Origin of the sequence: Rhodococcus sp. 06-235-1A (genome assembly GCF_002258785.1) — a bacterium.
Lineage (GTDB): Bacteria > Actinomycetota > Actinomycetes > Mycobacteriales > Mycobacteriaceae > Rhodococcoides.
This window is the reverse complement of the sequence record NZ_NOYI01000024.1, coordinates 173,015-227,217: the sequence shown is the minus strand read 5'-3', so window position 1 is coordinate 227,217 and position 54,203 is coordinate 173,015. Positions and strand designations below refer to the sequence as shown.

The following is a 54,203-nucleotide window of genomic DNA, read 5'->3' as shown; positions in this document are numbered from 1 at the left end:
GGAAAACCCCGTCACCGCCCACAAAGCAGGCACCGTCACCGGCCTGACCGTCACCGCAGGCGACGCCATCACCCAAGGCACCGTCCTCACCGAAATCAAGTAGGGGAGTGTCCGATGACTGCCCTCGCTGAATCGTTCGACGGTGGTACCTCTCCGGTGCATTCCACCGAGCTCGAAATCGTGTCGACGGTGCTGCGGATGGCGTCGGCCGCGCGGGTTCGTCTGGCGGAGGCGCTGGACGCGCAAGGGCTGAGCTGGGCGAGGTACGAGGTGCTGGAACTGGTGTCCAGGCGAGGGCCGATGTCCTACAGTGCGCTGTCGCGGGAGTTGGTGCGGCACCGGACGAGTATCACCGCCACGACGGCCAGTCTCGTCGAGGCGGGACTGCTGGTGCGAAGCGTCAATCCGCGAAATCGGCAGCAGTACATGGTCGAGGCCACAGACTCGGGGCACCGTGCGGTTCGGCGCGCCGAGCGGGCACTCGAGCGAGCTCGGTCGCGGATGGCGGTCGATGCGGACTCTGCCCAGACACTAGAGGTTCTGCGGGGGATAGAGAAGCAATGGAACGGTCGGCACTGATCGGCGGCTGACTGCAACGGCGCGCATGGTGTGATTCGAGTACCCCTGGGGTGATACCCCCAGGGGTACTTGCATACCCCCTTGGGCATATGCGATGGTGGGCACGTTCGATCGCTCGGGGGTTCCCTCTGCTCTGATCGATACCCCCACCCGTATAGGAGAACCATGTCGCTGCGCGATGCCGAAACTCTTCGTTCACCTGATGACCTGCCCGCGAATGGGCCAGGCCTACTCGGCCGTGCGGGTGCTTCGATGGTGACCCATCGCCATTGGGTGTTCGGCGTGTGGCTCATCGCGTTGATCGGCCTCGGTTCGTTTGCGCCCTCGGTCTTCACTTCTCTGGCGGGAGCGGGGTGGCAGGCGAACGGATCCGAATCCGCTCAGGTTCGAGAATTGGCCCAGCAGCATTTCGGCGGCAACTCCTCTGCGGCGGTGCAGGTGGTGGTCCACTCCGATGCAGCACCCATCACCGATCCCGCCGTACAGGCGGTGATTGCCGACGTATCCGACGTGTTCGCCGGTGACGCCAGATTCGGGGATGTCGTTGCGCCGCAACCGGATATGACGATCAGTCCGGACGGCCGAACCGGCATCGTCATCGCCGGAGCGAACGGCACGACCGACGAGATGGTGAAGGCCGTCGACGATGTGAAGGAGCGGTTGACCGGGCTCTCTGGCGACGGAATCGAGGTGTATCCCACCGGCTCGTCGGCGCTGTGGTCGGACTTCAACAAGGCGAACCACGACGCGATGATCCAAGCCGAATTGTTCTCCTGGCCGGTCACATTGGCGATCATGGTGCTCGCGTTCGGCTCACTCGTCGCCGCCGGCTTGCCGCTGCTGCTCACCGTCGTGGGGCTCGTCGCCTCCGCCGGTGGCCTCGTTCTGCTCAACGGTGTCACGCCGATCTCGGTGTGGGCCATGAACTTTGCGATGATGTTCGCCCTCGCGCTGGGAATCGACTACGCGCTGTTCATCGTCGCGCGATTCCGGGACGCTTTGCGGAACGCCGACCCTCGGGCTGCCGTCGCCGAAACCATGGACACCGCAGGCAAGGCTGTCGTGTTGTCCGGGCTGACGGTGCTGGTGAGTCTGTCTGCAGTGTTGCTGGTCCCCGCGCCGGCGGTGCGCACGATGGCTGTCGGGATCATGCTGGCCGTCGCCTTCGTGTTGCTGGCGACGATGACACTGCTCCCAGCGGCGTTGGGTGCGCTCGGACCCAAGGTCGACGCCGCCTCGTTGCCGTACGCCAAGCGTCAGGTACATCGGTCCCCGAAGTTCGCCGCATGGGGCGAGCTGTTGCACAAGCACCCGTGGCCGTTCGCGGTCGTGTCGGTGGGGATTCTGATTGCGCTCGCCCTCCCGGTGCTCGGGCTGAAGGTGGCAGTGCCGTCGATCGCGGTGGTGCCCGAGGATGCCCCGGTGCGGCAGGGCTACGAGCTCGTTCAGGCCCAATTCGGACCGGGCGCACCGGGTTCGCTGCAGATCGTGGTTCCCGACGCGGATGCGGTCGAGACCGCAACCGTCGCTGCGGGGGTCGACGCGATTTCGATGGTGACGCCGCCGGAGAGCGCTGATGACGGTTCGGGATTTGCTCTGCTGCAGGCAATTCCGTCGGTGGATCCGTCCGACGACGCGATGGGCTCCATTCTCGCCGATCTGCGATCGACACTGCCCGATTCGGCACTCGTCGGCGGAGCGCCGGCCGAGAACCTGGACCTGCAGCAGGCCTTGAACGACTACCTGCCGATAGTCGTCGGGATCATCCTGGTTCTCGGATTCGTACTGCTCCTGGTGGCGCTTCAGGCTCCGCTCATCGCGTTGCTCGGCACCGCGGTGAGCCTGCTGTCCACCGCGGCGGCGTTCGGCGTCGCCAAGTTGATCTTCCAGGACGGCCACGGATCCTCGCTGCTGGGCTTCACGCCTCAGGGATTCCTCGACGGTTGGGGCCCGGTCTTCTTCTTCGCGATGATCTTCGCCATCGCCATGGACTACACGGTGTTCCTCCTGGCTACCGCCAAGGAGCACTACGAGCGCTCCGGTGATCCCAAGGCTGCTCAGGTGGACGGGTTGGCCCACTCGGGACGAGTCATCTTTGCCGCAGCGGCGGTGATGGTGGCAGTGTTCTTCACATTCGCACTGTCGGATCCGTTGCCTCCGAAAGAGATGGGCATCATCCTGGGCGTTGCGGTACTGCTCGACGCGTTCCTGGTTCGACTCGTCCTGCTTCCGGTCCTGCTACGGCTGACCGGACACGGCGCATGGTGGTCGCCGGCATGGCTACGTGCCGTCCTGCCCTCCATCCGCTTTTCTCACTGAATCAACAGCTCACACTGCCACAACAATTTTCGAGGAGACATCATGAACATCGCACTGTCCACCACACTGACCGACACCGATTTCGCCGACGCGATCGACAGCACGAAAAGAGCGCTGTCGGAACAGGGTTTCGGAGTCCTCACCGAGATCGACATGCAGGCGACACTGAAAGCGAAGCTCGGCGAGGACATGGAGCGCTACTCGATCCTCGGTGCATGCAACCCCGGGCTGGCTCACCGTGCGGTCGGTGTCATGAAGCAGATCGGGTTGCTGTTGCCGTGCAACGTGATCGTGCGTGACGACACGGCGGCACCGGGATCGGTGATCGTCGAGGCGATGAACCCGGCCATCATGGTCGAGGTCACCGGTGAGCCGGAACTGGCCTCGGTCGCCGCAGAAGCGACAACCAAGCTGGAGGCGGCCATCGCTGCTCTCGGCGGGCGTGGATCCAACCCTGCCTGATGCCCCCGGGGGTACCATCGAGCTCGACATCACCACCAGCGAGGGGATCGACATGATCGGCGACGAAGACAGCATTGCACTGGTACTCAACCGACTCAAGCGCGCACACGGTCAGCTTGCCGGCGTCATCGGGATGATCGAGAACGGTCGGGATTGCAAGGACGTCGTCACCCAGCTCGCTGCTGTCTCGCGTGCACTGGACAAAGCTGGATTCAAGATCGTGGCGACAGGTCTGCGTGAGTGCATGACGGGTGAGAGTGCAGACGGTAAGGAGCCGATGTCCGAGGCGGAACTCGAAAAGCTGTTTCTGGCGTTGGCCTGACGAGGGATTGCGTGTGTGGTCCAAGCCGACGGATTCGACCGAATACTTGACTTAGTCCAGAAAGCCGGAGGATACTGGCTGCCGTGATGCCGATCTCGCCGCATGCGGAGCAGTTGCGCACTGCCGACATGCGCGTGACCCGTCCGCGGGTCGCGGTGCTCGAGGTTGTCGAGAGCAATCCGCATGCAGACACCGACACAATTCTCGGACTCGTGCGAGCGGCTTTGCCCGAGGTATCGCGGCAAACCGTGTACGACGTTCTCAACGCGTTGACCGTGGCGCGACTGGTTCGCCGTATCGAGCCGGCGGGTTCGCCCGCCCGATACGAATCCCGCGTCGGCGACAACCACCACCACGCCGTGTGCCGCTCCTGCGGCGTCATCGCGGACGTGGACTGCGCCGTCGGCGAAACGCCGTGTCTGACGGCATCGGACTCCGTCGGTTTCACCATCGACGAGGCGGAAGTCATTTATTGGGGCTTCTGCGCACAGTGTTCGGCAGCTCGTGAGCAGCCGGCAGTTCCCGTTCAGTTCCCTCCCCGGTCTCGAACACAGCAGAGTTCGTGACCACCGATCACAGCCCGATCGTCATACCTTGGAAGGAAGCACGTGTCCGAAGATCACGTAACACGCGAAAAAGAGATGAACGAGGATCAGCCACAGGAAGGTGGCGGCGGCAAGTGTCCGGTCATGCACGACTCGATGCCGACGCCCGTCGAAGGCGGAAGCAACCGTGAGTGGTGGCCCAAGGCGCTGAACCTGAAGATCCTCAAGAAGAACCCGGCCGTCGGCGACCCCATGGGGCCCGACTACGACTACGCCGCCGAGTTCAACTCCCTCGACCTCGCCGAGGTCAAGCGTGATATCGAAGCCGTCATGACGAACTCGCAGCCCTGGTGGCCTGCCGACTTCGGTCATTACGGCCCGTTCTTCATTCGTATGGCATGGCATGCCGCGGGTACGTACCGCAAGCAGGATGGACGCGGCGGTGCAGGCGCGGGTATGCAGCGCTTCGCGCCGCTGAACAGCTGGCCGGACAACGCCAGCCTGGACAAGGCCCGCCGCCTGATCTGGCCCATCAAGCAGAAGTACGGCCGCAAGCTCTCCTGGGCCGACCTGATCGTGCTCACCGGCAACGTCGCCATCGAGTCCATGGGACTACCGACCTACGGCTTCGCCGGCGGCCGCGTCGACGCCTGGGAGCCGGACGAGGACGTCTACTGGGGCCCCGAGCAGACCTGGTTGGGCGACGAGCGCTACGACGGTGATCGCACGAGCCTCGAAAACCCTTTGGCCGCAGTACAGATGGGTCTGATCTACGTCAATCCCGAAGGCCCCAACGGCAACCCGGATCCCGTTCAGTCCGCACTGGACATCCGAGAGACCTTCGGCCGGATGGCCATGAACGACATCGAGACCGCAGCACTCGCCGTCGGCGGACACACGTTCGGTAAGACGCACGGCGCAGCGGACCCCGACGAGTACATCGGTGCCGAGCCCGAGGGCGCACCCATCGAGCAGATGGGCCTCGGCTGGAAGAACAGCTACCAGAGCGGTGTCGGCGCGGACGCGATCACCAGTGGCCTCGAGGTCATCTGGACCCCCACGCCCACCCAGTGGGACAATTCGTTCCTCGAGACCCTCTACGGGTTCGAGTGGGAGCTCTACAAGAGCCCTGCGGGCGCGCACCAGTGGCGTCCGAAGAACGGCGAGGGCGCGGATCTCGTTCCCGACCCGGCCGATCCCTCCAAGCGTCGCCACCCGTCGATGCTGACCTCCGACATCGCGATGCGCGTCGACCCGATCTACGAGCAGATCACCCGGCGGTGGCTCGACCATCCCGAGGAGCTCGCAGAGGAATTCCAGAAGGCATGGTTCAAGCTCACCCACCGCGACATGGGACCGGTCTCGCGTTACCTCGGCCCCGAGGTTCCCGCGGAGCCCCTGCTCTGGCAGGACCCGATCCCGGCCGTCGATCACGAGCTGATCGGTGACGCACAGATCGCCGAGCTCAAGCAGGCCATCCTCGGTTCCGAACTGACTCAGGAGCAGCTGATTTCGGCTGCATGGGCGGCGGCGTCGTCGTTCCGGGTCAGTGACAAGCGCGGCGGTGCCAACGGTGGCCGTCTGCGTCTGCAGCCGCAGGCCGGCTGGGAGGTCAACGAGCCCGACGAGCTCGCACAGGTCATCCGCGTCCTCGAAGGAATCCAGCAGTCGTTCTCCGGAACGGTGTCCTTCGCAGACCTCGTGGTACTCGGTGGCGTCGCAGCCGTCGAGCAGGCCGCCAAGAACGCAGGTGTCGACGTCACGGTCCCCTTCGCTCCGGGCCGCATGGATGCCACGCAGGAGAAGACGGACGTCGACTCGTTCTCCGATCTGGAGCCCAAGGTCGACGGTTTCCGGAACTTCCTCGGAAAGGGCCAGAAGTTGCCGTCCGAGTTCAACCTGGTCGACCGCGCAAACCTGTTGTCGCTCAGTGCACCCGAGATGACCGTGCTCGTCGGTGGTCTGCGCGTGCTCGGTGCCAACTACAAGCAGTCGTCGCACGGCGTCCTGACCGACAAGGTCGGCACGCTCACCAACGACTTCTTCGTCAACCTCCTCGACATGGGCACCGAGTGGGTCCCCACCGCGGAGGACGGCATCTACGAGGCCAAGGACGCGGCTACCGGTGAGAAGAAGTGGACCGGAACTCGCAATGATCTGGTCTTCGGCTCGAACTCCGAATTGCGTGCTCTCGCAGAGGTGTACGCCTGCGACGACGCCAAGGAGAAGTTCGTGAAAGACTTCGTCGCCGCCTGGGACAAGGTCATGATGCTCGATCGCTTCGAACTGAGCTGAATCGGGTAGGACACACAACACCCCGCGAACCTGTGGTTCGCGGGGTGTTGTGCTGTGGCAGAGAACATTCGATCAGCGCTGCGACATCGCGTTCGCGGCCGCCTTGATGGCCCGTCGGATTCGGGGATAGGTACCACACCGGCACACGTTCTCGATGGTGTCGATATCGGCGTCCGTCGGATTCGGAACTCGCTTCAGCAGTGCGACGGCAGCCATGATCTGACCGGGTTGGCAGTAACCGCACTGTGAGACGTCCTCGTCGATCCACGCCTGCTGCACGGGATGGAGAACGTCGCCGTCCGCAAGTCCCTCGATGGTCGTGACCTCTTTGTCGACAGCATCGGACACCGGTGTGACACAGGGGAGTACCTCCTCTCCGTCGAGGTGGCTGGTGCACGCGTGACACACGCCGATGCCGCACCCGTACTTGGGGCCGCGGACGCCGAGTTCGTCTCGCAGGGCCCAGAGCAACGGCATGTCGTCGGGTAGGTCGACCGACACCGCGGCCCCGTTGACGACGAACTTCTGTTCAGCCATGGAACCTCACTTCGGAAACGGGTCGAAGTCGACGTCGAACAGGATCGGGAAGCTGGTGGGGGTGGTATCGGTGGCGCGTGCGTACGCATTGGCCACGGCGGCGGCCGCCGCGGGCACTCCCAATTCCCCCGCTCCACCTGGAGTTTCTGCGGTGGCAGTCATGATGACCACCCGAACATCGGGCGGTGAATCGCGTTGGCGGGCGTAGTGGAACTGCGAGTAGCTGCCCTCCAGCGGCAGCCCCCGCTCGTAGTGCAATCCGGCTCGCAGGGTGGTCGAGATACCGTCCATCAGGCAGCCGATCATCTGGGCCTCGAGGCTGCGGGGGTTGACGACGCGCCCGACATCGACGACGATCACAGCTTTCGTCACGCGAGGTTTGCGCGGATCCTGCGCATCGATCTCGACGAGATACCCAGCGCTGGAACGGAATTCAGCGTGAAATCCGACGCCTTGTGCCCGGCCGGGGCCGAGATCGGCACCCCAGTTGCCCTCTGCGGCGAGAGTGCGCAGGACGTCACGGTGGCGGCCACTGGCCACCGCCCCGATGCGCAGCTCCAGCGGATCGGTGTCGAGAACGTCGGCGATGCGGTCCACCATGACTTCCGCGGCGGTGCGAACCGTCCCGGAGAACACCGATCGCCAACTGCCGGTGGGCATCTCGACCGGTACCTCGACGAGCGTCCTGATGCTGCCGTCGGTGAAGGCGTACGGATCGCGAGTGCTGTGGAACAACGTCTGCGAGATCAGCGGAGACGGTGCCAGTGCGTCGGTGACGAGGTCGCCGAAACCGCCGTCGAAGTCGGTGCACACCGCGGCCACGCGTTGCTCCCAGGAGATCACCTTGCCGCGCGCGAGCACTGCGTCGAATTTGGTGTGCACCGCAGGCCTGGCGCGGCCGTGCCGCATGTCGTCCACGCGCGACCACATCAAGCGCACAGGTCTGCCCATTGCGCGGGAGATGACGGCTGCTTCCAGAGGGCCGTCGAGGTAGAGCCTTCGTCCGAACGAGCCCCCGCCGTTCATCACGTGGGTGGTGACCCGATTCAGCGGAATACCCAGTGTCAGAGCGATTTTCTGCCCCGCGTAGTTGGGCAATTGCATCGATGCCCAGACGTCCGCACGGTCGGCCCGCACATCGGCCACCGCCGAATTCGTTTCCATCGCGGCATGCGAGACGGGTGCGAAGTCGAAATCGACGTTCAACTTCGTTTCGCCCGGTAGCTCGGGCCTGCCCACTCCACCGAAGCCGGTGAACGCCGGAGTACTGCGGCGGAGCCGGTCCTGAATGGACCCGGTGGACTGGTCGTCGATCGTTCCGGCGTTCCACGTGACCACCGCGGCGTCCTTCGCGGCCAGCGCGTATCCGAAGGTGCGTGCCATGATGGCGACCCCGGTGGACACGACGGCAACATCGATGACCCCTGGCATCGCTCGCAACGCCGCCTCGTCCACCGAGGCAACGGTTCCGTTGATCGTCGGTGGTCGTCGGACGACGACGGGCATGGCGTCGGGCACGTCGAGATCGAGTGTGTAGGTGAGGCGACCCGTCACGATGGCGCGTGCATCCAGACGTCCTGTCGGTTGGCCGACGACCATCAGGTCCTCGTCCGATTTCGGTTCCGGCGCATCGAACCGCAGGCTCGGGTCTGCGGCGGCGGCAGCCAGTTCTCCGAAGTGCGCCGACCGTCCGTCAGGTGCCGTGACGACACCGTCGACGATCGTCAGCGTGCCGACGTCGGCATTCCATCGGTCGGCTGCCGCGCGCAACAGTCGCGCTCGCGCAGTCGCGGCGATGGATCGGACCGGCCCCCACAAGGATCGGATGGAGTTGGAGCCGCCCGTGTAGTGGTTTCCGATCAATTCCTGCCGGCCGCGAGACAGCGACGCGACGACTTTCTCGAGAGAGATGTCCATCTCCTCGGCGACCAGCATCGCCACCGAGGTGGTCAGTCCCTGCCCTATCTCGGCGCGCGGCAGACCGAAATGCACGGATCCGTCCGCGCGTACCTCGAGGATCACCAGGTTGGAGTCGGCGGGAAGTGCGGTGAGGACGGTGTCGGTTCCGGCCGGATCTGCGGACGCCGCGGGACGCGCCACCAGCATCAATGTCGAGCCGGCGACCAGAGCGGTGATGAACGAACGACGCGACACAGAGCGCCGTCCGGGTGTCGCGTGGGTCACATCGTCCTCTCGTCGGGCTCGACTTTACAGAGGTCGATCCGCCGACCGCCGCACGTTCGTCGTCGGCCTGTCGTTGCCCTGCTGATGTCGCTGTTCGTCGTGACCTGTCACGGAGAGGACGCTCCGGGGAGCGTGATCGATTCGTTATCTTTTGTTGCTCATTCGTGATACTCGACCCAGGTCGCCTGACATTTCGAGACGGCAACATGGCGACCATGGAATCGGACAATACGGCGGTCGGACCCGGACACGACGGCGAGGACACAACGAGAGCGCGCGCTCAGGGCTTCGGATCTTTTCTGGAGATGTTCCAGAGTGCCTCGACCACGGACTCGGAGCGTGAGCGCTGACGCGCGATGGCGGGTGCACCTCCACGCCGAGCTAGCGTGGAGTGATGCAGTCACCGATCACCCGCTACCTCGAGTCCGTTCTCGACGATTGCCGAGCACTCGATGGCGGAAAGATGGCCGATGGCAATGCCGAACTCGAGCGAGCAGACCCCGATGCCTTCGCGGTGGCATTGGTCACCGTCGGTGGATCGGTCTACGCCGCAGGCGATTGCGACGTCGAGTTTTCGATCCAGTCGATCTCCAAGGCCCTGGCGTATGCCCTTGCCGTCCAGGACAACGGCCTCGAACGGATGCTGGAGGCCACCGATGTCGAGCCCTCCGGCGACTCCTTCAACGAGATCTCGCTCGAACACAGCACCGGCCGCCCACGTAATCCGCTGATCAATGCCGGCGCACTCGCTGTGCACTCGATGATTCGTGGCAACTCGGCTCAGGAGCGCGCCGACCGGGTCAAGGATCTGCACAGTCGGTGTGCCGGTAGACAATTGAGCACAAACGATTCCGTGTACGAAGCCGAGATCGAATCGGACGATCGCAACACCGCGATCGCGTACCTCCTCAAATCCGTCGGAGTGCTTGCCGCCGAACCGGTCGAGGTGGTCGACGGCTACGCTCGCCAATGCTCGGTGGACGTCAGCTGCGTCGACCTGGCCACCATTGCGTCGGTGATGGCCAACGGGGGAGTCGATCCCAATACCGGAGAACGACTGATCGGCGGTGCGGTCAATCGCCACGTGCTGTCGGTGATGTCGACCTGCGGGATGTACGACGGCTCCGGGAGTTGGGTTGCGGCGGTCGGTATTCCGGCAAAGAGTGGGGTAGCGGGTGCCATCATCGGTGTGCTGCCGGGGCAGGTCGGTCTTGCCGTGCTGTCGCCGAAGTTGAACGGACACGGAAACAGTGTTCGGGGGGTCGCCGTGTTCGAGCGGCTGTCACGGGATCTCGAACTGCACATGATGCATGTGGCACCGAGTGGTGCGTCGGCCATTCGTCAGGTGACCGGAGAGGACACCATCAACGTGCAGCTGCAGGGTGACTTACGTTTCGCCGGAGCCGAATCGGTACTGGCAACGCTTGCGAAAGGCATCGACGCCCGGCGTGGGATCACACTCGATCTGGGTCATGTTCAGGCGATGGACGACGTGGCGCGTCGTTTGCTCGACGACGCCGTTTCCGGACTTCGAGAAGACGGCCACGACGTCGTCATCGACGATCCACACGGATTGATGACCGTGCTCGACCCCGAATGACCTCCGCTACGTACTTTCAGAGCCGTCCACGGAGAATCATGTTCCAGTAGGTCAGGGGCAGTCCGTATCGGTCGAACAACCAGGCGGTCCTGCGCGCCTTCACCGGATCCAGAAACGACGGTAGCGAGGGCGTGAGAGTTCCGGTGCGGTCGAACTCGGCGGCGATGAGACGGTGGGCATCGACCGTCACCGGAGCGACGGTGTACCCGTCGTACGACGACAGCTCCCGCCCGGATCGCGCGGCCAACAGGTTGTCCACCAGCACGGCCACCTGCTTCCTCAGCCCACCACCGGAGGAGTCGGTGTCGATTCCGGCACCGTCGCCTGCAGCCCAGATCTGCCGATGTTCGCGATGCTGCAGGGTGTGGGGGTCGATGTCGACGAGTCCGTGCCGTCCGACGCCGCTCAGTTCGGACGACTCGACCCAGGGCTGACCGCGGAACGGGGGCACGAGGTGCAGCATCGAATAGTCGATGGTTTCCTGGGTCCCCTGGTGATCGGTGACGGTGATCTGCCTGGTCTCCGGAGACAGTGCGGTGACCGCGGTGCGGTGCAGTATCCGCACATCGAGTTCGCGTAGACGATCGAGCAACACCGAATCCAGCTGCGGCACACCGAGTAGCACCTCACGGTCGATCACCAGCGTGATGTCGATGCCGTCGAGTTGCCCGGTTTCTCGCCAGTGGGCGGCGGCGAGGAACAGTGGTTTGAGTGTGGTGCCGGTGCAGCCCACGGGTGGACGCGGGACAGTGAACACGGCCGTGCCGCGCTGGACCTCGGGTGCTGGAAAGTCGGAGATCAGCTTCCAGGTCTTCTCCGCCAGACCCAGATAGTTGCTCGTCACTGTCTCGGTATCGGCCGCCGCTGCGATTCCGGGGAGTGCGGCGTCGTCCGGCACCAGACCGGTCCCGATGATGAGATCCCTATAGCCGTAGCGCTTACCGGACGCGGTCGTGGCCACCTTTTCGTGCGGGTCGACTCGGGCCACCGCGTCTTCGATCCAGGTGCTTCTCTTCGGCATCACCGAGCGCTGAGTGCGCTCGGCGTCACGCAGCTGTGCCCGACCGCCGCCGACGTACGACAGCAACGGCTGATATGTGTGTACGGACTGTGGTTCCACCACTGCTACGTCGGTGACACCCAGGCGAAGGGCGCGTGCGGCCGCGCTGACCCCGGCGTTTCCGCCTCCGAGGACGAGCACATCGAAGTGGCCGTCGACGGCGATCGAGGTCAAGCCGGAGTCTCGTCGCGAACGAGAGCGGCGTCGAGCGATTCGTGAAAGACGGTGCGGCCGAATGTGTCCGCGCTCAGTGCGCGCGCCGTCTCGGCCGACCCGACCACCGACAGTCGAGTTCCCCACCTACTCAGATGCATCGATGCGGCGTCGAGAATTGCCCTGGTGCCCACCGGCACCGCGTCGACCGTGGTCAGATCGAGAATCAACTGTGAACCCTCGACCGAGGCCTCACCGAGAGCCTCGGCCAGTACACCGAGATCCCGTTCACCGAGGGTGCCGGCGACCCGGACGACGGTGGCACCATCGAACTCGGCGACGGTGATGCCCGCACCGGCTGTGGGTGCCTGAATCACCTGCCGCAGCGACGGCACGACGACGGTGGCGACGGTGTCGATCGATGGAAGAACAGTCACGAGAAGTCTCCTTCATGAGCCGCACCCGGACATGAGTCCGACGTAGTGCGTTCGAGCCCGACGTGGGCGAACGGCGGCATCTTCTTCACCGCGGGTTTGCAATGGGTACCCGATACACCCGGTTTCAAGCGGTTGGTTTGCGGTCGACTCGATCGGGCATACGATGACCACCTTCGAGTGGAGTCCACGCTCGGTACACAGCCCGTAGGGCGACGTCCCCCGACGATGATCTCCGAGAGGACACCTCGATGACGACGACCGAATTCGAAACGTTCGGATCCACCCGTGCATTGCACGCCGAGCCCGGAGTCTATGAGCCTCAGGACGACTCGTGGTTGCTCTGCGAGATGGCTTCGCAGTCCGGGGTTGTGCAGGGCGCCCGCGTGCTCGACATGTGTACCGGTAGCGGTGCCGTCGCTCTCGCGGCTGCGTCGATGGGTGCGCGTGAGGTGGTCGCCTTCGACATCTCTGCACTCGCGGTAGCGTGCGCTCGGCGCAACGCCGTTGCTCTCGGTCTCGAGGTCGACGTCCGTCGCGGATCGTTCGCGGAAGCGGCGGCGCTGGAGCCGTTCGATGTGATTCTCTGCAATCCGCCGTACGTGCCGTCGGAGGAAGTGCCCACGGGCGAGGGACCGCACCGAGCGTGGGACGGTGGCCGCGACGGCCGCATCGTCCTCGATCCGTTGTGCGATGCCGCGCATGAACTGCTTGTTCCCGGTGGAACGTTGATGGTGGTGCACTCGGAGTATTCCGATCCCGATCGGACACAGGCGATGCTGCGCAGCAACGGCATGACGGTGACCATCGTGGCGCGTCGATCCATCTCGTTCGGCCCGGTCATGACGCAACGAGCCGCGTGGCTCGAGCAGATCGGACTGCTCGAATCATCCCGCGACATAGAGGATCTGGTGGTTTTTCGTGCCGACCGACGCTGACAGCAGCGCAGGAGGGGGCGAGGATGCACCGGTGGCAGGTATACGACAGCGCACCGGCGTCCGCATCGTCAAAGGCGGGCCCATGATCATCGACGGTCCCGTCGAGATCGAGTTGGACGACGGTACGCGCGTCACATCCGACCGATTCGCGGTCGCGGTGTGTACGTGTCGCCGCAGCAAGAACTATCCGCTGTGCGACACCAGTCATCGAGCCAAGAAGCGGCCCGCTCAGTCGAGTGAGGACTGACCGGCCGACCAACGTGCCATCAGGTGATCGGCGAGTTCGTTCTCCACGAAGTCGAGTGCGCGCATTCCGAATACGACATCGGCCTCGAGCGCGGGCTCGTCGCGAAGGAGGCTGCCCACCACATCGTGACGCAGCACCTGCTCGTGCACTGCGTCGGCTTCGACGTGCTCCGCATAGAACGCGACACAGGCTTCCGGTGCCTTCAGTCTCCGCAGCCCCTGTACGTACCGCTGCGAGCCGGGCGACGACGTGATCTCGGTGGCGGCGAGGTGTCCGACCGTGGCTCCGCGCAGGCTGCGGTGCAGACCGAAGAGCGACATCAGATTGACCCACGCCAGTGTCTGCGCCGGCACCCGGTCCACGTAGCCGAGGTACGACGCGTCGAGTTCGGCGGCCACCATGGATTCGGCCCACAGATGCTGGTGCAGACGATCGCCCTTGCCGCCACCGTACTCATCGAATTCGACTGCGACATAAGACGCTTTGGCCTGACCGGTCAAACGAGGGATGGCCCAGGCGTGCGGATCGGCTTCCTTGAGGTGGTAGATGGACCGATGGACGAAGTACTCGCGCATCTGCTCCCACGAACCCTCGTCGCGAAGAAACCACGACGGGCCGGTTCCCGAGGACGCCTCGATGGACAATGCGTCCATCTCGGCGGTGGCGTCGTCTCCGGGTTCGACGTGTTCGCGTACGTAGTCGAGGAACGCGGATTCGAGGGTGGCGCGCAGACGCAGGAGATCGGGGTCCCACTCCCATGCGTCCACGACGCCTTCGAACCCTCGATAGTGCAGCTCGTAGCAGATCAACAGGGTGAGTTGAACGTCCCGGGACGTGGGATCGACGTCTGTGAGTGTGGGCAGCACAGAGGCACCACCGGGCAGACCGGCAGCGAGGCATCGCGTGACGGCTTCCGAGATCGGTCCACACGGCGTCGGCAGATCAGGGGAAAGTGCGGTGGACGAGCTGACGGATAAAAACGCGGTCATACCAGAGTCTACCCAGGGCTCGGCGGTACCAATCACAGTTCGCACATGTGTTTGTGAGCTTCCACAACCGGCAATGCGTCCTGCACGACATCGAACTTCGGTGTCGCTCCACCGGAAGGACCTCATGCGCGCAGTTACCTGGCAGGGCAAGAGAAAAGTCAGCGTGGACACCGTTCCCGATCCGCGGATAGAACTCCCGACGGACGCGATCGTGAAAATCACGACCACCAACATTTGCGGCTCGGATCTGCATCTGTACGAAACCCTCGGTGCCTTCATGGACGAGGGCGACATTCTGGGCCACGAGCCCATGGGCATCGTCGAGGAAGTAGGTTCGCAGGCAGGCGATCTGGCAGTCGGCGATCGAGTCGTCATTCCGTTCCAGATCTCCTGTGGACACTGCTACATGTGCAATTCGAGCCTGTACACCCAGTGCGAGACCACGCAGGTTCGCGACCAGGGAATGGGTGCAGCGCTGTTCGGCTTCTCGAAGTTGTACGGGCAGGTTCCCGGCGGACAGGCCGAATACCTCCGCGTCCCGCAGGCGCAGTTCACGCACATCAAAGTTCCCGAAGGGCCGCCGGATTCGCGCTTCGTCTACCTCTCCGATGTGCTGCCCACCGCCTGGCAGTCGGTCGAATACGCGGCAATTCCCGAGGGAGGATCGGTGACGGTTCTGGGTCTCGGACCCATCGGAGACATGGCTGCGCGCATCGCCCAGCACAAGGGTGCGCGCGTGATCGCCGTCGACCTCGTTCCCGAGCGACTCTCCCGCGCCGCAGCCCGCGGAATCGAGACGGTGAACCTGGCCGAGCACAGCGGTGGCGTCGGCGACGTCATTCGCGACATGACCGACGGCCGGGGAACCGACGCCGTCATCGACGCGGTGGGCATGGAAGCGCACGGCTCGCCGGTCGGCAAGCTGGCGCAGCAGATCGTCGGAATGCTGCCCGACGCGGTTGCCGCGCCCATGATGCAGAAAGCCGGAGTGGATCGCCTCGGTGCGTTGTATTCGGCCATCGACATCGTTCGGCGCGGCGGAACCATCTCGATCATCGGCGTTTACGGCGGAATGGCCGACCCACTTCCGCTGATGACCATGTTCGACAAGCAGATTCAGCTCCGCATGGGGCAGGCGAACATCAAGAAGTGGGTCGACGACATCATGCCGTTGCTCGGAGACGACGACCCGCTCGGCGTCGGTTCGTTCGCCACCCACGAGCTGTCGATCGAGGAGGCTCCGCACGCATACGAGATCTTCCAGAAGAAGCAGGACGGTGCCATCAAGGTGTTGTTGAAGCCCTAGAGATCTGCTTCGAATACAGCGATGCGGCCCGGAAGATCACGGGCCGCATCGGTATTCGCAAAAGGATCAGTCGACCGAAATGACGTCCTTGGCGATTGCTGCCACGCGCGTCTGTCCTGCGGACACGACTCCGTGGCGGTTCTTGTGTGCCTCTTCGTACGTCACGACGGTGCGAACGTCGGTCGGGTTCGTGAGGTCCTTGATGGCGGCGACGGCGTCCGAGACGTTCAGGTCGTCGTAGTCTGCGATCGGCAGCTCGTCGGCGTCGAGCGTTCCGCTGGCCGAACGAGCAGTGTGGATCGCGTCGGCGACCGTATCGACTCCTTCGCTGCGGGTGACGTCCTCGGCAGCCTCCAGTGCTGCATCGCGGCTCGCAGTCAGTGTCCTGACGGCGACGTCACCGGCGTGGGCACCGCGGCCCAGCAGTGCACCGAGGCGGTCCGGGGTGGCGCGAGCTGCATCGAGTGCGCGATCGAGACCCCGTGCCGACCACGTTGCCGGTGCGTTGACGATCTTGACCGCGGTACCTGCGGCGGCCTGGAACGGGGTGCGACGAAGCGCAGCGGGTCCGCCCAGTGCGTCCTCGGCCAGCACGGTTTCGAGCCATTCGACCGTAGCGGTGTGCGCGGTGGCCAGTCGGCTCGCCAGTGCGACCACGGACGGCTCGTTCGCAGCGGTGGCCAGTGCCTTGATGTACTTGGCGCGTCCCAGCAGCTGCTGCTCGAGTGCCAGATCGCCCAGCAGTGCTTCGTCGAACGGCTGAGCCTGCTCGGCGACGGACTTCACGGCAGCGAGCGTGCGTCCCAGGAACGGAGACACGAGATCGGGCAAACCGCCGAGACCGCGGAGGGCTTCCTCGATGGCTGCGGCGCGATCACGACCGTTGGCGGCGTTCTGGGTCAGTTCCCGACGAACCGCCTCGGTGCGCGCCTGAACGACGCGAGTTTCCGCGATCTGGATTTCGGTGTTCGTCAGCTGCAGCGCGATGCGCAACTGGGCGATCAACGTGGATGTGCTCATGGTGCTCCCCTTTCGGTTGGTGATCGATTTCGTGCGGCCGATGCCTGTGGGTCACGGCGGCGGCCCTGTCCACTCACTACCCGTCGGTAGGTTCGGTCAAACAGGAGTCGCGGATGTGTGAACAGGGACACGTACCCATCGACTGTGCGGGGTGGCCGCGAGTACGACGGTTTCGATCACGTACGGAGTGGACATCCGACACCGATGAACACCGAGCTCTACACCGCAACCGTTTCCGCCACCGCGACCGGCGTCACTTCCGATGACGGAGTCCTCTCCCTGGGTGTGCGCGAACCCCAACAGCTCGGTGGCCCCGGCGAACGCACCAACCCCGAGCAGCTGATGGCCGCGGCCCTGTCGAGTTGCCTCGTCGAATCGCTGCGGATCGCCCTCGGCACAGTGGGCGGCAGCACCGACGAACTGGCCGTCAAGGGCACTGTCGTTCTCACCGACTCCGATGCCTCCGGGTACGACGCGACATTCGCGCTCGCGGTGTCTCTGCCCGGTACCGACGATCCCGAGGCGATTCTCGCGCAGGCGACGTCGATCTGCCCGTTTCTCAAGGTGATCGACAGAGTGGACGTCACCCTCGAATGACGTCGCATCGGCATTCTGTGGCACATTTCCAGCCGTGACGACAATTCGTTCGCGGGCGAGTAGCGGACTCGACGCAATCAGAGCGGGGTTCGCCCGCGAGGACACCACGCTGATCGCGGGTGGTTTGACGTTCTACGCCGTTATCGCCGTCGTGCCGCTGCTGCTGCTCACGATTCGTGCCACTGCTCTGCTGGTATCGGCGGAGTGGGTGCGTGCCGGGTTCGACGCGGTCTCGGCTCTGTTGCCCGACGCGCTCGGTGCCCGGGCTGCAGTGGACGGATTGGCCACCGCCGGAATCGAACTCGGTCCGCTCGGGGTTCTGATCTCGATCTTCCCCGCGACCTTCTACGGAGAAGGTCTACGCCGTGCGATCGTGCGGTTCGCTCCGACTCGGGAATCGTTCACCGGCTGGCGCGGACGGCTGGCGATGGTGCCGTTTTTCGCTGCCGCCCCGGTGCTGCTGGCCGGCGTGTTGAGTGTTGCGCGGTTGCTGGAGGCAACGACCGGCGACGGCGGCATCGGTGCGATGACGCTGCGCGTGTTTCTCGGCTTCAACTGCCTGTGGCTGATTCTGTCGGTTCCGCTCGCTTGGACGTATCGGGTGATAGCGCCGCGAGCGGTGGGATGGCGGGCGTTGATCGTCGGGTCACTCGTCACCTCGTCCATCGTCACCGGATTCGTGCACGGTTTCATCCTCTTCTTGGCGATACCGGTGGATCTCGGCGCACCGTTCGGTGGTCTCACCGCGATAGGCGGCGGCGTGGCAATCATGCTGTGGATGTTCGTGTTCCACGTCCTTGCTCTCGCCGGCTGGTTGGTCACCGCGGAGTTCGATCGGCCCGACGATGCAACCCGAACATCAACTGGGTGAAGCCGAGGGCGGCCAGCGCGCACGTCACGGAGATGCCGATCGTGGCCGATGTTTCGGCGGTCGCCGGAGCGGCACCGGCGACCGTCGCGGTGACGGCAGCAGCGATCACCCGCGACGGACGCTCCCACACCGTCAGAAAGCCCACGTCGGCGATGCCCGCACCCACAGCCCGTGCGCGTGCCATCTCGTGCAGCAGCGTCGTCACTCCGACCGCGGCGACGAGGGGCAAGGGAGCGCCCAGGGCGAGACCGCTCGCGAGCAGGAGTAGATCGCTGCAGCGATCGGCGACGGTATCGAGCAGGTATCCCCATTGCGACTGAGAGCGGCCGATCATCGCGACGCCACCGTCGATGCCGTCGAGCAGGCCGGAGATCACGATCAGTACAGCTGCGATCAGTGGTGCCGAGGTGCCGGGCCGAGACAGAGCGACTGCTGCCCCGGCCACGACCACGGCGGTCAAGGTGACGGCATGGGCGGATACGGACGCGCGAACCAGCGGAGCGCTCAGCGAGTACACGACTCTGAGCCAGCCCGCGACCAATACCGACGACGACGGATCGATGCCGTTGTGCAACGTCGACCATGTCGACAGATATTCGTCGCGGGTCGCCGGACGCGCCGCCGCGCCCTGCTGATTCGATGTACTGCGCTGATTGACCATCGACGATCCTTGCTCGCTACCGATCAGGGGGACTCGACGAGCGACCGACGGGGCGGGTGCGCGTCGAGACTTCGAAGCGGAGTACCCGTCACCCGTGTTCTCAATCGGCGTCGGAGTTGCTCTCTCGCCTGCGGGCCTTCAACCGAGAGATCTTGACGGCCGCGGCTACGAGGACGATCAGCCACCCCGAGATCAGCACTCCGCCACCGACGAATGCCGCTCGCCGCAGGGGATGCGCGTCTGCATAGACGTAACCGACTGTGCCCCAGAGCAATGCAATAAAAGCGATGATCGCCATCATGCAGATCATCGAATACAGCGTTCTGTTCATCTTCATCCGACCTTGCTCTTCACTTCGTCCCGACGAGCACTGACATACATTTTCACATCGACCTTCACCAGGCCAGGTTCGGTTGCTGCTCACCGATCGACAACCCGAATTCGACGCCTGTGCGATGCGTGCAACCGAACAACGCCTCGGCCATCTCCTGCGGCGAACGTCCGAGGACCGGTGCCCACCGCGCCGCGCGTGCATTCGACCGAGAAGTGCGCAATTCGACGACTCCTGTACCCCCGACGTCGATTGTCATCCGATCGGCCCCGGTGGCGAGCATCAGGCGCAGCGCCCGATCACCGAACAGCACCGGGCCGCGTACGTGCACGACGGCATGGCTGCGGCCGGTGTCGCTGGGCCGACCTTGGTTCACCCGCGGATCGACGTCCCCCCACGGCCGTCGCAACTCGGCTGCGTCGGTGCCGTGAATCCATACCGCGCAATCTCTTTCGCGCAGAACGGATCCGACGGTGCGCAATAGAGACGCCGAGGTGTGTCCCTCGGAATTCACGATAACGACGATCTCGGGCACGGCGTAGAGCAGACCGTGGGTCCGCGCCGCGGGGTCGGTGATGCGTGAGGCCAATGTCATGGCCTCGAGGTTCTTGCGTTCGCGGTCTCCGCCCGTCCGCTCGGCCCACTCGGGTCCGTCGTGCCAGGCCACTGCACGCGGCAGGTGTGCCAGGACGGCACCGGCATCGTAGGCGCGGTGCGCGAAATCCCAGTCCTCGCCGCCGTATCCGACGATGCTCTCGTCGAATCCGCCGATCTCCGTGAAGAGTTCACGGCTGCACGACATGACGGCGCTGATGATGTACCGGTACGAGCGTCGATCGGCGTCGAGCAGGTCACGTGAGTGCGAATATCCGTCGCGCAGCCACTGAGGCTCCGTCAATTCCGGAGGTCCGGCCGACCTACCGCCGAGCCACTCCTCGACATCATCGGCAGACCAACCTGCCAGATCGGCGTGGCGTCGCCGCCCCACCGCGAGGGCGTCGGGCAGGGCCGAGAGCAAAGAGACCGACTCGGCGACGTACCCCGGCTCGGGGATGGTGTCCGCGTCGAGGAAACACAGAATCTCACCCTCGGCGACCGACGCGCCGAGATTGCGCGCCGCTGCCGCACGAAAGCCGAGGTCGGATTGGCGTATCACGGTGATGTCCAGCGCGGAACGAAAGGCCTCGACAGCCGGAGCCACAGGGGACCCGTCGTCGGCCACTATCACCTGAATGCGAGACGCCGGATACGTCTGTACGGTCAACGCGGTCAGAACCAGCTCCAACCGGCGTTGTTGCTCGAAGTACGGAATCACCACCGACACCGACGGGTTCCGGTCGACGGGCGGCACCAGGTCCCACCGATTGCCCGGTACCACCCAGCGGCCGTCGGGTAGCTCCTCGGCCTTCAGCGCGCAGTATTCTCGAAACAGTGCGGAATACATCGCCGCTGCCTGGTGAAGTGTCGGATAGGTGACGACGCCAGGCCGTTGCCAGGTCTTGTCGGGATGATCCAGCGCCTCGATCATGGCCGCAGCGAGGCCGTCGACGGAGTTCTTGTGGATCCAGAGTGTCCCTGGAGAATTGGCCTCGATCTCTTCGACGTAACGACCGCGGGGGACCAGCGGCCGACGGCCTGCCGCGATCCAGGTGTTGATCGAACCGGATGCCGACACGTGCCGGTGGAACGCGACAGGTATCGCGATCGACCGAAGGACCTCGTCGAGGTCGGCGTCGGGAACGAAGCCGGTGGAGTCGAACGACCGGCCCAGTTGCCGCGCAGCACCGGCGAGTTCGTCGATCATCGTCTCGTGACCCGGCGACGCGGATCCGATCGACAGCAGGTCGACAGCAGTGTCGAGAGCCCTCATGGCCTCGAGTACTTCCTCGTGCCCCTTGCCCGGGTACACGAATCCCAGTACGCCGACCACTGTGTTCGTGGTGTCGCCGCGTTCGGGGATCGCCATCGGGCGGTCGATCGCGAGCGGGATCACCCGAACGTCGTGTGCATTGTCGAGTAGCTCGTCGAGCAGCAGCCGCTCGTGCATGCTGGAGACGACGACGGCATTGGCGCAATCGATCACCCGTCGATAGCATTCTGTCCGCGCATCGAAAGCACGACCGTCGGATGCTTGCGGGACGTCGTGCACCGTGACGGTGATCGGCGCTCTGTGCCGGTGCGCCACGGAGACGAACGAGTCCGCGGCCTCACCCGAGGTTCGACCGAAGAGCCGGTCGGTGAAGTGCACGTGAATCGGAATGTCGATGGGAAGGGAATGCAGGTCCGAGATCACCGGACTTGCTGTTGCAGAGGCCAATTCGCGTGCGCAGCGGACGACTCCGTGTTCGGATGGGCCCACGACGAGGTGGTGCACATGCTGTGTCACGGTGCCAGCTCCAGTGTGCGAATCAGTTCCGAGTGACGGACGAGCGCGGCAGCAATGAACTCGGGATGGGATGCGTACCAACGGAGGTGAGCGCGATGGACCGAGTCCTGTGAGTACGAGGTGCCGTCGACCGACCAGTCCGGCTGCGGATCGCCGTCGAGGCCGAGAGCGTCGAGCACTCGTTGCTCGACGGGTGCCCGAACGCCGCCGAGCAACTCGCGGCCCGGATCCTGCACGGTGCAACCGGTGTTCAATCGGTCGAGAATCCGTTGGGCCAGAGCGGTGAGCACCACGTTGGTCGCATGATTGATCGTGTGGGTGGCAGCGCGCCCGGCATCGGCGAACAGGTCGGACGCTGCGATGTCGGTATCTCTGCTCTCGCGTCGACGCAACTCGTCGAGGCTTGCCTCGGCGGCATGTCGCAGACCGTCGTTCGAGACCTGTCGGTCCCAGTCGTCGTCCCCGCCCAGGCCGCGATCTGCAGCGAGAATCGTGCGTAAGTCGTGATAGGGCACCATGTCCGGGACGGCCGACGGATCGCTCGGATGCCGAACGATGACCTGAAAGGGGTGCAGCCCCGCATATCTGAGCACCGGCCATCGCATCACCGTGGTGCCGGGGGAGAGGGTGTCGACGAGATCCTGAACTCCGAGCGGCAGCGAACGATAGCCGGCGCGAACGGGTTGAGTGAGTAGTACCGATGTTCGGCGCAGGAGCCGGTCGACGTGCGGGAGGTCCGAGGATTCGAGCTCGTGGACAGGCGGCACTCGCACTGTCCGCATCGGTGCGGCCGGATCCGAAGAGAGCAGGATGCGCAGTGCCTCGGCCTGGCAGTTTCCCCAGACGAGAAGAAGCGGCCGCCCGTCGTGTTCGGGGGCGCGGCCGTCCGGTAGTCGTTCGGCTACTCCGTAGAAATCGCCGTAGTGGCGGGTGCGACCGTCCATGCTTGCCCCGACGTGATCTGCTCGTTCGTGATGGTCCATTCTCTCGTCAACGTAGACCCGGTGGAGCCGCTGCGCCAACCCCGATTGAACCCGGGCGAAAGTGGGTACTGGACACGTATCGCGTGTCGGGACCAGGCACGATTCACCTGCCCGTACCCGAAGGAAACAATGATTCGCGTCGCATCTGTTCCGTTTTCGCATGCCTACGTGCAGCACATCCAGCCTGCGTTCGACGAGAGCGCGTCGTCCACCCACGAGACGTATTCGTTCCTGCCCGACCCGGTACCCGTGCGCGTGGACATACCAGGACAGTGGTGGCCGCCGCGACTGCTCGACGCCGAGTGGCTCGCCGAGCAGACCGACGTCCAGTTCGACGTTCTGCACGTGCATTTCGGGTTCGAGTCGTTCGATCCCGACCAACTCGCGCGCACCGTCGACCATCTGCGCAAGCACCGGCAGGCTCTGGTTCTGACGGTGCACGACCTTCACAATCCCCATGTCGAGGACAACAGCGATCACCTGAGGCAACTGGACGTGCTGGTTCGCGGAGCCGATGCCGTGATCACGTTGACCGAGGGGGCTGCCGCCTGGATTCACGATCGATGGGGGGTGCGAGCGGCCGTGGTGGAGCATCCACACGTCGTTCCGCTCGAGCGAATGGACCACCCGCGCCCGCCGTCGGACTCGTTCGTCATCGGCGTACACGCAAAGAATCTGCGTGCCAACCTCGATCCGTTGACAGTGATGGATGCGGTGGTCGAGGCTGCGAGATCGCTACCCGACGCGTCGGTTCGGTTGGACATCGATCAGGACGTGTTCGAGTGCACGAGTCACTGGTACAACTCCACGGTCGGCGCGAAATTGTTGGATTACAACACTTTTCCCGACGTCGACGTCCGGGTGCATCGGCGGTACGGCGACGACGCGCTCTGGGACTATCTCAGCGCGATCGACGTCTCGGTACTGCCGTACCGATTCGGCACCCACTCGGGATGGCTGGAGGCATGCCGAGATCTCGGAACGTCGGTCGTCGTGTCGGACTGCGGCTTCTATGCAGACCAAGCCCCGGTGCACAGCTTCCCCATGGGAATCGACTCTTTCGACGCCGCCGGACTCGTTGCGGCCGTGCAGGCAGCGCACGACGATCGAACGCCCGCGCTCGATCCGAACGTCCGAGCGAAGCAGAGACGAACGATCGCAGAAACCCATGCAGCAATCTATTCAGCAGTGACAAAGGAGATGCGTTGAACGAGAACCCACTTCGCATCGCGGTGCTGGCGTCATCGAGTTTTCCGGTGGCCCAGCCTTTCGCGGGCGGTCTGGAGGCACATGTCTACAACCTGGTGCGTGCGCTCACCGAGCGCGGGCACCGGGTGAGTTTGTTCGCAGCGGACGGCTCCAGCGTCGATCTGGACGCGACGCTGCTGCCGGTCCGAACATTGGATCTGACGCCGATCTCCATTGCCGACGTCTCGATCACTCCGACCGCCATTCGCGAACACCACGCCTATCTCGCGGTCATGATGGAACTGGCCGGGACGTTGTCCGAGTCTTTCGACATCGTGCACAACCACAGCCTGCATTACCTGCCGCTGGCCATGTCCTCGACGTTGTCGGTGCCGATGGTGACGACCCTGCACACACCGCCGTTCGCATGGTTGGAGTCGGCCGTCGCGCTGGCCCCTGCCGGAGCCAACACCTTCGCTGCGGTCAGTGAGTTCGCAGCCTCGCAGTGGGCCGATGTCACTACCGGCACCGTCGTCATTCGCAACGGAATCTCGTTGCAGGAGTGGCCTTTCGGTAGCGGTGGTGACTACGTGGTGTGGTCCGGCCGGGTCGTTCCGGAGAAGGGGCTGCACCTGGCCATCGCCGCCGCGAAGCAAGCAGGACGCGCACTACGCATCGCGGGTCCACTGAGCAACCTCGACTACTTCCGCGACGTCGTCGAACCGCTGCTCGACGAGGACATCCGCTACGTCGGTCACCTCGACCAGCCTGCGTTGGCGGCACTGGTGGCCGGGGCCGAGGTCGCGCTGGTCTCGCCGGTGTGGTCCGAGCCGTACGGCCTGGTGGTCGCCGAGGCATTGGCATGCGGAACTCCCGTAGCCGCGTTCGCCAGGGGCGGCATTCCGGAGATCATCGACGCGTCGTCGGGAGTTCTCGTAGCGGCCGACGATGTGCAGGGCCTCGCTGCGGCGATCCCTCGAGCGGCTGCCCTGAAGCGAAGCGACGTCAGGGCGCGTGCCGAAGCGGTGTGCTCGATGGACCGCATGGTCGACGAGTACGAGGCGCTCTACCGTTCGACGCTCGACGCGGTCGCAGACCCGGTGGACGAGCGGCTCGCGATCGCATGATCGGCTACTACGCACACCATCACGGCGTCGGTCACATCACCCGCGCCGACGCCATCGCGCGCTCGATGTCGGAACCGATGACCGTTCTGTCGTCGCGAACTCGACCGTCGGGGCATGCGGCGGCCGAATGGATCTCCCTACCGCTCGACGTAGATGACTCCGCGGACGCTGTAGCACAGGACAGTTCGGCCGGAGGTGTGCTGCACTGGGCACCGCACGACGTGGACGGCCTGACCGAGCGGATGGCGATCATCGCGCAGTGGGTGGCCCGGGAGAAGCCGTCGGCGGTAGTGGTCGACGTATCGGTGGAAGTAGCGATGTTCCTGCGCCTCATGGGTGTTCGCGTGATCGTCATGGCAATACCGGGGGAGCGCACCGATCCGATCCACAGCCTCGCCTACCGGGCCGCGACACATATCGTCGCGCCGTGGTCGCAGGGTGTCTACGATCCGGCCTGGCTGCATCCCTACGCCGAGAAGACGACCTACGCGGGCTCGATCAGCCGATTCGCCGGACGGGCGCGGATCGCGGAGTCCATCGATCCGACGGTCGTGGTGTTGGGTGCTGCAGGCGGTACGTCGCTCACCCGCGATCTCGTGGACTCGTGGTCGGCGGTGGACTCGCGCTTCGAGTTTCGCGCCCTCGGCGTCGCCGGCGGGGACTGGATCGACGATGTGTGGCCGGTGTTGTGTTCGGCCGCTCTTGTCGTCACACATGCCGGGCAGAACGCCGTCGCCGACGTCGCTGCGTCGGGCGCGCCCGCCGTCGTCGTACCGCAGACTCGGCCCTTCGACGAGCAGTCGGCCACCGGACGCGCACTGGCGGACGGGGCGATCGCCGACGTGCTGGACGCGTGGCCGTCCGTCGCCCGGTGGCACGGCGCGGCAGACCGCGCGCTGGCTCTCGGCGGTGATCGGTGGTCCGCCCTGCGCACCGACGGGGCACCTGCCCGAGCCGCCCGGGCGATCGAGCAATGCGGAGCTCGAGGGGGTCGACGATGAAGGTCTCTGTCGTGACGGTGGTCTCCGGTCGGCATGAACACCTGAGCGCTCAGGTGCGCGGTCTGCGTTCGTCCACTACCCAACCCGTCGAGCACATCGTCGTCTCCATGGGCGACGACTCGATTGCCGGAGTACTCGCCCGATCGGGTTCGGCGGCAACGTGTATCGAGATTCCCGTGGACGGCGCACTACCGCTGGCCCTCGCCCGCAACGTCGGTGCGGCCACTGCCGTCGACCGCGGCGCGGAACTGCTGGTGTTCCTCGACGTCGACTGTATCCCCGGTCCGGAGATGCTGGAGCGATACCGTTGTGCGGCAGCCGCTCCGGGTAATGAGCGATCACTGCTGTGCGGTCCGGTCACCTACATGAAAGAACGTGATTCGGGTGCCGAGAGTCCGGCTCTGGCGGCACTGACTGCGCCGCATCCGGCGCGCCCGAATCCGCCGGCCGGAACCGTCGAGCACGGTGACAACTTCGATCTGTTCTGGTCGCTGTCCTTCGCGGTCGACCCCGCGACCTGGACCGAACTGGATGGCTTCTGCGAGGACTACACCGGCTACGGCGGCGAGGACACAGATTTCGCAGCCACCGCGGAGGCGTCGGGCATGGGGTTGCGGTGGGTGGGCGGGGCGCACGCGTATCACCAGTGGCATCCGGTGTCCGATCCTCCGGTCGAGCATCTCGACGACATCGTTGCCAACGCGCGCACGTTCTTCGATCGGTGGGGTCGGTGGCCGATGATCGGTTGGCTCGACGCCTTCGCGGCGCGCGGTCTCGTAGAGTTCGGTGACTCCGGGATCCGGCGCACGTCCGGTCGCGTCGCCTAAGCTGATGGAACCTTCGGACCGAGGAGTGAGTCAGTGCCCCAGCCTTCTCGACCGCTACGTTCGCTCGGGTTCCTCACGATCGGGTTGTTCGACGAGGCCGATCCCGCACAGGGGCACGAATCGACGCTGAACATCATCGAGCTCGGCGAGCGGCTGGGCTTCGACAGTGCATGGCTTCGACACCGGCACTTGCAGTTCGGAATCTCGTCACCCATCGCGGTGATGGCTGCGGCGTCACAGCGTACCGACCGGATAGCACTCGGCACCGCGGTGACTCCGTTGGGTTGGGAGAATCCACTGCGCTTGGCAGAGGATCTGGCGACGGTCGATGTGCTCTCGGGTGGACGGATCAATCCCGGCGTCAGTGTGGGGCCTCCGATGCAGTTCGATCGCGTTCGGCATTCGCTGTATCCCGACACCGCGAACGAGGAGGATTTCGGGTACGGACGGGTATCGAGGTTGCTCGGTTTCGTTTCGGGTGAGCCGGCGTCGACCTGGTCCGGAACCGAGGGGATCGAGTCGTATTCCCATCGGGTGCAACCGTATTCGCCAGGCCTGCGTAGTCGGATGTGGTACGGCGGCGCAAGCCTTCGTTCGGCGCAGTGGGCGGGTGAGAACGAGATGAATCTTCTGGTGAGCAGTGTGGTGCGAGCCGAGGAATCGACCGAGTTCGACGAGATTCAGCTCTCCCACATCAGACGGTTCCGCGAGTTCCACCCGGCGGGGCGCGATGCGAGGGTGTCGCAGGGACTGGTGGTGATTCCGACCGACAGCGCCAGTGCCGCTCAGATCGCCAAGTACGAGGAGTACGCCCGGGGGCGATCGGCGCGAACGCACGAGCCGCAGGGCCCGGCCCGCATGATGTTCGCGCCCGACCTGGTCGGTACCTCGGATCGGATCGCCGAACAGCTGTACGCCAACAACTCGTTTCGTGAGGTGGACGAGGTGGCGTTCGCATTGCCGTTCAGCTTCGAGCACGAGGACTACGTGCAGATTCTCACCGACATGGCGCAGAAACTGGGTCCGGCCCTCGGCTGGGAGCCCGCACAGCAGTGAGTCCGAACAACAGTGAGTCCGAACAGCAGTGAGGGCGATCGGCCGTACGGCCGATCGCCCTCACCGGGACAGTGCTCTAACCGGTGATCAGCCGCCGGTGATGGGCGAGTTGTATGCACACGGGATCGACTTCGTGGGGAAGCCCTTCGGATCCAGTGCGTTCTTCACGATACCGATCGCGCGCGGCGAGACCGAGATCGACAGATGGTCGGACAGGTCGATTCCGCAGCCGTCCTGCAGGGTGACGTTGTTGACCGTGGCGCCGGGGCCTGCGGTGAGGAACGTCGTCTTGTAGGGGGTGACCACCTCGTCGTACTTGGTGCCGATCACGGTGTACTTGATACCGGGGTCGGTGTCACCGCCCACTGCCAGGGCCTTCACCAGCGGAGAATCGATGACCTGATCCGAGGCCGCGGGGCCGGCGATGGCACCGACGACGCCGAGCACGTTCAGACCCAGGTTGTTGATGGTGCGACCGAGCGTTCCGATTCCGACCAGGGTGGTGCCGTGGTTCGAGCCGGCGACGCTGACGACGGTGTTCACCTTGTTCTTCGTGGGGTCGGCCAGATTGGCACCGCCCTCGAAGCGAAGGTACTGACGGGTGACGAGCCCACCCTGCGAGTGACCGACGATGTCGACCTGAGCGGAGCCGGTGGCGGCGCGCACTGCGTCGACGTAGGTAGCGATTTCCTTGGCGCTCGAGGCTACGGAGTCCGTGCCGCGCAGCGACTTGATGTGACCGATGGCGCTGGAGTCCGTGTCACCGTAGTTCAGGGCGAAGATGCAGTAGCCCTCCTTCTTCAGCGCAGGCGACATCCGTGCGAAGTTGTTGAAGGCGTTCTCCCAGGTGCCGTGCAACAGCACGACCGGGCGAGGATGCGCTGCCGAAGGCTTGCAGTTCCAGTCGTTGGCGCCCTGCGGTGCCACGTCGGGATTGACGACGCTGTACAGGAATCCGGCGAGGAAGTTGGTGAATGCCGGCCCGTAACCCTTCGTCTCGGTCTTCGGGTCGTAGGTACTGGTCGCAGGAAGGGCGGAATCGAGACTCGGGGGAACGATGCCCTGGTCGGAGGCCTTCGGTGACGCCTCGGTCGGTGCGGGCGGGATGACGTCGTCGCCCTGCACGGTGGCGGGCGGAGCTGGAGCGGTAGCGGGCTGGGCCTGTGCTGCAACACCGGTACCGAGGGCAAGCGAGCACGCCATTGCCGCGATCATCGCAGCGCGCACCGTGGTGGCCTTCCGCGTTGCGCGGAAAGTGGACCGAGAAGTGGTCATGGAGCCTGACTTTCGACGAGGGTAGTTGGACAAGTCGGAACAGTAAGCGCGGATTTCGGTCGATTGCGGCGTCCGGCCTGGCGTTTGGAATCTGCCTGCAACCGCTGCGTCATTTGTGAGAGGGCGTCACAAGTGACTCGGGGCGCTCGATTCAGGATGAGTTGCCGGATATATTGTCGAAAACAATCCGTAGGTTTGATTTTTGTTCTACGGTTCGTGTGTTCGCTTCTTCGCGCGGTGGTTCAGCGCGGGGTAGTGGAGCGACGGACGGGGGTTCGATGCCGCAGCCGGATGGTGTCGAGTCGATACGACAGAAAAACCTGAAGCAGGTTTCGAGTTCGAGGGGTGGAGTTGGGTGACCGCGACAGAGAGCGTGCACGTGCCACAGGAGGATTACGTGGGCGGGCGACGTGCATCCGATCGTTTGCGGACGCCCCGGGAGACGGCGGCCCGGATGTTGGACCAGTACATCGGAGAGCCCGAGGACACTCCACCGCCGCGCGACTGTGCCCGCGGTGAGCTCGACGACATGACGACCACCTGCTGCGAACTGGCGACGGGAGTCCTCGAATCCGGGAGGCAACCGATTCCCGGAGCGTTGGACATCTTCCGCGATGCGGCCACCCGATGGGCACGCGACGGCGTTCCGCTCGGACAGATCCAGCACGCGATCAACGAAGGCTGCGCGATGGGATTGCGAAACTCGCCGCGCTCGGCTGACGACGGTACCGACGGAGAGATGGTCGACAGCACTGTCCTGATCATGGAGTTGCTCGACGCCGTCACCGAATCCGTGTCCGACGCCTACCTGGCGGAATTCCGCACGCTGACTCAGAACGGGCCACATCACGACGTCGAACTGCTCGACGCGTTGCTGACCGGCGACGGTACGGCACGCAAGATCGCCGATCGTATGGGCGCGCTGCTCGCCGAGGACTATCACGTGCTGGCCCTGCACTTCCCGGCCCACGCCGACGAAGGTGTCCGGAGGACCGATGCGACGATGATGGCGGCTCGGAAACTCCGGCGAATCCACGCCGCGCTGGCAACCTTCGACGCAGACTGTGCGCCGATCGCGTCCATCAGCGCCACCGGTGGAACGGTCCTGCTACCCGACATCCCCGGCGTCGACGTCGACGTACTGGTCGATCGTCTCGCCGATGCGGGCCAGATCGCGATCACCGCAACCACCGCATCGGTGGAGATCGACGACATCTCCACAACTGCATCCCACCTGTACGAGTTGCTGAGTCTCGTGCGCCGGTTGCGGTACGCGCCGGGGACGTACCGGATCTCGGATCTGGTGTTCGAGTACCAGGTGAGCAGGCCTGGCCTGGGGCGCAAGCACCTCGTGACACTGATCGATCCGCTGCGGGATTCGGTCGATCTGTTGCCGACGCTGCACGCCTTCGTCGACTCGGACTCCAACCGTAAGAAGACGGCAACCTGGCTGACGGTGCACCCCAATACCGTCGATTACCGCCTCAAACGAGTAGAGCAGCTCACCGGACTGGATCCGATGAAGCCGTCCGGGCTGCGCCGACTGCACGCTGCTCTGATCGCCGACCGCCTCGAAGCACGGCGTGCTCCGGTGGACGAGCGAAAGCTGTGACCGTATCGGACGGCGCGGTACTGGCAGCGTCGGCTGCGCTCGATTCGGTGGAGTCGGTGGCCGCACTGTTCCAACCCGTCGTCGACCTGTCCACGGAGGCCGTTGTCGGGTACGAGGCGCTGGCCAGATGGCCGTCGCCGAGTCTGGCAGTTCCCGAGGACGTGTTCGCCCTCGCCCGTGAGCGCGGGATGGTGGGCCGCGTCGACGTCGCATGTCGAGCGGCCGCGCTACGGGCGGCGCGCGAGCGCGCGTACTCGCGTCGGGTGCGGTTCTTTCTCAACATCGAACCGGGCTGCTTCGTCGACGAGCGGGATGTCGACGCCCACCTCGATGCGATCGGCGATGACCTCGACGTGGTTCTGGAGATCACCGAACGGGATCTCGATCGGAACGTGCCGTTGCTGTTGGCCCTGGTTCGAGGTGCTCGCGCTCGCGGAATAGCAGTGGCCATGGACGACGTCGGGGCCACTCCGGCAACGCTGGAGCTGCTCGCCGCGGTCGCCCCGGACATCGTCAAACTCGACGCCTCGATCGTCCGGTCGCCGTTCCGTTCGCGCGCCGCCATGCGGCAGGTGCGAGCGTACGTGCGCACGAGCGACGCGGTCCTGTTGGCCGAAGGGATCGAGACTCGTCGACACTTGCGCCGCGCGATGTCACTGGGTGCGACTCTGGGGCAGGGATGGCTGTTCGGCCGTCCGATGCCGCTCCCCAATCCGCCGATCTGAGGGCGATCCGAGATGGGTCGGAGAAGCCGAGAACCCCGCACCCTCCAGTGGCTGAAGAGCCTGGGTGCGGGGTCCTGTTCGGCCGATCGAATCGATCAGTTGGTGAACTTGTCCTTGATGTTGCCTGCGGCGTCCGAGACGTCGTCGCCGACCTGCTTGGTCTTGCCCGAGGCCTGATCCTTTGCGCCTTCGGCAGCAAGATCGTCGTTGTCGGTCTTGTGGCCGATCTTTTCCTTGGCTTCGCCCACCAGCTCTTCGGCCTTGTGCTTTGCCTTGTCGATGAAATCAGCCATGTGAACTCCTCGAAATAGATTGTCGTGCCTGTTCGCAGAGAGCTATACCCACGATCGGACGCGGTAATCCCCGTTGTGCGTGCGGTTGTACAGATGCGATCCGGGTAACCGTCGACCATGAACTCAGATACCGACGCCCAGCCCGCCCACGAGACACCGTCTCCGGAGCATCGGCGTCCGAGCGGTGTGGACGACGCGACCGTGGCCGCAGTGGGCAAGATGTCCGAGGCACTCGAATGCGTCGAGCGGGCCCGCGGGCACCTTTATTCGTTCCACCAACTGATGGGTCACTCCGACCTGCTGCTCGGGGAAGCCGTCGAGGCACTCGCCGAAGCCGACCACAACGCGATCGCGCAGCGAATCGGCGACGACATGATAGGCAGGAACATCGCGCCCGGACGCTGGACGTTCCAGCTCGTCGAGGAATTCGACGACGGCTACTGGAGTCCTCTGCGCGAACACGAGCGGGCGGTGCGAGACGAATTGCTCGACGGTCGCCGTCACATCTTCGAGGCAGAGATGAAAGAGCAGCGTCGTACGCACGGCCGCCGCGGGCACGAGGCCAGGCCGACCGACTGACCTCGCCCGGACGAAAAACACCGACCCCGCCGGTAACGGCGAGGTCGGTGTTGTGGTCGAGAAGGTCTAGCCTGCCTGAATGGCCGCGTCTACCTCGGTGGACGCGCTCGCGGTGGACAGCTGACCGCCGGAGTTCTCCAGGTGTGCGCGGACGAACCAGTGGAACAGTTCGAGCTGGGCACTTTGGCCGATGAGCATGTCCTCGGTGATGGGGTCGATCTCGCCGACCTCGTCGATGTTCTTACGGGTGGTCTCGATCACGCCGGTGTAGACGAGATCGAGAGCTCCGAGGTGCTCGATGGCCGTCGCGCGTCCGATCGAGTAGTCGTCCCAGCTGCGCTCGGAGACGATGGTGCCGGGCGTGCCCTTGGCCGAGGAGCCGAGGGTTGCGATGCGCTCGGCGACGTCGTCGGCGAAACCGCGAACCGCTTCGACCTGCGGGTCGAGCATCTCGTGCACAGAGATGAAGTTGGGTCCGACGACATTCCAGTGAATGTGCTTGAGGGTCAGGTGTAGGTCGTTGTACGCGTTCAGTCGATCTTGCAAGATCTCGGCGACGCGCGCGCCCTTTTCCGAGGTGAGTCCGGGAACGGTGTACGAGTTCTTTTCAGCCATGATCAGTGTTTGCCCCAACGCCCCGGAACACAAACATGCCCCGCCGAAGAGATCGGCGGGGCATGTGTCGTGCGGTACTAGGACTTGTCGAGTCTCGGTGAATCCGTGCCCGACGTTCCCGTCGACGAGGTGCCGGCGGTGGATGTTCCGTCCGTCGGATCGACGATCGGACTGTCGGCCGCGGCCTTGTCGATCGCGTCGGCGGCGTCTTCCTCCGGGGGATTCTTCAGGCTCAGGATGATCGATCCTGCCAGGACCACGACGATGACCACCAGGCTGACCAGGGACGGGATCTCGGGGATCGACGTGCTGATCACCTTGTGTCCGGCCTGCAGGATCAGCTTGACGCCGATGAAGGCAAGAATGATTGCCAGTCCCTTGGACAGGTAGTGGAACTTCTCGAGCAACCCTGCGAGCAAGAAGTACAGGGCACGCAGTCCGAGGATGGCGAACGCATTCGAGGAATACACGATGAACGGGTCGTCGGTCACCGCCAGAACAGCAGGAACGCTGTCGACTGCGAACACCAGGTCGGCGGCCTCGATCGCCACCACGACGGCGAGAAGCGGCGTGGCCACCCGCTTGCCTGCTTCCTTGACGAAGAACTTGGTACCGGAGTACTCGTCCTGGACGGGGACGATCTTCTTGAGCAAGCGCACTGCGATGGAGGTGCCGGGGTCGTACGAGTCGTCCTCGTCCTTCATCAGCTTGTACGCGCTGTAGAGAAGGATGGCTGCGAAGACGAACAGAACGGCAGCGAACTTGCTGACGATCGCCACACCGGCGGCCAAGAAGATGGCACGGAAGACGAGGGCACCGATGACACCGAAGAACAACACGCGATGCTGGTACTCACGGGGAACCTTGAAGTAGCCGAAGATCAGCGCGAAGACGAACAGGTTGTCGACGGACAGACTCTTCTCCAGCAACCATGCCGTCGTGTATTCGACGCCTGCCGTTGTGCCGAGCGTGAAGAACACGACGATGCCGAAGACGATGGCCACGCCGACCCACAGGGCGCTCCACCACGCGGCCTCCTTGAAGCCGATGATGTGGGCACCGCGGTGCGCCAGCAGGTCGATTGCCAGCAGGATGAGGACGACGGCACCGAAGGCCGCCCATGCCCACCACGGGACGACGTTCATGAACGACCACCCTTACCGGTGAACTTGCTTCCGAGTTGCTTCAACTTCGCCTGATTCTCCGGCTTGGTCGCATACCGGCGGGCTTGATCGATCATCTTCTTGCCCTGCGGGCTGCGAGCGAACGATGTCAACTTCTGTGTCAACGACGACATCTGTCACATGCTCCTTACGTTCTCGTACGTCTGATCCGGTGGCGTTCTGGCCGAGCGTTCTGCTCGACGGGAATCGTGGGTCTTCCGCGGGGCTCCACGCCTAGTGGGTCCGACCGCGACTACTCCAGTGTGACTGTTCAGTTTCGTGCAGGCAGGGTCGTTTTGCGGACATGTTTCGCCGGAATTCTTTGCCGGAATCCGGCAACTTGGTCGACTGTACCTGTCAGGACGGCACGCGACCGCCAGGCCAGTCGAGCAGCATGGCACCGAGTACGGCTGTATGCAGCGCAAATGCCTCGACGGGATTGCCCACATCTTGACCGGTCAAATCATGTATTCGCGACAATCTGTATGTGACCGCCCTCACAGAAAGATGCATGCGTCTCGCTGTGGACGCAGAGTTCGCGCCGGTGTCGAAATACACCTGCAAGGTCTCCAGTAGCGGACCTGCACCCCCGCGGGCGACGAGCAGCGGAGTCAACAACGTGTCGACCAGATCGGCGATGGCAGCCCGATCGCTGATGAGAACCCGATAGACGAGCAGATCACGAGCATCGACCATCGGCGTATCGAGCCCGAGCGAGGCGGCGAGTTCCAGGGCATCGAGCGCCTCCCGGTACGACGCGGCGACGCCTGCAGCTCCGCCGCGTGGGCGACCGACACCGATTTGCGTCCTGCCGTACTCGCCGTCACGGCGAAGATCGACGGAGTCACTCGGGGTGAGTGTCGACGTCCCGAGTACACGTGAGGCATGGGTGAGTACATGCTCGACGGCCTCGCGGTCGGGTGCCGGGAAAACCAGGATCAACCGCCCCTGCTTGGTTGCGACGAGCAACTCGGCGTCACCTTTGCTGCCCTGCACGCTGCGCTCGACGAGTCCGATCGCCGAGCTCGCGTCGGTGAACGGCTTGCTCGACGTGACCACTGCCACCGCATGCGGACTCGACAGGTCCAGTCCGAACGTCTGGGCGCGTCCGAGTACCCCGGCGACGTCGGACGTTCCGGAGAGCAGATCGTCGACGAACTCGCGCCGGGCGAGTACCTCGGCACGAACGAGCGTGCGACGGGCGAGTTGGAACCCTTCGGCGAGTTCGGCCACTGCATCGTCGACGGCCCGCAACATCACCTCGCCCGCCGTGACGACGCCGGCCGGATCCTCGGCAGCTGCGGTCACTGCAGGCAGTTCTCGCCACAGGCGCCATGCCGAGGACAGATAGAGGTCGAGCAGCGCGCGCAGAGCGACTCCGGCACGCGCGGCCGCGTCACCTTGCGCCCGGAACGCCCGCAGCTGTTGTCGTCTGAGCGGAACGCCCGCGTTCACCGCGTCGGTGAGGACGTCGAGAAAGTTGCCCAGGTACACCACGTCGAGGCCGCCCGCGTCCGACGCAGCCAGCGTGGCGACGGTGTCGAGCCGTGCCCCGCCCTCCTGTGTGGCCATGTGTTCGCTCGTCTCCCATCCGATCGAAGGTCAATGGTAGGCACCGCAGTGGCAGTCCCGAAACGAGTCGTGGCGTAGTTCGAGACATTTCGCGGCGTGTTCGATGTGCGACAGGCACTATCTGGGAGCACAATCAGCCGATCCGCTCGTTCGCCTCCACGTTGGGAGCCGACCATGACTTCGTCGAACAGACCCGCATCTAGTCTGCGATCACAGCTGCTCCGCAAGAAGCCGATCGTCGACCCGGATCAGGAGGGCAGTGGTGGGCTGGAACGGACCATCGGAACCTTCCAGCTGACGATGTTCGGAGTCGGTGCCACCATCGGCACCGGCATCTTCTTCGTGCTGTCGCTCGCCGTCCCGGAAGCCGGTCCCGCGGTGGTGCTCTCGTTCCTGGCAGCAGGTATCGCGGCGGGCCTCGCCGCCATCTGCTACGCCGAAATGGCCTCGGCAGTGCCGGTATCGGGCTCTACCTACTCGTACGCCTACGTGACGATGGGTGAGGTGGTCGCGATGGGGGTCGCGGCCTGTCTGCTGCTCGAATACGGGGTGTCGAGTGCCGCCGTCGCCGTGGGGTGGAGCGGGTATCTGAACGAACTGCTGAACAACCTCTTCGGTTTCACCATCCCGCACGCGTTGTCCGCTGCACCGGGTGACGCCGACCCCGGCATCATGAACCTGCCCGCTGTGGTTCTGATCGCCTTGTGCGCCGTGCTGCTCATCCGCGGTGCCAGTGAATCCGCTGCAGTGAACGCGGTCATGGTCGTCATCAAACTCGGTGTGCTCGCGCTGTTCGCGGTCGTCGGATTCTCCGCCTTCGATTCAGGGAATTTCTCCGATTTCATGCCGCTGGGTACTGCCGGTGTCACGGCGGCCGCAGGCACCATCTTCTTCTCGTTCATCGGACTCGACGCAGTGTCCACCGCGGGCGACGAGGTGAAAAATCCGCAGAAGACCATGCCTCGGGCCATCATTGCTGCGCTCATCGTCGTCATCGTCTTCTACCTCGTGGTCGCGGTTGCAGCGCTGGGGACGCAGCCGTGGACCGCCTTCGCCGGTCAGGAGGAAGCCGGCTTGGCCGAGATTCTTCGCAATGTCACCGGGCAGGCCTGGCCGGCAACTATTCTGGCTGCCGGCGCGGTCATCTCGATCTTCTCAGTGACCCTGGTGACGATGTACGGGCAGACTCGCATTCTGTTCGCCATGGGCCGAGACGGAATGTTGCCGAAGGCGTTTGCCAAAGTCAGTCCTCGCACGCACACCCCGGTCAACAACACGATCGTGGTGGCGGTAGTCATCTCGATACTCGCTGCGTTCATTCCGCTCGACAAGCTGGCCGATCTGGTGTCGATCGGTACTCTCGTCGCGTTCATCGTCGTGGCCGTAGGAGTGGTCGTGCTTCGTCGGACGATGCCGGACCTGGAGCGTCCGTTCAAGGTGCCGGGATATCCGGTGACGCCGGTGTTGTCGGTCGCCGCATGCGTGTACATCCTGTCGGGTCTGCGGTGGACCACGTGGTTCTGGTTCGGGCTCTGGCTCGCCGTGGTTCTCGCGTTCTACTTCCTGTGGGGTCGGCATCATTCGGCGCTCCGATCGGTTGGAAAGGACGCGGAATGAGCGTTCTGATCGCCTTCGCGCCGGGGAAAGGCAGTGTCGGTGCCCTCGATCTCGGTGCCCAACTCGCGCGGTCGTCGGGTACCGACATCGATGTTGCGACGGTGGTGCCCAAGCCGTGGTCCACGCCGTCGATGGCACGCGTCGATGCGGAGTTCGCGGATTGGGCCGCGGCGACGGCAGCCGAGTCCGAGGCGAAGGCGCGGCACTACCTGGAGGACCGGGCCCCGGACATCACCGCATCGTTCCATCGCTTGGCGCATCGCTCGGTGTCGACCGCGTTGACCGAAGCGGCACAGAACCTCTCGGCATCGGTTCTGGTGCTCGGTTCCTCGGGCGACGGCGCGCTCGGGCAAGTTGTCGTCGGGTCCACCGCGGACAAGCTCCTGCATTCCTCGCCGGTGACGGTAGCGCTCGCTCCGCGCGGCTATCGCATGCGTGAACGTGCGACGCTGACGCGGATCACCTGTGCGTTCTCCGGCGACAGCGAGGCCTCGCGTGTGGTGGGACCGACCGCGGAACTGGCCAGGGATGCGGGCATTCCACTGCGATTGGCGTCCTTCGTCGTTCGAGGGGCGACGATGTACCCACCCGAGATCGGACTGCGAGCCGAGGACGACGTTGCCGCCGAACTCGCCCGCGGGCTGAGCGAGGCGCTCACCGCTGCGGTGGACGACGCTGTCGCGGTGGGACTTCCGGCCGAACAGGTGACAACCGAGTTGGCCTCGGCCGGGAGTTGGCGCGAGGCCCTCGACGAACTGCACTGGCAGGACGGCGAAGTGCTGACCATCGGATCGTCCGGACCGTTGGGGCCGATCGCTCGGGTGTTCCTCGGTTCGCGGGCAACGAAGATCATTCGTCATTCACCGGTACCGATTCTGGTGTTGCCGCGTCGGTGACGTTCTATCGGTTGAGGGCCAGCACCGAGAGCAGTTCGTAGGCCACGTGAGCCGCGGCGATTCCGGTGATCTCGGCGTGGTCGTATGCCGGCGCGACCTCGACGATGTCGGCACCGACCACGTTCAGCCCGACGAGTCCGCGCAGGGTGTTCAACAGTTCGCGAGAAGTCATGCCCCCGGCCTCGGGAGTGCCGGTGCCCGGAGCGTGTGCTGGGTCGAGAACGTCGATGTCGACCGAGACGTAGACCGGGCCTCCGTCGAGTCGTCTGCGCATCCGCTCGACGATGCTGGCCACACCGTCGACCTCGTAGTCGTCGGAGCGAATCACCTGGAAGCCGAGTACGCGATCGTCCTCGAGATCCTGCTCGCTGTAGAGCGGGCCGCGAATACCGATGTGCTGCGAGCGTTCCAGGTCGATCAGACCCTCCTCGCTGGCTCGCCGGAACGGGGTGCCATGGGTGTAGGGAGCACCGAAGTACGTGTCCCACGTGTCGAGGTGAGCATCGAAGTGCAGCACTGCTATCGGCCCGTGGTCGCGCGCGAGGGAACGCAGGATCGGCAGTGCAATGGTGTGGTCACCGCCGAGGGTGAGAACCGACGAGCCGTCGGCGCGCAGGTCCGTCACCGCGTCGTGCACCGTGGTCAGGGCCTCGGTGATGTCGAACGGATTGACCCCGATGTCGCCGAAGTCCGCGACTTGTTGACGGGCGAAGGGCGAGACCTTCAGCGCAGGGTTGTAGGGCCGCAGCAGTTTCGAGGCCGCTCGGATGTGGCCCGGGCCGAAACGTGCGCCCGGGCGGTAACTCACGCCGGAATCGAACGGGACGCCGAGGATGGTGACTTCCGCGCGGGAGACCTCGTCGAGACGGGGCAGCCGCGCGAAGGTGGTCGGCTCGGCGAACCGGGGGACCTTGGTGGCGTCGACCGGACCGATCGGTGGGTGCTCGGGATTGCTCGGGTTCATCGAGAAGTCCTTCCGAAGTCGAGGAGTCCGGTCACGGTTGGGTCGACCAGTTCGCCCGGCAAGCGTTACTCTGATGCTCGATCTTGTCAACACGAGTTTCCTGAGAGGCGAGAGAAGTGTCCCTTGCTACGTCGGTCGTCAGCGATGCACCGCGTATAGGCGCGCGGCTCAAGGAGGCTCGGCAGAAGAAGCGGTTGACTCTGGACGCGCTCGCCGACACCTGCGGGGTGACCAAGGGATATCTGTCCAAGCTCGAGCGCGATCAGGTGAACGCCTCGGTTGCGTCGTTGGTGCGGGTCTGTGCCGCGCTCGACGTACCGGTCGGCTCCCTGTTCGACGATGCCCCGGCGGGTGACGTCGTACGGGCACAGTCGTTGCCGCGCATCGTGTTCGGCGGCGAAGCGATGACGGAGTATTTGCTGACTCCGGTGGGGGAGCGGCGCGTCCAGGTGCTACTGGGAGACATCGAGGAGGGCGGCGGCAGCGGGGCGGAGGCGTACACCCTGCCGTTGGACGTGACGTTCGTGCACGTGTTGTCGGGTGAGATTCGGGTGACCTTCGAGGCCGACCCCGACGGCAACTTCGGGGGCGACGACGTCCTGCTCGGGGCGGGCGACGCGTTCACCTTCTCGCCCAGGCGACCGCACAGTTTTCGCAGTGAGGGTAGCGGCGGTGCGCAGGTGCTGTGGGTACTGGCCCCGGCGTTGCCGGAGGAGTTGCCTGCAACGAAACGGGAGTCTTCTTCATGAGTGTCACCGCGTCGCTGTTTCAAGGGCCGGAGTTCTCCGGCGACGTCGACGCCAACCTCGCGGCGCTGGACGACGCCGCGCGTCGAGCGGCCGCAGCAGGTGCGTCGATCCTGGTGACTCCGGAGATGTCGGTCAGCGGTTACGACATCGGCGATCTCGTGCTCCAACGAGCCGAACCGTTCGACGGACCGATCTTCGGGAAGGTGGCGACGATCGCTCGAAACCGCGGCGTTGCAATCGTGTACGGATACCCCGAGCTCGCCGGCGAGACGGTGTACAACTCGGTACAGGTGGTCGACGCAACCGGACGATCGGTAGCGCGCTACCGCAAGACCCACCTGTTCGGTGAACTCGACCGCACGCACTTCGCTGCTGGCCCGGAACTGTTGGTGCAGTTCGATTTCGGCGGGATTCGCTGCGGGCTGCTCACCTGTTACGACGTCGAATTCCCGGAAACCGTGCGCGCGCACGCCGATGCCGGAACGCAGTGGTTGATCGTCCCCACCGGTCTGATGACTCCGTTCGAGATCATCGCAACCCACGTCGTCCCGACACGGGCGTACGAGAGCCAACTGTTCATCACCTACGTCAACCGCTGCGGAGCCGAGGCCGGTCTGACGTATTGCGGGCTCACCTGTGCTGTGGCACCGGGTGGTAACGACCTAGCGCGGGCCGGGGCGCACGAACAACTTGTGACGGTCACACTGGATCCGGCCGAGCTCGCTCGATCCCGCGCCGTCAACACGCATCTGGCCGATCGCCGCCATGACCTCTACCCGACAGGGTCCTCGCGGCCCGAGCAGGAGACCGACCGATGAGCACACCCGTCACCCCGGACAGCGCGATCGAATCCGAGGACGACCAGCCGCTGACGATGTTCGGTCCGGACTTTCCGTTCGCGTACGACGATTACCTCGCGCATCCGGCCGGCCTTGGCAGCATTCCCGACGAGGCCCTCGGTACCGAGGTCGCCGTGATCGGCGGTGGACTCGCGGGCATGGTCGTCGCCCACGAGCTGCTCAAGCTGGGCTTGAAACCTGTTGTGTACGAATCGGATCGGATCGGCGGGCGAATGCGTTCGGTGCCGTTCGAAGGGCACCCCGGTGTGGTGGCCGAAATGGGTGCAATGCGGTTCCCGCCGTCGTCCACCACGCTGTTCCACTACCTCGACGCGGTCGGTCTCGAAACCACGCCGTTTCCGAACCCGCTGGCCGAGGCGACCCCCAGTACGGTGATCGACCTCAAGGGCGAGAGCCATTACGCGCGCAAGCTCGACGAGCTTCCGCCGATCTTCGCCGAGGTTGCCGACGCGTGGAACAGGACGCTCGAGGAACACGCCGAGCTGGTTCCGCTGCAGCGAGCCGTTCGCAGGCGGGACGTGGCCCAGATCAAGCGAATATGGAACGAGCTGATCGTGAAGTTCGACGATCAGACCTTCTACGGATTCCTGGCCGCATCCGAGCACTTCTCGTCGTTTCGGATGCGGGAGTTGTTCGGCCAGGTCGGTTTCGGAACGGGCGGATGGGACACCGACTATCCCAACTCCATTCTCGAGATCCTTCGTGTCGTCATCACGGCAGCAGACGACCACCATCGCGGAATCGTCGGGGGCTCACAGCAACTGCCGATGCGGCTGTGGACCGACTCGCCGGAGAACGTGGCGCACTGGCCTGCGGGAACGTCGGTGGCCTCGCTGAACGGCGGCACCACGATGTCGCGCGTCACCGAGATCAGGCGCACCGACGGCGGCACCACGATCCACGACGACCGCGGCAACATCCGCACCTATGCGGCCGCCGTCGTGACCGCGCAGAGTTGGATGTTGCTCAGCAACATCAGATGTGACGACGGCCTGTTTCCCATCGATCACTGGACGGCCATCGAACGAACGCACTACATGGGGTCGACCAAAGTGTTCGCACTCGTCGATCGTCCGTTCTGGAAGGACAAGGATCCGGTCACCGGGCGAGACCTGGTCAGCATGACGCTGACCGATCGAATGAGCCGCGGCACTTACCTACTCGACCAGGGAGAGGGCAAGCCGGGGCTCATCTGCCTGTCCTACACCTGGTCCGACGACTCGCTCAAGTTGCTCGCCCTCGACCCGACCGAGCGCATGAACATCATGCTGCGCTCGCTCGAGGAGATTTATCCCGGCGTCGACTTTCGCAGCCACATCATCTCCACCCCGGTGACACTGTCCTGGGAGACCGAACGCGATTTCATGGGTGCATTCAAAGCGAACCTGCCGGGTCATTACCGATACCAGGAGAGATTGTTCACCCATTTCATGCAACACGAGCTCGACCCTCGGCACCGAGGGATCTTCCTGGCCGGCGACGACATCTCGTGGACCGCGGGTTGGGCGGAGGGTGCGATTCATACAGCCTTGAACGCGGTGTGGGGCGTTGTGCATCACTTGGGCGGTTCGTCCGCCGAGGGCAATCCAGGACCGGGGGACGTGTTCGAGTCCATCGCTCCGCTTCGGTTGGGCGACTGAAACTTCGGATTGAACGACCGGGGCGCGCGCTCGTCGAACACGAACAGTGCCAGCGCAATCGTCAGCATCAGGGCCACGACCCAGATCGCTCGCAGTCCGAACAGCTCGACCGCCGCTGCGCCCAGCAGCGCCCCACCGAGGAACCCGGAAATCACCGCGCCGAACCGTCGTGCACGCGTCCCCGCCTCGCGATCGTGTTCGACGATGCGATGGAAGGCGGCCATCGCCATGCTGCGGAGATTCCCGGTGGTCATCGTGGTGTTGAACGGCGAATCCACCAGCACGCGAAAGGTCGTCACCTGTACGCCGGCCACGTGCGCGAGAATCACCGAGACGACGGCGTCGGGCACGGTTGCCGGGAGCAACCCGACGACCAGGACCACGAGTATCTCGAACACGAGTACTGCGCGTACCGGTCGTCGCACGATCTTCGCCACCGCGGGCAATGCGATGAACTCCGCTGTCGCGACGCCGAGCACGAAGGCCGCCAACGGTGGCAGAAACGCGAGCGCCTCGACCCACCGCCCGCCGGCGATATCGACGCCGAGCAGCACCACGTTGCCGGTCTGGGCACCCGCGAACACGCCTCCGCGGGTGACGTAGGTGTAGGCGTCGAGGAACCCCCCGACGGCGGCCAGGAGTACCCCGAGCCGGACCGATTTCGCGGTTGCGACGGCGATGTGGGGTTCAGGACGTGGCGTGGTCATCGAGAAATCCTCACACGATCACCGATATTCACGTTGTTCACGTTGTCGCGGCGAGCAACGAGAGCAACAATTCCGCCCGCACCCGCGCCGACGTCAGATCCACCGCGAGCAAGTCCTCGCACCGCGTGATCCGGTTTCGCAATGTGTGACGATGAACGGACAGGTGCGCCGCAGCGGTTTCCCAATGTCCGTTCGCTTCGAGGAAAGCCCGCAGTGATCCCACCAGATCGGCGGAATGGGTGCGGTCGTACTCGGCCAGTACCGCGATGGTTACTGCAGCCATGGCGCGCAACGACTCCTGTACCGGTTCGGAGGCCAGCAGCATCGACCCGGTGAATTCGACGATCCGGTCGTGAGGACCCGCTGCGGCGCATGCGAGTGTGGCTTGCCGCAGCGCCGTAGGCGACTCGCCGATGTGCAGGCGCGAACTGATGCCGGCGCACGTCGACCGTGGAAGTGAATCGACGAGGTGGGCAACGAACCGGGTGTCGTCGGAGCCGCGTAGCAGTAGTTCACAGCCTGTGTCGGTGCGACGGGCGTAGGTGGGCAGCGCGCGGAGTCGGGACTCGGCATCGACCGCGTCGGCGATGCGCTCGGACGGTCCGCGGATCACCGCAACCCTGATGTGGGAGTCGTCGTCGGCGGCATCGGCGAGATAGCTCGGTAGGGCTGTGTCGGCGGACGACGGCAGATGCCCGTCCAGCAACAACCCGAGCGCGAGGGTGTTGAGCCTGGACTGCTCGGCGCGCAGTCGTGCCGGCTTCTCGAGCTCGAGTGTCACCAGCGATACCGCGTGTCCCAGCAAGATCTGCTCGACCCCGGTCATCGGCCCTGTGGTGCGGATGGCCAGGAAGGTCGGAGCCCCACCGGTGATCGCAACCGAATGCAGGGTCACGGTGCGCCCCGGTTCGCTCGCCGACACGGTGGCGGGAGCGGACGACGGCCGGATGCTGCGGGCGATCTCGCGGGCCTGCTCGACGAGGTCGGACGCATCTGCGGGATGAAACGACTCGGTGCGCCTGCCGATCAGTGCCACCGATGTCGACGTGGCAACGGCGAGTTCGCGGACGATCGCGTCGACGCCGCCGTGCAGCGCTGCCCGAGTGATCCGGTTCTGCACCGACGCAGCGCGAACGACCTGCTCGTACTCCTGCTCGGAGATTCGCTTCACGACCGCGCGAATGACGGCGGCGAACGGAATGTCGTAGGGGACCTCCACGACGGGAAGTCCGACTTCCTCGGCGGCCTCGAGGATATGACGTGGAATTGTGCTGTGGGACAGTCCGACTCCGAAACCGAGGCAGGCGACACCGGCGGCGGCCAGGGTGCGGACGTAGGTGCCGAGCGCGGGGCCGTCGGAGTCGAAGCCCAGCCCGGTCGTCAGAATCAACTCACCGCCCGACAGCCACGGGCTGGGGTCGGTGAGTTCGGTCGCCTGTGCGAAGACGATGGGCACGGCGCTGCGTTCGGGTCCTCCGCGATGACTCAGTCGAAGGTGTCGTTGCCTCAGCAGCCAGGACATCTGCACGCTCACCCGTCGAACTGTAAACCCCGGGTCGACGAAATGGAGTGCAATATGCCCTTCGAGTGGACGAATTGGCAGCGGTCTCGGGCGGTCGACCGGCCGCATACTTGCTGAACCAGCCCATACGAAAGGTACGACCATGGCCTCGATCGAGTACCGACTTCCGCAGGAGCGCAAGATCGTCACCGCCTTCCCCGGGCCGAAGTCGGCGGCGTTGGCGCAGCGCCGCAAGGCCGTCGTCGGTGCAGGCGTTGCGTCGACGTTGCCGGTGTACGTGGCCGATGCCGACGGTGGCGTGGTGGTCGATGTGGACGGTAATTCGCTGATCGACCTCGGAGCCGGAATCGCGGTGACGACAGTCGGCGCATCCAACCCGGCAGTCGTTGCCGCTGTGCAGGATCAGGTCGCGCATTTCACGCACACCTGCTTCATGATCGCGCCTTACGAGGGCTACATCGCGGTCGCCGAGAAGCTGGCCGAGCTCACGCCGGGCGACCACGACAAGCGCACCGTCCTGTTCAACAGCGGTGCAGAGGCAGTCGAGAACGCCGTCAAGATCGCGCGGCATGCAACCGGAAAGTCCGCTGTCGTCGTGTTCGACCACGCGTACCACGGTCGTACCAATCTGACGATGGCGCTGACGTCCAAGTCGATGCCGTACAAGAGCGGGTTCGGGCCGTTCGCTCCCGAGGTCTACCGGGCCCCGATGTCCTACCCGTTCCGCGAAGGTCTGAACGCCGACGGTTCCTCGGTCACCGGTGCCCAGGCTGCGGACCGGGCGATCTCAGTCATCGAAAAGCAGGTCGGCGCAGGCAATCTCGCGGCCATCCTGATCGAGCCCATTCAAGGTGAGGGCGGCTTCGTCGTGCCTGCCGAAGGCTTCCTGCCTGCACTGGCGAACTGGGCGCGCGAGAACGACGTCGTCTTCATCGCCGACGAGGTGCAGTCCGGATTCACCCGGACAGGTGCCTGGTTCGCCAGTGAGCACGAGGGCGTCGTGCCGGACCTGATCACCCTGGCGAAGGGCATTGCAGGCGGCATGCCGCTGGCCGCGGTCACCGGCCGCGCCGACCTCATCGACGCCGTGCACCCCGGTGGACTCGGTGGAACCTACGGCGGCAACCCCGTCGCCTGCGCCGCTGCCTTGGCGTCGATCGAGCAGATGGACACGCTCGACCTCAACGCCCGAGCCCGCGATATCGAACGCATCGTGTCGGAGCGACTCGACGCGTTGGCGTCCGAGCTCGACATCATCGGAGACGTGCGTGGCCGCGGAGCGATGCTGGCCGTCGAACTGGTCGTACCCGGTGGACGCGAGCCCAACCCGGAAGCCACCAAAGCCGTTGCGGCTGCGGCACTCGAGGCAGGGGTGATCGTGCTGACCTGCGGTACCTACGGCAACGTCATCCGCCTGCTGCCGCCCCTTGTGATCTCCGACGAGCTACTGGCCGACGCGCTCACCGTCCTCGAACACTCGCTTCGCGCTGTGGCACAGGGGATCTGACGTGTCATCGAACGATCTGATTTCCTCGCTGCCCACCGACCTGTGGCTCGGCGGCACGCAGACGCCGTCGGCCTCGGGTGCCCGGTTCTCCGTACTGAACCCGGCGACCGGCGAGGAACTGACCACGGTCGCCGACGCCACCGCAGCAGACGGCATCGCCGCGCTCGATCTGGCGGCCGCGGCCCAACCGGAGTGGGCGGCAACGCCGCCCCGCGAGCGGGCCGAGATTCTGCGGCGTGCCTTCGACCTGCTGCAGGAGCGCGCGGACGACTTCGCTTTGTTGATGACTCTCGAAATGGGAAAGTCATTGGCGGAGAGCCGCGGTGAAGTGAACTACGGCGGCGAATTCCTGCGCTGGTTCAGCGAAGAGGCCGTCCGCATCGGCGGCCGGTTCACCCCCGCGCCGGCAGGAAACGGCCGAATCCTGGTGACCAAGATGCCCGTCGGCCCGGTGCTGGCGATCACCCCGTGGAACTTTCCTCTGGCCATGGGAACGCGCAAGATCGGGCCCGCTCTGGCTGCCGGATGCACCGTCATCGTCAAGCCGGCCGAGGACACTCCGCTCACGATGCTTCTTCTCGGGCAGGTGTTCGCCGACGCCGGTTTGCCGAGCGGTGTGCTCTCGATCCTTCCGGCCTCCGACGCTGCGGCCGTCACCGGACCGCTGATGGACGACCCCAGGCTGAGGAAGATCACGTTCACCGGATCCACCGGAGTGGGAAAGCTGTTGGTACGCAACGCAGCCGACCGCTTGCTACGGACGTCGATGGAGCTCGGCGGCAATGCCCCGTTCATCGTGTTCGACGACGCGGACATCGACGCCGCTGTCGACGGAGCGATGCTGGCCAAGATGCGGAACGGCGGCGAGGCATGCACGGCGGCCAACCGTCTGTATGTCGCCAACTCCGTACGCGAGGAATTCACCACGAAACTGACCGCGCGGATCGAGGCGTTGTCGGTGGGTCCGGGTGATCGGGAGGGCACCGACATCGGGCCACTCATCAACGACAAGCAGCGCAGAACGGTGACCGCACTGGTCGACGATGCGGTGGCCAAGGGTGCCCGGGTGCGTACCGGAGGCACGACGCCGGATGGACCCGGATTCTTCTACGCGCCGACGGTGCTCGATCGAATCCCGGCCGACGCGAATCTGTTGCAGGACGAGATATTCGGACCCGTCGCGGCGATCATCGGGTTCGACACCGAGGACGAGGCCGTCGCTGCGGCCAACGACACCCGATACGGGTTGGTGGCGTACTTCTTCACCGAGAATCTCGACCGGGCCCTGCGGGTGTCGGCGGCTCTGGACACCGGCATGGTCGGGGTCAATCGTGGTGCGATCTCCGACGCGGCCGCCCCGTTCGGTGGCGTCAAGGAATCGGGTTTCGGACGCGAGGGTGGTTCGGAAGGCATCGAGGAATACCTCGAGACCAAGTACATCGCGCTGCAGTAGCGGTGCACGTATCGCTCCACTCCAGGCCGTGTTTGCGGGATTTCCCCGATGCACGGCCAGGAGTGGAGCCAACGATGCGTACCGCCACTCAGCTCCGAGCAGCCGCGATTCGGTTCTCGGCCAGACGGTCAGCGGCAGCTCCCAGCAGAATGCCCTCCGTGCGCGCGATGGCGAAGATGCCCGTGACGGTGTCGCGGATCTTCCCGATCGTGGCCATCACCTGAGCCGAATCCTTGCCGCGCAGTTCGCCTTCCACCTGGATCAGGCCGCCGGCGTTGGCGACGTAGTCGGGTACCCACACGATTCCCCGCGCAGCCAGCATCTCTTCGACGTCGGGTGTGAGCAGCTGATTGTTGGCCGCGCCGCAGACGATGGACGCCGACAACCGGGCCACCGAGGTGGCGTCGAGAGTGGCACCCATGGCGCACGGCGCGTAGACGTCGACGTCGGCACCGATGATGTCGGATCCGATGGTGACCCCTGGGAAGTCCAGGGCGATGCGATCGACTGCGGGCACGTACGAGTCGCTGACGACCACCTCGGCACCGGCATCACGAAGCAGTGCGACGAGGTTGTACCCCACCTTGCCCGCACCCTCGACGCCGACGCGCTTGGCGGTCAGATCATCGGAGCCCCAGACCGATTCGGCTGCTGCCCGGAGTGAAAGGAAGACCCCGAGTGCGGTCTGCGGGCCGCTGTCTCCGGTGCCGCCCGCGGTGGTGTTCTTGCCGACGACGTGCGCCGTCTCCTCGGCGATGATGTCGAGATCGTCGCTGTTGGTGCCCACATCGCCTGCGGTGACGTAGGTTCCACCGAGCGACTCGACGAACCGGCCGTACGCGTTCAACAGCGTCGGGGTCTTGATCGTGTTGGGGTTGCCGATGATCACGGCTTTGCCGCCGCCCAGATCGACTCCCGCGACGGCTGCCTTGTAGGTCATTCCGCGGGAGAGCCGCAACACATCGGTCAATGCATCCTGCTCGGATGCGTAGGGGTAGAAGCGCGTTCCGCCGAGCGCCGGTCCTAGCGTCGTGGAGTGGACCGCGATGATCGCGCGCAGACCGGTGTCGGGGTCCTGGCAGAACACGACGCGTTCGTGTGCGCAGTCGCGCGGCATGTCGGGACGATCGAAGACGCCGGTCGCGGCGGGGAAGTAATCGGACGAGGTGTTCGATGCGGCGGGGTGGTCGGCAACGACGGACACAGGCGGTCTCTTTCGGTGATGAGGCGGCGGTACCGGAAATGGGTGGTATCCGGGAACATGTCCGTCGAAGAGTGCCGTGGACGTGCACGCTGGTCAACCGTCGTTGTCGAGATCATGCATGTTGCACGGTGGCGGCGGAATCGGTGCGGTAGAGCTGGTCTGGCTGCTCAGCGTCGGCCTTCCTCGGCGAGCTGTTCGAGCAACGGCTTGGTGCGGTACTGGATCAGCTCCGACATCGCGATGGACATGTTGGTGCGCTCGACGCCGGGGATATCGAGGATGAGGCCTGCGATGCGATACAGGTCGTCGGCATCCACGGCCGCGATGCGGATGTGCATGTCCGCGGCCCCGGACAGGCCGAACACCTCCAGCACCTCCGGGATGGTCCGCAGGTGTTCGGTGACCGCCGACAACGTGTGTTGGTTGACCTGTGCGGTGACGAACGCCTGCAGCGGGCGTCCCAGCGACTTGGGCGGGATGCGGTGATCGATCGGGGTGAGAGATCCCTTGTCGTCCCACCGACCGAGGCGCGCCTGGACGGTGTTGCGGGACAGCCCCAGTGTGGTGGCGAGCTCGACGCCGGTGGCCCGTGGCTTCGCGCACAGTGCGAGGAGGAGTCTGGCGTCGGTCTTGTCCAAATCGGTCATTGCGCACTTTCTGTAGCTCGGTCGTTACCCAATATTGTGCAGCCTGCGCAGTTGTGAAGTCATCACTTGTGCACTCTGGATGTCGGTGGTGTCCTTGTGAAGGACATCACACCACGACGGAGAGTGCCACGACCATGAACACCACCTCGCTGGTACAGCTGATAAAGGAATCGGGAACTGTCGTCCGCAACGAGACCTATTCGCCTCTCGTTGCCGACATCGACACGGCCGCGATGATGGAGATGTATCGCGATCTCGTCGTCGTCCGGCGCATCGATTCCGAGGCCACCGCGCTGCAGAGGCAGGGCGAACTGGGGTTGTGGGCACCGTTGCTCGGGCAGGAAGCGGCGCAGGTCGGCTCGGCACGCGCGCTCGACACGGAGGACTTCGTGTTCGCAAGCTACCGAGAGCACGGCGTCGCCTACTGCCGGGGCGTCGATCCCACCCGGATGCTGCGCTTCTGGCGCGGGTCGACCCTCTCGGGCTGGAACCCGTACGAATACCGCATGACCACGCCGGCGATCATCGTCGGATCGCAGGGCTTGCACGCAACCGGATACGCCATCGGCATGCAGCTCGAGGGAGCCGAAGGCGCGGCCATCACCTACTTCGGCGACGGCGCAACCAGCCAGGGCGACATTTCCGAGGCGCTCGGGTTCGCCGCCAGTTTCCATGCGCCGGTGGTGTTCTTCTGCCAGAACAATCAGTGGGCCATCTCCGAACCGGTCACGGTGCAGACGAAGACGACGATCGCCGCCCGCGGTGAGGGATACGGAATCCCGTCGATCCGCGTCGACGGCAACGACGTTCTCGCCGTCCTGGCCGTGACCAGAGCCGCCCTCGCTCGAGCCCGAGAAGGCAGCGGCCCGACGCTCATCGAGGCCGTCACCTACCGCATGGGCCCGCACACCACATCCGACGATCCGACGCGATACCGCTCGGGTGCCACCGACGACGAATGGCGCGCGAAGGATCCGATCGACCGAATCGAGAAGTTGCTCAGACGAATCGGCGTGTTCGACGACGCGTTCGCTGCCTCGGTCAAGCGCACCGCCGACGACGTCGCCGCCGAGCTTCGTCGCGGTTGTCTCGAGACCGTCGAACCGGAAGCGATGTCGGTGTTCGACAACGTCTATGCCGATCCACACCCCCTACTCGACGACGAGCGGGCCAAGTTCGCCTCGTACCAGGCCGGATTCGAAGGAGCTACGTCATGACCACCCTGGAACGGCCCACCAGTCTTCCGTTGGGCAAGGCCATCAATGCAGGTCTGCGGCGAGCGATGGAGAACGACCCGAAGGTCCTGCTGATGGGCGAGGACATCGGCAAGCTCGGCGGTGTCTTCCGCATCACCGACGGCCTGCAGAAGGACTTCGGTCCCGGTCGAGTACTCGACATGCCGCTGGCGGAATCGGGAATCATCGGCACCGCAGTCGGTCTCGCGATGCGAGGATTTCGGCCGGTGTGCGAGATTCAGTTCGACGGTTTCATCTATCCGGCGTTCGACCAGATCGTCTCGCAGGTGGCCAAGCTGCACTACCGCACCAGTGGCAACGTCAAGATTCCGATGACCATCCGCGTGCCCTACGGCGGCGGAATCGGTGCCGTGGAGCATCATTCCGAATCTCCCGAAGGGTATTTCGCACAGACCGCAGGCCTTCGCGTGGTCACCTGCAGCAACGCGGCCGACGGCTACTCGATGATTCAGCAGGCCATCGCAAGTGACGACCCGGTGCTGTTCTTCGAGCCGAAGCGTCGGTACTGGGAGAAGAGCCCGATCGATCTGGGCGAGACCGAGCTCGACGCGTCCTACCCCCTGCATCGGGCGCGGGTGGTCACCGAGGGCACCGACGTCACCCTCATCGCCTACGGGCCGCTGGTCTCCACCGCCCGCAAGGCCGCCGAAGTGGCTGCTCACGAGGGAATCTCGATAGAGGTCATCGATCTGCGCTCGCTGTCCCCGATCGACTTCGAGACCATCGAGGACTCGGTACGCAAGACCGGGCGACTGGTCGTCACACACGAGGCTCCGGTGTTCATGGGGCTCGGCTCCGAGATCGCTGCACGGGTATCCGAACGCTGCTTCTACAATCTCGAGGCACCGGTGCTACGTGTCGGCGGGTTCGGGACCCCGTACCCCGCCTCGAAGCTCGAGAAGTTCTACCTCCCCGACGTCGACCGGATCCTCGACGCCGTCGACCGCTGTCGCTCCCACTGACCTCGCGCTCACCGACCGAGCCCGCCACGTAACGAACAGGATTCGACGATGCCCACCATCAAGAGCTTTCCATTGCCCGACCTCGGGGAAGGCCTCACCGAGGCCGATCTTCTGACCTGGCTCGTCGCCGTCGGTGACACGATCGAGCTCAATCAGAACATCGCCGAGGTCGAAACGGCCAAGGCTGCCGTCGAGCTGCCGTCGCCGTTCGCGGGTGTCGTTGCTGCACTTCATGTGTCGGAAGGCGACACCGTCGAGGTCGGAGTTCCGATCATCGATATCCGCGTCGATGGGAGCAGTGAGGACGGGAACAGCGAGGACGACGCGGCTGCCCCCGAGCTCGCCACCGAGGTGGATGACGCGAGCCCGGTCGAGGACAGTGAGGAGCGCGTCCCGGTTCTCGTCGGATACGGAGTGGCCAAGGAAGGATCCAGTCGACGCGGCGGTCGGGGAACCGCTCCGGTGACTGCGGCATCGAGCGGGCAGAACGGTAAGCCGTTGGCCACACCGCCGGTGCGAAAGATCGCCAAGGACAACGCTGTCGACCTGGCAGAGGTGCCCGCAACGGGAAGCCGTGGTGACGTCACGCGTGAAGACGTCGAGACCTACCTGGAGGGTGAGGACCCGGCAGAGATGCGGATCCCGCAACGGACCGGCCGCGAAGAACGGACCCCGATCAAGGGAGTCCGCAAACACACCGCGGATGCGATGGTGCGCAGTGCATTCACCGCCCCGCACGTCACCGAATTCGTGACCGTGGACGTCACCGACACCCTGACTCTGCTGGAATCCCTCCGGTCCTCGGCCCACTTCGCGGATGTACGGCTGACTCCGCTGGCGCTGGTGTCCAAGGCAGTTCTCGTTGCACTGAAATCGAATCCGTCGCTCAACTCGTCCTGGGACGAGGCGGCTCAGGAGATCGTCACCAAGCACTACGTCAACCTCGGCATCGCCGCGGCGACCCCGCGCGGCCTGATGGTGCCGAACATCAAGGACGCGCACGAACTCTCACTGGTGGACATCGCGCGTGCGCTGGCCGATCTGACGCGTACCGCGAAGGAAGGCAAGAGCAGTTCGGCCGACCTCGCCGACGGCACCATCACGATCACCAACGTCGGAGTGTTCGGAGTCGATGCAGGCACGCCGATCCTCAACCCCGGCGAAGCGGCCATCCTGTGCTTCGGTTCGATCCGCCGCATGCCCTGGGAGCACGAGGGCGCAATCGCTCTACGGTCCGTGACGACGCTGTCGCTGTCGTTCGATCATCGCCTCGTCGACGGCCAGCAGGGATCGCAGTTCCTCGCGCTCGTCGGCCGGTTGTTGAGCACTCCGGTGGATATGATCGCTCTGAGCTGATCTACGCAGCTCGGCTCGATGGAGACTGCTCGATGGAGACAAGGGTGCGAGTGTGGCCGAAGCGATCGACGAGTACTTCCTGCAGCAGGTTCGTTCGATCGGGCTCAGTGGGTCGGTCGTCGCTGAACCGCAGCGACTGATCCGGTACTTCGACGCGCAACTCGCCAGTCGGCATCTCGATTTCGCTGCTCGCTGGTTGCAGTCCGCGGGCTTCGGTTACTACACCATCGGCTCGTCCGGGCACGAAGCCAATGCTGCCGTCGGGGCCGCGACCGAGGTCACCGACCCGGCACTGCTGCACTACCGATCCGGCGGATTCTATGCGGCACGTGCACAACAGCGTTCGGATTCGACGCCGATCCGGAACGTGTTGGCAAGTCTGGTCGCCTCGACCCGGGACCCCATCTCCGGTGGCCGCCACAAGGTGTTCGGGCACGTCGACCTGGGGATCGTCCCGCAGACGTCGACCATCGGTTCCCAGGTTCCGCGCGCGGTCGGTCTGGCGTTCGCGCTCGGCCGGGCGAAGGCGCTCCGACATCGAACTCCGTGGCCTGAGGACGCCATCGTGGTGTGCAGCTTCGGCGACGCCTCGGCCAACCATTCGACGACGGTGGGTGCGCTCAACTCGGCTGCCTACTGCGCGCACCAGTCCGTTCCGATGCCGATCCTGTTCGTCTGCGAGGATAACGGCATCGGCATCAGTACCCGATCGCCGCGGGGCTGGATTGCGCAGTCGCTCAGCCGATTTCCGTCGATCGAGTACGTGCGGGCCGACGGCGATGATCCGGTCGCACTGATGCGCACCATCGACGCTGCGGTTGCAACGGTGCGTCATCGGCGCCGTCCGGTGGTCCTCCACCTGGAGACGGTGCGATTGATGGGCCACGCCGGATCGGATGCCGAACTCGCCTACCGTTCGAGCACAGACATTGTCGGCGACTATGCGCGAGATCCGTTGCTGGCGAGCGCACGTGTGCTGATCGGGGCCGGTGTTCTCTCGGCAGCCGATGT

General features: G+C 64.8%; 54 protein-coding genes (1 of these 54 cut by a window edge). 33 read left to right on the top strand and 21 right to left on the bottom strand.

The genetic code is table 11. From position 1 onward, the window contains the following. The 7 genes from CH275_RS29275 to katG all read left to right on the top strand — a co-directional run. Positions 1-103 (top strand): biotin/lipoyl-containing protein (locus CH275_RS29275; protein ID WP_143546678.1); only part of this gene is annotated, 103 nt, incomplete at its 5' end. Between the two features lie 11 nt (positions 104-114). Further along, entirely contained in the window at positions 115-579 is a 465-nt protein-coding gene (locus tag CH275_RS23245; protein ID WP_094680569.1) for a MarR family transcriptional regulator, read from the top strand. Between the two features lie 165 nt (positions 580-744). Next, a complete protein-coding gene (locus CH275_RS23240; RefSeq protein WP_373453736.1) occupies positions 745-2,898 on the top strand; it encodes an MMPL family transporter in 2,154 nt (717 codons plus the stop codon). A gap of 42 nt (positions 2,899-2,940) precedes the next feature. Further along, positions 2,941-3,360 (top strand): DUF302 domain-containing protein, encoded by a 420-nt coding sequence (locus CH275_RS23235; protein ID WP_094680568.1) that lies wholly within the window; start codon positions 2,941-2,943, stop codon positions 3,358-3,360. A gap of 52 nt (positions 3,361-3,412) precedes the next feature. Further along, positions 3,413-3,682, top strand: coding sequence for a metal-sensitive transcriptional regulator (locus CH275_RS23230; protein ID WP_037177042.1), 270 nt, complete (start codon positions 3,413-3,415; stop codon positions 3,680-3,682). Between the two features lie 86 nt (positions 3,683-3,768). Beyond that, entirely contained in the window at positions 3,769-4,248 is a 480-nt protein-coding gene (locus CH275_RS23225) for a Fur family transcriptional regulator (RefSeq protein WP_094680567.1), read from the top strand. Positions 4,249-4,290: 42 nt separating this feature from the next. Beyond that, positions 4,291-6,522, top strand: coding sequence for a catalase/peroxidase HPI (gene katG / locus CH275_RS23220; protein WP_094680566.1), 2,232 nt, complete (start codon positions 4,291-4,293; stop codon positions 6,520-6,522). A gap of 72 nt (positions 6,523-6,594) precedes the next feature. On the opposite strand, the gene CH275_RS23215 is transcribed toward katG, so the two are convergent. Continuing rightward, positions 6,595-7,059, bottom strand: a complete 465-nt coding sequence (locus tag CH275_RS23215) for a (2Fe-2S)-binding protein (RefSeq protein ID WP_094680565.1) — start codon at positions 7,057-7,059, stop codon at positions 6,595-6,597. Between the two features lie 6 nt (positions 7,060-7,065). Next, positions 7,066-9,243: a molybdopterin cofactor-binding domain-containing protein gene (locus CH275_RS23210; protein ID WP_094680564.1), complete on the bottom strand. Its 2,178-nt coding sequence runs from the start codon at positions 9,241-9,243 to the stop codon at positions 7,066-7,068. 215 nt (positions 9,244-9,458) lie between these two features. On the opposite strand from CH275_RS23210, the gene CH275_RS30170 reads away from it, so the two are divergent. Next, on the top strand, positions 9,459-9,593 hold the full coding sequence (locus CH275_RS30170) for a hypothetical protein (protein WP_256991183.1): 135 nt from the start codon (positions 9,459-9,461) through the stop codon (positions 9,591-9,593). A gap of 44 nt (positions 9,594-9,637) precedes the next feature. Further along, entirely contained in the window at positions 9,638-10,843 is a 1,206-nt protein-coding gene (gene glsA, locus CH275_RS23200; protein ID WP_094680562.1) for a glutaminase A, read from the top strand. A 16-nt stretch (positions 10,844-10,859) separates the two neighbouring features. Here the strand turns inward: glsA and CH275_RS23195 are convergent, their stop codons facing one another. After that, complete coding sequence (locus CH275_RS23195) at positions 10,860-12,077, bottom strand: NAD(P)/FAD-dependent oxidoreductase (RefSeq protein ID WP_094680561.1); 1,218 nt, start codon at positions 12,075-12,077, stop codon at positions 10,860-10,862. Next, complete coding sequence (locus CH275_RS23190) at positions 12,074-12,493, bottom strand: hypothetical protein (protein WP_094680560.1); 420 nt, start codon at positions 12,491-12,493, stop codon at positions 12,074-12,076. The genes CH275_RS23195 and CH275_RS23190 overlap by 4 nt, the downstream gene beginning before the upstream one ends. Before the next feature lie 248 nt (positions 12,494-12,741). On the opposite strand from CH275_RS23190, the gene CH275_RS23185 reads away from it, so the two are divergent. Together CH275_RS23185 and CH275_RS23180 are read left to right on the top strand one after the other, a co-directional pair. Then, on the top strand, positions 12,742-13,428 hold the full coding sequence (locus CH275_RS23185) for a HemK2/MTQ2 family protein methyltransferase (protein WP_094680559.1): 687 nt from the start codon (positions 12,742-12,744) through the stop codon (positions 13,426-13,428). 82 nt (positions 13,429-13,510) lie between these two features. Then, positions 13,511-13,675, top strand: a complete 165-nt coding sequence (locus CH275_RS23180; protein WP_094680593.1) for a CDGSH iron-sulfur domain-containing protein — start codon at positions 13,511-13,513, stop codon at positions 13,673-13,675. On the opposite strand, the gene CH275_RS23175 is transcribed toward CH275_RS23180, so the two are convergent. Further along, the gene (locus tag CH275_RS23175) at positions 13,657-14,664 is read right to left on the bottom strand and encodes an iron-containing redox enzyme family protein (RefSeq protein WP_094680558.1); all 1,008 of its coding nucleotides are present in this window, start codon (positions 14,662-14,664) and stop codon (positions 13,657-13,659) included. The genes CH275_RS23180 and CH275_RS23175 overlap by 19 nt on opposite strands. Positions 14,665-14,788: 124 nt before the next feature. Between CH275_RS23175 and CH275_RS23170 the strand changes: the two genes are divergently transcribed. Further along, positions 14,789-15,970 carry a zinc-dependent alcohol dehydrogenase gene (locus CH275_RS23170; protein ID WP_094680557.1) on the top strand — a complete coding sequence of 394 codons (1,182 nt, stop codon included), beginning with the start codon at positions 14,789-14,791 and terminating at the stop codon, positions 15,968-15,970. Between the two features lie 66 nt (positions 15,971-16,036). Here the strand turns inward: CH275_RS23170 and CH275_RS23165 are convergent, their stop codons facing one another. Beyond that, positions 16,037-16,990, bottom strand: coding sequence for a hypothetical protein (locus CH275_RS23165; RefSeq protein ID WP_094680556.1), 954 nt, complete (start codon positions 16,988-16,990; stop codon positions 16,037-16,039). Positions 16,991-17,107: 117 nt separating this feature from the next. Between CH275_RS23165 and CH275_RS23160 the strand changes: the two genes are divergently transcribed. Next, entirely contained in the window at positions 17,108-17,587 is a 480-nt protein-coding gene (locus CH275_RS23160; RefSeq protein WP_256991182.1) for an OsmC family protein, read from the top strand. Positions 17,588-17,621: 34 nt separating this feature from the next. Further along, positions 17,622-18,458 (top strand): YihY/virulence factor BrkB family protein, encoded by an 837-nt coding sequence (locus tag CH275_RS23155; RefSeq protein ID WP_094680555.1) that lies wholly within the window; start codon positions 17,622-17,624, stop codon positions 18,456-18,458. Here the strand turns inward: CH275_RS23155 and CH275_RS23150 are convergent. The 4 genes from CH275_RS23150 to CH275_RS23130 all read right to left on the bottom strand — a co-directional run bounded on the left by CH275_RS23150 (position 18,406) and on the right by CH275_RS23130 (position 22,819). Next, on the bottom strand, positions 18,406-19,119 hold the full coding sequence (locus tag CH275_RS23150) for a CDP-alcohol phosphatidyltransferase family protein (protein ID WP_094680554.1): 714 nt from the start codon (positions 19,117-19,119) through the stop codon (positions 18,406-18,408). The two genes, CH275_RS23155 and CH275_RS23150, sit on opposite strands and share 53 nt — an antisense overlap. 100 nt (positions 19,120-19,219) lie before the next feature. After that, positions 19,220-19,450, bottom strand: coding sequence for a hypothetical protein (locus CH275_RS23145; RefSeq protein WP_143546863.1), 231 nt, complete (start codon positions 19,448-19,450; stop codon positions 19,220-19,222). 64 nt (positions 19,451-19,514) lie between these two features. Beyond that, a complete protein-coding gene (locus tag CH275_RS30165) occupies positions 19,515-21,836 on the bottom strand; it encodes a glycosyltransferase (protein ID WP_256991181.1) in 2,322 nt (773 codons plus the stop codon). Next, entirely contained in the window at positions 21,833-22,819 is a 987-nt protein-coding gene (locus CH275_RS23130) for a WcbI family polysaccharide biosynthesis putative acetyltransferase (protein WP_094680552.1), read from the bottom strand. Before CH275_RS23130 ends, CH275_RS30165 begins: the two co-directional genes overlap by 4 nt. Positions 22,820-22,948: 129 nt before the next feature. Between CH275_RS23130 and CH275_RS23125 the strand changes: the two genes are divergently transcribed. The 5 genes from CH275_RS23125 to CH275_RS23105 are packed head-to-tail and all read left to right on the top strand — an operon-like array spanning position 22,949 to position 28,018. After that, a complete protein-coding gene (locus tag CH275_RS23125; RefSeq protein ID WP_094680551.1) occupies positions 22,949-24,028 on the top strand; it encodes a glycosyltransferase in 1,080 nt (359 codons plus the stop codon). Next, a complete protein-coding gene (locus CH275_RS23120; RefSeq protein WP_094680550.1) occupies positions 24,025-25,134 on the top strand; it encodes a glycosyltransferase in 1,110 nt (369 codons plus the stop codon). The genes CH275_RS23125 and CH275_RS23120 overlap by 4 nt, the downstream gene beginning before the upstream one ends. Further along, positions 25,131-26,135, top strand: coding sequence for a glycosyltransferase (locus CH275_RS23115; protein ID WP_094680549.1), 1,005 nt, complete (start codon positions 25,131-25,133; stop codon positions 26,133-26,135). Before CH275_RS23120 ends, CH275_RS23115 begins: the two co-directional genes overlap by 4 nt. After that, positions 26,132-26,962 (top strand): glycosyltransferase family 2 protein, encoded by an 831-nt coding sequence (locus tag CH275_RS23110; protein WP_094680548.1) that lies wholly within the window; start codon positions 26,132-26,134, stop codon positions 26,960-26,962. Before CH275_RS23115 ends, CH275_RS23110 begins: the two co-directional genes overlap by 4 nt. Positions 26,963-26,995: 33 nt before the next feature. Then, positions 26,996-28,018 carry an LLM class flavin-dependent oxidoreductase gene (locus tag CH275_RS23105; RefSeq protein WP_094680547.1) on the top strand — a complete coding sequence of 341 codons (1,023 nt, stop codon included), beginning with the start codon at positions 26,996-26,998 and terminating at the stop codon, positions 28,016-28,018. Between the two features lie 87 nt (positions 28,019-28,105). On the opposite strand, the gene CH275_RS23100 is transcribed toward CH275_RS23105, so the two are convergent. Next, a complete protein-coding gene (locus CH275_RS23100) occupies positions 28,106-29,293 on the bottom strand; it encodes an esterase/lipase family protein (RefSeq protein ID WP_094680546.1) in 1,188 nt (395 codons plus the stop codon). A 355-nt stretch (positions 29,294-29,648) separates the two neighbouring features. On the opposite strand from CH275_RS23100, the gene CH275_RS23095 reads away from it, so the two are divergent. After that, on the top strand, positions 29,649-30,905 hold the full coding sequence (locus tag CH275_RS23095; protein ID WP_143546861.1) for a PucR family transcriptional regulator: 1,257 nt from the start codon (positions 29,649-29,651) through the stop codon (positions 30,903-30,905). Beyond that, positions 30,902-31,630: an EAL domain-containing protein gene (locus tag CH275_RS23090; RefSeq protein WP_256991180.1), complete on the top strand. Its 729-nt coding sequence runs from the start codon at positions 30,902-30,904 to the stop codon at positions 31,628-31,630. The genes CH275_RS23095 and CH275_RS23090 overlap by 4 nt, the downstream gene beginning before the upstream one ends. Positions 31,631-31,725: 95 nt before the next feature. Here the strand turns inward: CH275_RS23090 and CH275_RS23085 are convergent, their stop codons facing one another. Then, positions 31,726-31,923 carry a CsbD family protein gene (locus CH275_RS23085; protein ID WP_027496220.1) on the bottom strand — a complete coding sequence of 66 codons (198 nt, stop codon included), beginning with the start codon at positions 31,921-31,923 and terminating at the stop codon, positions 31,726-31,728. Positions 31,924-32,040: 117 nt separating this feature from the next. On the opposite strand from CH275_RS23085, the gene CH275_RS23080 reads away from it, so the two are divergent. After that, the gene (locus CH275_RS23080) at positions 32,041-32,502 is read left to right on the top strand and encodes a hypothetical protein (protein ID WP_094680544.1); all 462 of its coding nucleotides are present in this window, start codon (positions 32,041-32,043) and stop codon (positions 32,500-32,502) included. A gap of 66 nt (positions 32,503-32,568) precedes the next feature. Here CH275_RS23080 and CH275_RS23075 read toward each other — a convergent pair whose 3' ends face one another. From CH275_RS23075 to CH275_RS23065, 4 genes are all read right to left on the bottom strand, one after another. Beyond that, positions 32,569-33,117 carry a Dps family protein gene (locus CH275_RS23075; protein ID WP_094680590.1) on the bottom strand — a complete coding sequence of 183 codons (549 nt, stop codon included), beginning with the start codon at positions 33,115-33,117 and terminating at the stop codon, positions 32,569-32,571. A gap of 77 nt (positions 33,118-33,194) precedes the next feature. Further along, on the bottom strand, positions 33,195-34,262 hold the full coding sequence (locus CH275_RS23070) for a TerC family protein (RefSeq protein WP_094680543.1): 1,068 nt from the start codon (positions 34,260-34,262) through the stop codon (positions 33,195-33,197). Continuing rightward, on the bottom strand, positions 34,259-34,414 hold the full coding sequence (locus CH275_RS29635) for a hypothetical protein (protein WP_179276297.1): 156 nt from the start codon (positions 34,412-34,414) through the stop codon (positions 34,259-34,261). The genes CH275_RS23070 and CH275_RS29635 overlap by 4 nt, the downstream gene beginning before the upstream one ends. Positions 34,415-34,637: 223 nt before the next feature. Further along, positions 34,638-35,852: a PucR family transcriptional regulator gene (locus CH275_RS23065; RefSeq protein WP_094680542.1), complete on the bottom strand. Its 1,215-nt coding sequence runs from the start codon at positions 35,850-35,852 to the stop codon at positions 34,638-34,640. A 174-nt stretch (positions 35,853-36,026) separates the two neighbouring features. Between CH275_RS23065 and CH275_RS23060 the strand changes: the two genes are divergently transcribed. Beyond that, on the top strand, positions 36,027-37,469 hold the full coding sequence (locus CH275_RS23060) for an amino acid permease (protein ID WP_094680541.1): 1,443 nt from the start codon (positions 36,027-36,029) through the stop codon (positions 37,467-37,469). Continuing rightward, entirely contained in the window at positions 37,466-38,365 is a 900-nt protein-coding gene (locus CH275_RS23055) for a universal stress protein (RefSeq protein ID WP_094680540.1), read from the top strand. The genes CH275_RS23060 and CH275_RS23055 overlap by 4 nt, the downstream gene beginning before the upstream one ends. A gap of 4 nt (positions 38,366-38,369) precedes the next feature. Here the strand turns inward: CH275_RS23055 and speB are convergent, their stop codons facing one another. Continuing rightward, positions 38,370-39,329: an agmatinase gene (speB, locus tag CH275_RS23050; RefSeq protein ID WP_094680539.1), complete on the bottom strand. Its 960-nt coding sequence runs from the start codon at positions 39,327-39,329 to the stop codon at positions 38,370-38,372. 116 nt (positions 39,330-39,445) lie between these two features. Between speB and CH275_RS23045 the strand changes: the two genes are divergently transcribed. The 3 genes from CH275_RS23045 to CH275_RS23035 are packed head-to-tail and all read left to right on the top strand — an operon-like array spanning position 39,446 to position 42,578. Then, positions 39,446-40,078 carry a helix-turn-helix domain-containing protein gene (locus CH275_RS23045; protein ID WP_094680538.1) on the top strand — a complete coding sequence of 211 codons (633 nt, stop codon included), beginning with the start codon at positions 39,446-39,448 and terminating at the stop codon, positions 40,076-40,078. Then, positions 40,075-40,896, top strand: a complete 822-nt coding sequence (locus tag CH275_RS23040) for a carbon-nitrogen hydrolase family protein (RefSeq protein WP_094680537.1) — start codon at positions 40,075-40,077, stop codon at positions 40,894-40,896. Before CH275_RS23045 ends, CH275_RS23040 begins: the two co-directional genes overlap by 4 nt. Beyond that, positions 40,893-42,578 carry a flavin monoamine oxidase family protein gene (locus CH275_RS23035; RefSeq protein ID WP_094680536.1) on the top strand — a complete coding sequence of 562 codons (1,686 nt, stop codon included), beginning with the start codon at positions 40,893-40,895 and terminating at the stop codon, positions 42,576-42,578. The genes CH275_RS23040 and CH275_RS23035 overlap by 4 nt, the downstream gene beginning before the upstream one ends. Here CH275_RS23035 and CH275_RS23030 read toward each other — a convergent pair. After that, complete coding sequence (locus CH275_RS23030) at positions 42,494-43,285, bottom strand: YoaK family protein (protein WP_094680535.1); 792 nt, start codon at positions 43,283-43,285, stop codon at positions 42,494-42,496. The two genes, CH275_RS23035 and CH275_RS23030, sit on opposite strands and share 85 nt — an antisense overlap. A 37-nt stretch (positions 43,286-43,322) precedes the next feature. After that, positions 43,323-44,819 carry a PucR family transcriptional regulator gene (locus tag CH275_RS23025; RefSeq protein WP_094680534.1) on the bottom strand — a complete coding sequence of 499 codons (1,497 nt, stop codon included), beginning with the start codon at positions 44,817-44,819 and terminating at the stop codon, positions 43,323-43,325. A 130-nt stretch (positions 44,820-44,949) separates the two neighbouring features. On the opposite strand from CH275_RS23025, the gene gabT reads away from it, so the two are divergent. Together gabT and CH275_RS23015 are read left to right on the top strand one after the other, a co-directional pair. After that, complete coding sequence (gene gabT / locus CH275_RS23020; protein ID WP_094680533.1) at positions 44,950-46,314, top strand: 4-aminobutyrate--2-oxoglutarate transaminase; 1,365 nt, start codon at positions 44,950-44,952, stop codon at positions 46,312-46,314. A 16-nt stretch (positions 46,315-46,330) separates the two neighbouring features. Beyond that, the gene (locus tag CH275_RS23015; protein ID WP_373453737.1) at positions 46,331-47,767 is read left to right on the top strand and encodes an NAD-dependent succinate-semialdehyde dehydrogenase; all 1,437 of its coding nucleotides are present in this window, start codon (positions 46,331-46,333) and stop codon (positions 47,765-47,767) included. An 88-nt stretch (positions 47,768-47,855) separates the two neighbouring features. Here the strand turns inward: CH275_RS23015 and CH275_RS23010 are convergent, their stop codons facing one another. Then, on the bottom strand, positions 47,856-48,884 hold the full coding sequence (locus CH275_RS23010; protein WP_094680589.1) for a Glu/Leu/Phe/Val family dehydrogenase: 1,029 nt from the start codon (positions 48,882-48,884) through the stop codon (positions 47,856-47,858). Positions 48,885-49,138: 254 nt separating this feature from the next. Then, positions 49,139-49,618 (bottom strand): Lrp/AsnC family transcriptional regulator, encoded by a 480-nt coding sequence (locus tag CH275_RS23005; protein WP_094680531.1) that lies wholly within the window; start codon positions 49,616-49,618, stop codon positions 49,139-49,141. Between the two features lie 134 nt (positions 49,619-49,752). Between CH275_RS23005 and pdhA the strand changes: the two genes are divergently transcribed. The 4 genes in view from pdhA to CH275_RS22985 are tightly spaced (at most 52 nt apart) and all read left to right on the top strand, a layout consistent with a single transcriptional unit that may run on beyond the window. Next, positions 49,753-50,835, top strand: coding sequence for a pyruvate dehydrogenase (acetyl-transferring) E1 component subunit alpha (gene pdhA / locus CH275_RS23000; protein WP_094680530.1), 1,083 nt, complete (start codon positions 49,753-49,755; stop codon positions 50,833-50,835). Further along, positions 50,832-51,836 carry an alpha-ketoacid dehydrogenase subunit beta gene (locus CH275_RS22995; RefSeq protein ID WP_094680529.1) on the top strand — a complete coding sequence of 335 codons (1,005 nt, stop codon included), beginning with the start codon at positions 50,832-50,834 and terminating at the stop codon, positions 51,834-51,836. The genes pdhA and CH275_RS22995 overlap by 4 nt, the downstream gene beginning before the upstream one ends. A gap of 48 nt (positions 51,837-51,884) precedes the next feature. Then, complete coding sequence (locus tag CH275_RS22990) at positions 51,885-53,192, top strand: dihydrolipoamide acetyltransferase family protein (RefSeq protein ID WP_094680528.1); 1,308 nt, start codon at positions 51,885-51,887, stop codon at positions 53,190-53,192. Positions 53,193-53,244: 52 nt separating this feature from the next. Then, a protein-coding gene (locus tag CH275_RS22985) for a thiamine pyrophosphate-dependent enzyme (protein WP_094680527.1) crosses the window boundary here: on the top strand, positions 53,245-54,203 show its start. 1,189 nt of this gene lie beyond the right edge of the window; only the first 959 of its 2,148 coding nucleotides appear in the window; it begins with the start codon at positions 53,245-53,247; its stop codon lies beyond the right edge, outside the window.

Coding starts and splice junctions, on each gene's coding strand:
- CH275_RS23075 (WP_094680590.1), bottom strand. CDS start 33,117: ATGGCTGAAAAGAACTCGTACACCGTTCCCGGACTCACCTCGGAAAAG.
- CH275_RS23100 (WP_094680546.1), bottom strand. CDS start 29,293: ATGACCACTTCTCGGTCCACTTTCCGCGCAACGCGGAAGGCCACCACG.
- CH275_RS23235 (WP_094680568.1), top strand. CDS start 2,941: ATGAACATCGCACTGTCCACCACACTGACCGACACCGATTTCGCCGAC.
- CH275_RS23040 (WP_094680537.1), top strand. CDS start 40,075: ATGAGTGTCACCGCGTCGCTGTTTCAAGGGCCGGAGTTCTCCGGCGAC.
- CH275_RS23185 (WP_094680559.1), top strand. CDS start 12,742: ATGACGACGACCGAATTCGAAACGTTCGGATCCACCCGTGCATTGCAC.
- CH275_RS22995 (WP_094680529.1), top strand. CDS start 50,832: ATGACCACCCTGGAACGGCCCACCAGTCTTCCGTTGGGCAAGGCCATC.
- CH275_RS23115 (WP_094680549.1), top strand. CDS start 25,131: ATGATCGGCTACTACGCACACCATCACGGCGTCGGTCACATCACCCGC.
- CH275_RS23225 (WP_094680567.1), top strand. CDS start 3,769: ATGCCGATCTCGCCGCATGCGGAGCAGTTGCGCACTGCCGACATGCGC.
- CH275_RS23170 (WP_094680557.1), top strand. CDS start 14,789: ATGCGCGCAGTTACCTGGCAGGGCAAGAGAAAAGTCAGCGTGGACACC.
- CH275_RS23145 (WP_143546863.1), bottom strand. CDS start 19,450: ATGAACAGAACGCTGTATTCGATGATCTGCATGATGGCGATCATCGCT.
- CH275_RS23180 (WP_094680593.1), top strand. CDS start 13,511: ATGATCATCGACGGTCCCGTCGAGATCGAGTTGGACGACGGTACGCGC.
- pdhA (WP_094680530.1), top strand. CDS start 49,753: ATGAACACCACCTCGCTGGTACAGCTGATAAAGGAATCGGGAACTGTC.
- CH275_RS22990 (WP_094680528.1), top strand. CDS start 51,885: ATGCCCACCATCAAGAGCTTTCCATTGCCCGACCTCGGGGAAGGCCTC.
- gabT (WP_094680533.1), top strand. CDS start 44,950: ATGGCCTCGATCGAGTACCGACTTCCGCAGGAGCGCAAGATCGTCACC.
- CH275_RS23240 (WP_373453736.1), top strand. CDS start 745: ATGTCGCTGCGCGATGCCGAAACTCTTCGTTCACCTGATGACCTGCCC.
- glsA (WP_094680562.1), top strand. CDS start 9,638: ATGCAGTCACCGATCACCCGCTACCTCGAGTCCGTTCTCGACGATTGC.
- CH275_RS23165 (WP_094680556.1), bottom strand. CDS start 16,990: ATGAGCACATCCACGTTGATCGCCCAGTTGCGCATCGCGCTGCAGCTG.
- CH275_RS29635 (WP_179276297.1), bottom strand. CDS start 34,414: ATGTCGTCGTTGACACAGAAGTTGACATCGTTCGCTCGCAGCCCGCAG.
- CH275_RS23215 (WP_094680565.1), bottom strand. CDS start 7,059: ATGGCTGAACAGAAGTTCGTCGTCAACGGGGCCGCGGTGTCGGTCGAC.
- CH275_RS23055 (WP_094680540.1), top strand. CDS start 37,466: ATGAGCGTTCTGATCGCCTTCGCGCCGGGGAAAGGCAGTGTCGGTGCC.
- CH275_RS23230 (WP_037177042.1), top strand. CDS start 3,413: ATGATCGGCGACGAAGACAGCATTGCACTGGTACTCAACCGACTCAAG.
- CH275_RS23245 (WP_094680569.1), top strand. CDS start 115: ATGACTGCCCTCGCTGAATCGTTCGACGGTGGTACCTCTCCGGTGCAT.
- CH275_RS23080 (WP_094680544.1), top strand. CDS start 32,041: ATGAACTCAGATACCGACGCCCAGCCCGCCCACGAGACACCGTCTCCG.
- CH275_RS23030 (WP_094680535.1), bottom strand. CDS start 43,285: ATGACCACGCCACGTCCTGAACCCCACATCGCCGTCGCAACCGCGAAA.
- CH275_RS23010 (WP_094680589.1), bottom strand. CDS start 48,884: ATGCCGCGCGACTGCGCACACGAACGCGTCGTGTTCTGCCAGGACCCC.
- CH275_RS30170 (WP_256991183.1), top strand. CDS start 9,459: ATGGAATCGGACAATACGGCGGTCGGACCCGGACACGACGGCGAGGAC.
- CH275_RS23035 (WP_094680536.1), top strand. CDS start 40,893: ATGAGCACACCCGTCACCCCGGACAGCGCGATCGAATCCGAGGACGAC.
- speB (WP_094680539.1), bottom strand. CDS start 39,329: ATGAACCCGAGCAATCCCGAGCACCCACCGATCGGTCCGGTCGACGCC.
- CH275_RS23130 (WP_094680552.1), bottom strand. CDS start 22,819: ATGGACCATCACGAACGAGCAGATCACGTCGGGGCAAGCATGGACGGT.
- CH275_RS23065 (WP_094680542.1), bottom strand. CDS start 35,852: ATGGCCACACAGGAGGGCGGGGCACGGCTCGACACCGTCGCCACGCTG.
- CH275_RS23060 (WP_094680541.1), top strand. CDS start 36,027: ATGACTTCGTCGAACAGACCCGCATCTAGTCTGCGATCACAGCTGCTC.
- CH275_RS23005 (WP_094680531.1), bottom strand. CDS start 49,618: ATGACCGATTTGGACAAGACCGACGCCAGACTCCTCCTCGCACTGTGC.
- CH275_RS23150 (WP_094680554.1), bottom strand. CDS start 19,119: ATGGTCAATCAGCGCAGTACATCGAATCAGCAGGGCGCGGCGGCGCGT.
- CH275_RS23125 (WP_094680551.1), top strand. CDS start 22,949: ATGATTCGCGTCGCATCTGTTCCGTTTTCGCATGCCTACGTGCAGCAC.
- CH275_RS23085 (WP_027496220.1), bottom strand. CDS start 31,923: ATGGCTGATTTCATCGACAAGGCAAAGCACAAGGCCGAAGAGCTGGTG.
- CH275_RS23070 (WP_094680543.1), bottom strand. CDS start 34,262: ATGAACGTCGTCCCGTGGTGGGCATGGGCGGCCTTCGGTGCCGTCGTC.
- CH275_RS23110 (WP_094680548.1), top strand. CDS start 26,132: ATGAAGGTCTCTGTCGTGACGGTGGTCTCCGGTCGGCATGAACACCTG.
- CH275_RS23175 (WP_094680558.1), bottom strand. CDS start 14,664: ATGACCGCGTTTTTATCCGTCAGCTCGTCCACCGCACTTTCCCCTGAT.